This window comes from Veillonella parvula DSM 2008 (assembly GCF_000024945.1).
GTDB lineage: Bacteria > Bacillota > Negativicutes > Veillonellales > Veillonellaceae > Veillonella > Veillonella parvula.
Genome location: NC_013520.1, coordinates 582,501 through 640,171, shown reverse-complemented (window position 1 = coordinate 640,171; position 57,671 = coordinate 582,501). Strand labels below are relative to the sequence as shown.

Genomic DNA, 57,671 nt, shown 5'->3' with positions numbered 1-57,671 from the left:
CCATATTAGAAAGGCCAATTTCAGCCATTCCTTTATTGTTAAAGGCACGTACTCTACCATTGACACGGAATTCATTATCCGTTGTGTTATACAACAAATCTACAGATGGTTCAATCTTGGTAAATGACTTTTTTTCAGTCATACCAACCTCTACACTATTTCCATTTACATCCGTTTGGTACGCCTTTCCGCCCATCAGTTTATTGATGCGAGCTGAAATCTGTGCCGTATTATGTAAAGTCTCTTTAATATTTTCTTGTGCCTTAGGATCTGTTACAGTCGATTCCATGGTACGAGCCATATTATCTACACGATCAGTAGTTTGTTTTAAATTAGTTAAAATAGCACGCATATCATTACCTGCATTACCATCAGCATTAAATTGCTGTGCTGCTTGATTTAGTTGAGCCGTTACATCCGCCATATTTTGTGTAATAGCTACCGCATTATCAGCCATCACCGCTGTAGATTGCAAGGAATATTTAAGTGCACTTTGAGTTGCAGGATCACCAATAATACTATTGATAGACTGTAGCATCTTCTCAGTGCCATCCATTAACTTTTGCGCACTCTGCATGGCCTTATCCACAGCATCAACGCCTTCACCTTTAACGGAGTCACCATCCTGTAAATATACTTTAGACTGTCCTGGTGAAATTTGAATAAATTTATCACCTAAAAAACCATCTGACCCCAAGGAAAACATCGAGTCACTTGGAATCTGCGTTTTTTCATCAAGCTTCATCTTAACCACAACGCCACGCGGTGTAATTTCAATATCAGAAACAGTCCCGATGGCCACGCCGGAAAATTTAACCTGATTCCCATTTTTTAGGCCATTTACTTGAGTGAAATCACCTGTAATTGTCATTTGCGGTTTAGCCCAAATATCGATACGGCCTACAAATAGTATGCCTGCAATAAATAGAACTATACCTATTATTGTAAAAGCCCCTACCTTGGCCTCCGTCGTCCACTTCATTATATATCTCCCATCGCAGATTCGTTAATCGGCTCTGCTTCACCATGAATAAATTGTTGTACCTTCTTATTTGTAGAATTCTTAAATTCTATTGTATCAGAAATTTCTACAAAATGCCCCTGATCGAGTAAAGCTATGCGGTCAGCAACATAAAATGCTGACTGCATATCATGTGTTACCACGATAGAAGTACAACCGAGCCGATTCTGCATCCCCTTAATTAGCATACTAATCGTACCTGATGTAATAGGATCTAACCCTGATGAAGGTTCATCATAAAGAATTAAACTCGGATCTAGTGCTATAGCACGAGCTAAGCTAACCCGCTTTTTCATACCACCAGATAACTCATTAGGCATATATGACTCATATCCCTTTAAACCAACCCAATCAAGTCTTTCTGCCACAATGCGTTTGATTTCGTCATCCTTTAACTTCGTATGTTGACGCAAACCAAAAGCTACGTTCTCACCTACCGACATAGAATCAAACAAAGCTGAATATTGGAATACCATCCCCATTTTTCTTCGTACTGTATTAAATTCATCTTCAGATAATGTAGTTATATCTGTGCCATCTACGATAATCTGCCCTGATGTAGGACGTTGTAAACCTATTAATAAGCGAAGCAGTGTACTTTTACCACTACCACTGCCGCCTAATATAACTAATGTCTCCCCATCATTAATAGTGAGATTAACAGAGTCTAAAATCACACGTGACTCATAGGCAACTACAACATTGCGTAGCTCAATCATAAATCCCTCTAAAAATATCTACTAAAATAACAATGTAGATAAAAAGTAATTTAATACAAATACTAGAATAATACTAGTTACTACAGAACTAGTAGTGGAGAAACCCACAGCTTCTGCGCCCATTTTAGTTTCCATGCCCTTATAAGCACCTACCAATGCAATGACAGCACCAAACACACTAGACTTTATAAGTCCTAAAGTGAAGTCCGAAATGGTAGAAAACATTTGAATAGAGTCTAAATATGTACTAGGCGCCAACCCCTTGATAACAGTGGCTACAAAGTAACCACCGGCAATACCGATAACAACACCATAAAATGCCAAAATTGGCACCATAATCATACACGCTACTACACGCGGTACCACGAGGTAACCAACAGGATCGACAGCCATAACACGTAGGGCATCAATTTGTTCTGTTACCTTCATTGTACCAATTTCAGCCGTGATAGCTGCGCCAACACGGCCGGCTAATACTACACCAACTAAGATAGGACCCAATTCGCGGCCCATAGCTACAGCCATAAGGCCACCTACTGTACTTTGAGCACCATAGGTAATGAGTACATCTGTAATCTGTAAGGTCATAACGGCCCCAGCAAAGAGCAAGGTTAAGCTAATAATAGGCAAGGAGTCTACCCCTAGGTGAGCCATCTGCTGAAATACATGCCACAAATTAATCATTTTTAATTGTTTTATTGTTTGCCACACTAATAATGTAGCACTACCCATCTGTGATAGGCCGTTTATGACGACTCGACCTATCGATTCTAGCCAACTCAACAGTGTCTCCCTTTCCCTTACAGTTTCAACTTATTCAGGTGTATTTGTTTCACCAGCATTAGCCTCATCTTTTTTATTAGTTTCTTTCGACTCTTTTTTAGGGTCCTTTTTAGACTCAGCTTTATCCGTTTTACCTTTTTTAGATTGATCTTCCAATTCTAACTTGCGTTCCATCTTAATCTGATGTTTCGCTTCTTTGACACGTTTTGCTAATTCTTTATCCCGATCAGCGGGCTTCATTACATGAATCGTAAATTGACCATCACCTTGCACAATGTACTCAGTATCAACAGCAGTCTTTTCAGGTTTCTTTTCATCATCCTTACTAGAACTCAAATCTTCTTGACCTGTTTTTTTCTTTACATCCCCTGGCATAGGTTTTGATTCCACATCTTTAAGCTTAGCCTTTTTAACAGATTGAGAGCCATCTTCATCAACTAAGCTGATGCCATCTTCCAAAAATTCTACAACGATTTGATTATTTGTATCTGTCTTTTGAATTTCATCATAAAGCTCATCAAAATCTTTATGAACTTTCAAACGGCGTAAAATTTCGTCTGTTAAATTATACTTTTGTTTTTCCAATACGTATGGCAATGGAATCTCGCCACCGCCACGTACCTCTAAGGTATATTTACCAATAGCTTGATCTTCTGGAACCTTAAAGAAGATTTGTTTAATAACCTTTTCGCCGCGGAACGGTTCTAATGTTACATCTACTACAATAGTATCCCCAGGAGAAACTACAGTAGACGAAGCAGAAGCATCTATAAGCTTGGCTGTTTTCTTATCTTGCGTTACGTTTGTTTCAACCGAAATATCCGAAATTTCATAGTTGATGAATCGATTGTTCATAAGAACATCAATGACATTATAAAATTCATCAACTGCTTTTTCGCTAATGGAATCAGAGCTATAGAACATATTTGTTCGCGTTAATGGCTTATGTTCTTTCCCTTTTGGCGTAATAGTATAAGAAATTGTAGCCGTACCAGAGCCACTACGATCCAATGTTTTATTCAACATATTATATAAGGCTGTAGCTGCTAAAGTTGGTGTCATTTCACCATCTTCAATAACCTTTACAGAGCTAGTTCTATCACGTCCCATATCAAGATCTTTTAAATGGAATCGCAATGGAATACCAGGAGAAATCACGCCTGATACACCTGCAATACCGGCACCTCTATCTTCAGTAACAGAACCAATCTCTTTACCCATAGAGCCAAGCTTAAAGGCAGCATTATAGCTTTTTACAACGGTAAAGATACTTGCATTGTGCATAAAATAGTTAGAAGAACCATGTTTTAAGAATGGATGACCAAAGGCAACAACCTTTTCACCATCTACATGAGTAACAGTACCAATAGCGCCCAATTTAAGGTCACCATCAACTAGCAAAGCCGCTACCGAGCCACCAGCTTCTAAAGGTTTTGCAATTTCATCACCACTAGCACTTGCGGTGTCATATGTTTCATATTTATATTGTGGTAACTTCGATTTAAAGTATTCCATTGATGCCGCATCGAAGCCATACGCCATAAGTGGAGTACCTAAAGGAATCAATTGTGTATCATCCCAAGGTTTAGATAAGTTTTTCTCATATGGTATATTCCATAGTTTAACCATATCCTCAATAGGAGTAATCATACCTATCGTACCATCCGCAAACCCCCAGCCATAAGCAACAGCCCCAACAAGTTTACCATTTATATATACAGGGCTACCACTCATACCATGCGCAATGCCACCAGTTTGATCCATAACGGGTCCGGAAAACTTGGCTAAAATAAGATGACCAGATGGTCCCTTATCCTTCATGACACCCAATACCTTTACATCAAAGGTGGAAATAGTATCCCCTACGATTACAGTTTTTGCAATACCTTCCATACCTGTTGTTACATCATTGACAGGCATAAAATCAATAGCCTGTGCAGTTGTAAGTGAAGTACAGAAGAAAAGCGCCAGTATCGCTTTTCTATACCGACGCCAAGAATGAGAAAACTTCATTCCTTCTCTCCTTTATTTACTTTCTACAGTGACAACGATTTGATCACGAGAAACGTCTGAACCCACTGTAACATTAACCGCCGTTACAGTACCAGTTACAGTAGATTTAGCAGCAGCCATAGGACCAGCCAATGTCTCTACAGTCACCAATGTTTGGCCTTCTGTTACAGAAGTACCAACAGAAACTGTAGAAGCAACTTTACCTGTTAATACACTTTGGTATGATACAGGGGCCGCCATTACAGAGCTAACACTTAAAATGCCTAATGCAGCTAAAGCTAACACTACTCTTTTCATAACGATCCCTCCTTTTACAAAATTAGTTATGTATTTATAGTATACTAAATTATTAGTAATATTTCAAACAAAATTGTATGCAACGAATCTATTTTATAATTACTATATCCTCATAACTCATAGGTGCAGAAGATTTGTGTACATAATCATCATTGATAACTATATCAATGCTACCTTGATTTGATAATTCAGCGCCATCAACAACACCTAATTTAGACAATAACTGAGCTCCTTCTTTTTGAGTCACACCTACAGATTGAAGTTCGGATTTATCAACTGTTAGCACAACTAAATCATGTTCCTTTGTGGTTCCAATGAAACTACGACCTTTGTTATTAGATTCATCAGCTCCTACATAGCGACCGCCTTTCATCACCATAGTGCCCACTTCTAAACTAGCTCCACCGGTAGTACTAACTTGAGCAAGTTCTTCTCTATTTTGAATCGTAATAGGTGTTCCAACTTTTAATTTTCGTAAAGCATTTCCAGATTCGCCATGACCAGACAATACGTATTGGTTTTCCCCAATTTTAGAATTTCCCTTTTGTTTACTAATAACCTTGCCATTAGCTACAGTCACTTCATAACCATATTCATTGGTCTTTGTAGAAGGACCATAAGTTGACGTATAAAGGGTCAAGGCATTCTCTTTACGAACCGTATCAACGGAGGTGATTACAAAACTCTCATTCTTTGTTTTAGCTTGAAGCAAAGGTTTTTTCTCTTCTATAAAGTATCCTCTATTAGGCGTATATCGTAACGTACCACGATTAGAAATACGCTCTAAATCAATGGCTCCATCACTCGCCACTGAGTAAGGTCGTTCAAAACTGCCCCCTTTTACCTTTGCTCCAATGATAGCTGTATGAGCTTGAGTAACAGAAGATAATGGTTTACTTTCTGGAACATGCGCCACCACCATAGGTGAATCATTATCTACGGTCAATGCAAAGGCTTGAATTTTCCCTTCAGCTACGGTGTTATTAATTTTGCTATACGTTACAGATTTATTTACATCTTTTGTAGTCTGTTGCGCATAGCCAGAAAATAAATCCACTACTATACGCGAAGGCTTTTCTAATGCAAACTCATGATGTTGTACATCCTTATTCGCTGTTAATGTTACTCGTAAGGCCCCATTAACTGGTTGTAAGCCAATGCCTTTAAGAACTCCCGTTTTTTTATCATTTTGTGATATGGGGCCAGTTAAAGCATTTATAGTGCCCCCTAAGTTCAATGTAAGAGCATGTGTTTCTTCATTATAGGATTGAGTCCAAGATACAGGCATTTCAGATACATCTAAAACAATTCGGCTTGTACCTTCATGATTAGATACGCGCACCCCTGTTAAATTACCGGCCTCAGCATGAGGAACGGTACTACCCAGTAGACCTAAAACAGCAAAAGTCATATACAGATATCGTTTCATCTTTAATTCCTCTATAGCTACAAACCATAATAATGGCCTTATATTATTACATCAATTTTACGCAATATACTTTTACTATAGTATACAGCATAAAGATGAAAAATTCAAAAAATAAACGAAAAACGAGGTTACAGTCTAAAGATACTCCATACATAAAATAGAATAACTGTAGACCATAACCTCGTCAATTTAAGCTTACATCATCATGGTATATTATTGTAACTATATTATTGTAACTCATCTAATGTATCACGAAGCTGTGACATTTCATCTAATGCCTTTGCAACACCTTTAATCACTGCATATCTTGGAGATTCTACAAGGTATGCCGCGATTCCAATAGAACGTGTAATAACACGGTCTAATCCATCGATGAGCGCGCCACCACCAGTAAGAATAATACCATGATCGTTGATAGCGGCCACAAGTTCCGGTGGAGTTTTTTCTAGAATAGACTTAACACCTTCCAAAACATTCATCACTTGTGCTTCTAGAGCACGTTGAATCTCTAAAGAATTCACCGCAACCATCTTTGGTAATCCAGAACTTGAATCTCGTCCTCGTACCTCAATCGTGCGCTCCTTTGCACGGCGATCCACAGTCCCTACAGAAATTTTAATTTTCTCTGCTGTTAGCGGACCAATAACCAAGCGTTTCTTACGACGGATATAGCGAATAATAGATTCGTTAAAAGAATCTCCACCGATGCGAAGTGATTCACTTACAACTACACCCGTATCACAAAGAACGGCAATATCCGTAGTGCCACCGCCAACATCGACAACCATCGCCCCTACGTGCTTAGCATCATTGAGACCAGTCCCCATAGCAGCAGCCAATGGTTCTTCAATAAGGACTGTCTTTTTTGCACCAGTTCTGAGTAAAGCTTCCAAAATAGCGCGTTTTTCAACTGGTGTAATGCCCGACGGAACACATACAATAATACGCGTCTTCATCAATCTAGAAGCAGGTACAACGGAGCGAATAAAGTACTTCAACATGAATTCTGTCATATCATAATCTGCAATAACGCCCGCTTGAACTGGACGGATGACGGAAATCCCTTTTGGAGTACGGCCCACCATAGAACGTGCAGCCTCACCTAAAGCAAGAATATCACCAGTTTTATCATCTCGTGCAATATACGCAGGTTCATCTAATACCAAGCCTTTACCCTTCGCAAAAATGAGGATATTTGCAGTCCCTAAATCAATTCCCAAATCGAAGTTTAAGGATCGATTTAAACGACTCATAAAATCCCCAACTTGCTCAGGTCGAACTAAACGTTTTAATGTCATGGCTGGTGTTGTTTTAGCAATCGCTACAGTCTCACGACTACGTCGTTCAGCACGGCGCATTTTTGTAACTTTAATCATGGTCTCACGCATATTGGAGGCCAAATGATTAGCTTGCTTTGCCACGCCATTTGAAAGTTTAGTAGACTTACGTTTTGTCCTTCTCAATGGTTTGCGTGTAGTACTCACTTTCGAATTTTCAACCTTTGCAGCACCTAAGTTCTGTTGCTCGTTGTATAAAGCCGGCCCTTTAGAGCGCCGGCTTCTTTTCTTTTTATTTTGTTTTGGCTGTGTACTCTTATTCGTCAACCCGAACAATATCAGCACCTAACCTTTGCAATTTACCTACAAAATCATCATAACCTCGGTCAATATGATGTAAACGACCGACTTCTGTTCTACCTTCCGCAGTCAATGCAGCACATACAAGCGCCGCTCCAGCACGCAGGTCAGTAGCATTCACTATAGCCCCATGTAAGCTTGGCATACCTTCGACAATAGCTTGACGATTGTCGATGTCAATATGCGCCCCCATTTTACGAAGTTCAGCAACATGCATAAAACGATTTTCAAATACAGTTTCTGTTACTGTACTAGTGCCTTCCGCAATCGTAGTAAGAGCCATAAATTGAGCTTGCATATCTGTTGGGAATCCAGGGTATGGCAATGTTTTAATATCGACAGCTTTAATACCTTTACCACTACTAATAACGCGAATGCCGTCGATTTCTTCCTCTACTGTTACACCAGCTTCCTTTAATTTAGCCACTACTGGTTTTAGATGTTCTGGCAATGCATTTTCTACGAATACATCACCACCTGCCATAGCAGCTGCGATTAAATATGTACCAGCTTCAATGCGGTCAGGAATAACTGTATGAATAGCACCGTGTAATTGAGGTACACCTTCAATACGAATCACATTTGTACCAGCTCCGCGAATATTAGCACCCATAGCATTTAAGAATGTAGCTAAATCAACAATTTCAGGCTCTTCTGCAGCATTTTCGATAACGGTTTTACCTTTCGCCATAGAAGCAGCCATAATTACATTCTCTGTAGCCCCCACACTTGGGAAATCCAAATAAATTTGAGTCCCTTTAAGTCCTTCCGGTGCATGAGCATATACGTAATCTTCAGTAATTTCAATTTTTGCACCTAATGCTTCAAATGCTTTTAAGTGAAGATCAATGGGGCGTGCACCGATAGCACATCCACCAGGCATTGAGATTTTAGCCTCCCCTTTACGAGCCAAAAGTGGACCCATGACAAGGAAGGATGCACGCATTTTACGTACAAGTTCATAAGGAGCTTCCGTAGCAGTCAATGTAGAAGCATCGAAAACAATTTCACCATCTGCATTATTACGAGTGATTTTAACTCCCAAAGACTCGATAACTTGGCAAATCGTGCCTACATCTTCTAAATTTGGAATTTCAAGCAATTTACTAGACGTTGATGCTAGCAAAGTACCGGCAATAATAGGGAGTACTGCATTTTTAGCACTACTAACACGTACACGTCCTTCCAATCGATTGCCACCTTGAATGATTAACTTTTCCAACAGAATTCCTCCTACACTTTATATCGTTCATCTTGTATAAGCTACAAGACCTTGTATTTATAACGTCATATACTAAATGTTATTATACTATTTTTCGATATATCTCATCAAGAGAATAAGAGAAAATACAAAGAAAAAAAAGCCCTGAATATACATCAAAAATTTATGTCCAATTTTTGAGTACATTTCAGGACTTTCTTCTTATTTTGCTTTTAATGTTTTAAGTTTATGATCCATATGCACGGTATCAAGGAAGCGAACCGTACCAGTTTTAGACCGCATTACAATAGTATGCGTACGCGCACCACCTGGGAAATATTGAATTGGATTTAATAAGTTACCACGTGTAATGGCAGTAGCCGCAAAGATAACATCATCAGTACGAACTAAATCATTTAATGTGAGCACTTGGTTTACATCGGCAATACCCATTTCATGGCAACGACGAATTTCTTCTTCCGTTTCTGGCTTTAAGCGAGCTTGCATATCGCCGCCTACACATTTCAAGGCTGCAGCCGCTAGTACACCTTCAGGTGCACCACCAGTACCTACAACCATGTGTACCCCAGAACCTTCGATACAACATTCCATAGCTGGATTAACATCACCATCAGAGATGAGCATAATGCGAGCCCCTACTTCACGAGCTTCTTTCATCAAGCCTTGATGACGCTCACGATCAAGCATAACCAACGTGATTTCATCTACATTACGTTCCATTTTAGTCGCTACATTTTTGATATTTTCGGTCAAAGATTTCGTAATATCGATAGCACCCGCACCGCGAGGACCAACACAAAGTTTCTCCATGTACATATCTGGTGCATGTAACAAGCCACCTTTTTCTGCAATCGCCATAACTGCAATAGCACCATTTTGACCTTTAGCAATCAAGTTTGTCCCTTCAATAGGATCAACTGCGATATCTACTTCTGGTCCGCCAGCGCCTACGTGTTCTCCGATATAAAGCATAGGAGCTTCATCAATTTCGCCTTCTCCGATAACTACCGTACCAGAAATGCGAACAGAATCAAACGCTTGACGCATAGCATCTACAGCAAGACCATCGGCTGCATCCTTTTGCCCACGGCCAAGCAAACGACCGCTACGCAAAGCTGCGGCTTCAACGACACGAGCAAATTCCAAAGATAATGTACGATCCATAATGGGCCTCCTTATAAGTCCTCTATGTATTGATATGACTCTTACCTAGAGTCTCTAACTTATTGATTAGCTTGTTTCCAATCTTCCATAAATTTTGCAAGTCCTGCATCAGTTAATGGATGTTTCATAGCTTGCATAAGTACTTTAAATGGAACAGTTGCAATATGAGCACCTGCCTTAGCACATTGAATAATATGCAACGGCGTTCTCACACTAGCAGCAATAATTTCAGTTTCAATTTCATGAATAGCGAAAATATCTGCAATATCTTGAATTAATGTAAGGCCATCCATGCTGATATCATCAATGCGCCCCACAAATGGACTCACATAACTTGCACCTGCACGAGCAGCTAATAAGGCTTGGTTTGCAGAAAAAATCAAAGTCACATTCGTTTTAATGCCTTCTTTGCGCAAAACAGCAACGGCTTTAAGGCCTTCTGGAGTCATAGGAACTTTAATAACCACGTTAGAGCCTAATTTCACAAGGTCATGTGCTTCCGCCACCATGCCTTCAGCATCAGAGGAAATAACCTCCGCGCTAACAGGTCCATCAACAAGATTTGCAATTTCAGAAATAACTTGTTTCAAGTCGCGTTTAGCTTTCACGATAAGCGATGGATTTGTAGTTACACCATCAATAAAACCAAAGTCATAGGCCTCTTTAATCTCATCAAATTCTGCTGTATCAATAAAGAATCTCATAAAATGCCCCCTCTTATTTAGCCGGTGAAATCACTTCAACGCCACCCATATATGGCACGAGAACTTTTGGAATTACAACGGATCCATCAGCTTGTTGATAGTTTTCCAAGATAGCGGCTACTGTACGACCTACTGCAAGGCCAGATCCATTTAATGTATGAACGAATTCTGGTTTTCCTTTAGGTCCACGACGGAACTTAATATTAGCACGACGAGCTTGGAAATCAGTCATATTAGAGCAAGAGGAAATTTCCCTATACTTGCCTTGTGCAGGCATCCACACCTCTACATCATAGGTTTTAGCGGAACCAAAGCCCATATCACCTGTGCACAGAGTGATAACACGGAATGGTAATTCTAATAAACGTAATACTTCTTCTGCATTATCCGTTAATGTTTCTAATTCTTTGAAAGAATCTTCCGGTTTAGCTAATTTAACCATTTCAACTTTATTAAATTGATGTTGGCGAATAAGGCCACGAGTATCACGCCCCGCGGAACCCGCTTCAGCACGGAAACATGCGGTGAATGCAGTATAGTATTTAGGCAATTCCTCTTCGCTCAAAATTTCGCCACCGTGATAATTAGTCAATGTAACCTCAGCAGTTGGAATCAAGAAATATTCCGTCCCCTCTACATGATACATATCTTCAGCAAATTTAGGCAATTGCCCGGTGCCCGTCAAAGTTTCACGAGTTACCATATATGGAGTCATCATTTCAGTATAGCCATGTTTGTCTACATGAAGATCCACCATGAAGTTGATAAGAGCGCGTTCCAAACGAGCACCTAACCCCTTATACACAGTAAAGCGAGCTCCACTCATTTTGCCTGCACGGTTGAAATCAAGAATATCGAGGTTTTCACCTAAATCCCAATGAGCTTGTACATCAAAATCAAATTGACGTGGTTCGCCCCATTTGCGTTGCTCCACATTTTCATCTTCATCGGCACCTACAGGAACAGATGCATCACACATATTTGGCAACATCAATGCCGCATCACGCAATTTTGTTTCCACTTCGCGAATACGGTTATCAAGCTCAGCAATCTCATCGCCTACTTTTTTCATTTCTCCGATTTTTTCATCAGCATTTTCTTTATTGCGTTTTAATTTGCTAATTTCTTCTGTTACGGAATTGCGAAGCGCTTTTAATTCTTCTACTTGACCGATCAATTGACGACGTTCATCATAAGCGGATACAAAGGTTTTCAGATCGCCTTTTGTATGACGATTATCTAAATTTTGTTGCACTAAATCAATATTTTCACGGACAAATTTTAAATCTAACATACTATAAACCTCATTTTCCAACTATGTTACGCACAATATATTCAATACGTTTAAGTATACCATATATTGGTGTATTTATCATTAAATTATGTGCTATATACTAGTCTTCACACTAATAATTTATATTATTCATCATCTTCTTCATCTAGCAAATAATCTTTTGCCATCCATTTACGCGTGCCTGTAAAAGAAATGGTTACCCATTTTTCCGTTGGGTTACCACCAATTTCTTGGTCAATTTCATTGCGAATAGCATCAATTTCAGCAATGGTTTGATAGGGAAAGCTTTTACGAACTAAAATATCAATTTCAATAATTCGAGTATTGCCGTATACTTGCACGCTCGTCACATAATCTTTAAAATTATACTTTTCCATAAAGCGATCCATAATTTCTTGCACTTCATTATGCAATGAAGTTGGTGCCCACCCCAATATTTGTTTCATGGATGGCACAATAATACGAAATGCCGACGGTACCATTTGTACAGCTAAAATAATTAATACAATAGGGTCAATATAAGTAGCCCATCTAGCATATTCAGTACCTTCTAGCATAGTAGCCACAATAAAGCTAATCAAGATAGCCGCTTCTAACAAAGCATCGACATACCAACTTACATTATCAAATTTAATCAAGTTAGACTGTAAACTTTTATTAATACGACGTACATAAAGATAGTAAGCAGTATCTGCAACGGTAAAGAATATAGCATAGAAAATAGCTGGTCCGAAGTCTACGTGACGTCCACCAGACAAAAGATCTGTAATGCCACTAGATAAGGCATAAATTACTATGAGAAGAATAAAAAAGCCCTCCACGGCGAGCACCAGAGGTTCAAATTGCCAAAAACCGAATTGGAATCGCTTACTCGTTTCTCTAGCAACTAACTTGGCTGTCATAAGCATCATAATCTTAATAACAACATCAACGAAGGAAAATACCCCATCTAACAACACTGCACTAGATCCTGTCACAATCCCCATTACAGTACCGCTCACCGCAACTAGCGCCATCAAAGCAACAGATTGCATTAGTAGCTTTTGTTCAATAGAGCGCCTTGCTCCTAATATATCCATTAAGATCCCCACTTTCTTAATTTGTACATTTTTTTATTATACACCAAGTGAATTGATGAGCAAAATCACCCTGTTTAATAATATAAACAGGAAGCCTATAAAACCTGCTATAAATCATAGTCCAAAGTTTATCTGACGCCTCGGTCAGGTTCTGAAAAATACAGCGAAAAGCAGCTAGTTTGAAGGATATACAAACTAGCTGCTTTAAATATATCAGTATTCTTTTCTGTAAGATATAAACTTTACCCTTTTGGACTCGGAACTACGCGACCAGCCACATAGCGTTCAATGATATGACGATCATCCCCTACGTATAACCAGCGCTCTAAGCGCTCTTCTAAAAAACGTTCATTTGGATCGAACAATGAGGCATCATCAATGATAAGGGCATCTAATTCATAGCCTTTTTCAAAGCTTCCAACGTGACCAAAGAATTGTCCACCACCCTTTGTAGACATATAGAAGGCTTCACTTAGGGTGAGCGGTGCATAGTTTGAGTCTACTTCAGCCCATTTCATTTTGGATAAACCAATAGCTTCAGTAAGGACCTTTGCCATCGATACAATATGTCCACCAGAAATATCGGAGCCTAAACCGATTGGTATATTCCGCTCAATCAGCTTACGAATCGGTGCAATTCCGCTAGAAAGATTTACATTTGAATAGGGACAATGGGATACCATGGTCTGCGTTTCAGCCATGCGATCCATTTCTACATCGCTCAAATGAATGCAATGAGCCATTACAGTTGGCACAGTACCCATCAAATGATGTTCATAGTACACATCTGTATAGTTTGACGACTCAGGATGTAAAGCTGCAACCCAATCAATTTCTCCGTGATTTTCCGACAAATGAGATTGAACAGGAACATCGTATTCTTTCGCTAATTTAGCAAGTCCTGTCATGAGTTCACTTGTACAAGATGGTACAAAACGAGGGGTAATAATTGGTTTTACTAAAGGTCCAAATTGAGCTGACGCATCTAACCATACTTTAGTATCAGCTAAGGATTGATTCGTTTCTTCAATCAAAAATTCCGGACTATTACGGTCCATGTTTACCTTGCCCACATAAGCTGACAATCCTGCTTTTTGTAAAAGCTCCATCAACACCAATGTGCTGTCTTTATGGATTGTACCAAACAAAATACTTCTCGTTGTACCATTGCACCATAAGTCGTGAACAAAGGCACCATAAACTAGGCGAGCATAATCTGGATCACTAAACTTTGCCTCTTCAGGAAATGTATAAGTCTCAAGCCACGGTAAAAGTTCCTTATCCATACCAAGTCCACGATTACAATATTGTGGTGCATGCGCATGGGTATCCACAAAGCCAGGAATGATGAGATTATCACCGTAATCAACAACATCATATTCTGTATAAACTGTAGGAATACTTTCACCACAATGAACAACCACACCATCTACAGCAATAACATAACCCTGTTGAATGGATACAAATGCCGAGGGATCTGGTGTATATAAAATATTTCCTTTTAAAATAAGTGTCGAATTCATATAACCTCCTTGCGTGATCAGAGCAATAAAGTACTGCACCCATATACTACGCTAGATTTTCCTTTAATAGACTATGCTATATGATTCATAGTATATGCTATTTAAATAGCAAAGTGAATGATGAACGCCACAGTCATGATGTACATAATAGGATGAATATCGTGACGACGACCTGTAGCCAATTTAATTAATGTATAAGAAACAAAGCCAAAGGATAAACCTTGAGCAATACTAAATGTTAATGGCATAAGAAGAATTGTTAAAAATGCTGGCAATGCTTCCGTGAAATCCGTGAAATCAATATGTGTTACTTCACTCATCATAAATACGCCAATGGTGATCAGTACAGGAGCTGTCGCTTGTACGGGCACCAATAAGAACAATGGTGCAAAGAACAAGGATACCAAGTATAACAGACCAGTTACTACTGCCGTAAGACCTGTACGACCACCGTCGGCAACGGCTGCCGCGCTTTCAATATAAGAAGTCACTGTAGAAGTACCTACAATGGCACCTGCTGCAGCACCAATAGACGTACATAGCAATGCTTTGTTCAAACCTTCGAACTTACCATTTTCATCTACCAAGTTAGCTTTTCTCGTTACACCAATTAATGTACCGATATTATCAAACATATCTACAATGGTAATAGAAAAAATAATAGAAAAGATACCATATTTAATAGCGCCCATTACATCTAGCTGAGCGAATGTATCAACCGGAACTGGTGGTATCAAGTTAAAGATATCCGCGCTTGTAGTAGGCATCTTAGTTAAACCTAATCCCATTGCTGCGATTGTAGTGAACGCCATGCCAATGAGCAAACCGCCTTTAACTTGTTTTGCTAGCAAAATACTAGTAATAAATAAGCCTAACAAAGTCAATAATACTGCTGGATCTTGCATATTACCTAACGTTACAAAGGTAGCATTATTAGGTACGATAATATGAGCATTTTTAAAGCCAATGAAGGCAACGAATAAACCAATACCTACACCAATAGAGGTTTTCAGTACTTGTGGAATACCATCTACAATTTTATTAAGAACTTTGGTAACTGTTAAAATAACAAATACTGTACCGGAAATAAAAACGGCACCTAATGCAGTTTGCCAACTAAGGCCCATGGCACCACAAATGGTATACGAAAAAAATGCACTAAGGCCAAGGCCAGGGGCTACGATAACGGGAACATTTGCTACTAAGCCAATAAGCATAGTTGCAAAAGCAGTTGTTAAAATTACAGCCGCCACGGCACTAGCATGAGGCATTCCTGATACAGATAGTAAATTTGGTATTACCGCCAGTATATACACGGATGCAATAAACATTGTAATACCTGCAAAGAACTCAGTTTTTACTGATGTTCCATGTTTGGTCAACTTGAAAAATCGATCAAGACAACCATTAGCCTGATTACCTCTTTCATAATCCATTAAACTCATCGCACTTACCTCCTAAACTTTTAGAAACATAAATTTAGTTAAATAAAAAACGGCTACAAGAGCATCATAAATAAGCTCTTGTAGCCGTAAATCTCGGTTCACGCTAGAGAGACTTGACCCATCCCGTCAAGGTTATACAAGGTATGTAGTAGTTCTATACTGTTAATCTATATCATCACATTCAAATTCGATAAAGCGAAGATAAATAAGAAAAAGCTTTATATGCATGATTTTTTATCATATATATTATGTAAATACCACATCTCAAACTTAGTATAAAATTATTTTTATACACTGTCAATAACAATTGATGAATAATCATAAACTATTTTATTATTTTAGAAATTATTTTCTATAGACTTTATATCGTTAATTTTGTTATATACTTATGTACTGGAATACGACCTCAGCATATTAACCATTCCATCAATCTACCGTATAAAATTACAGATAGCATTCATTTTTAAATATATATTTATAGGCACTATCGTAGTAACAGGTTTAAAATGATATTCATATAATACTAAATATTTCATAAATATATAAAAAGCTCCCTACTCAAACAGTAGGGAGCCTTAATAGTGTCGATTATTCAGCTGCTTCTTCAGCTTCAATATGCTTAGGAGCTTCTGGTTTCATCAACGGGAACAATAATACATCGCGAATGGATGCAGAATCTGTTAAGAACATAACAAGACGGTCGATACCAACACCAAGACCAGCTGTTGGAGGCAAGCCGTACTCAAGAGCTGTTACGAAGTCCTCATCCATACGATGAGCTTCATCGTCGCCCGCTTCACGTTCTTTTAATTGATCCAAGAAACGTTGTTTTTGATCGATTGGATCATTTAACTCGGAGAAGCCATTTGCCAATTCACGACCATAGATGAATGCTTCAAAACGTTCTGTAGCCAATGGATTTTCACGACTTGCTTTAGCAAGTGGAGAAATCTCTTTCGGATGACCATATACGATAGTTGGCTGAATCAAGTTTTCTTCTACATAATCTTCAAAGCAAAGATTTAAGATTTTACCAATACCATCATTTTCTGTGTATTCTACATTTAAGCGATCAGCAATAGCACGAGCTTCTTCTACAGTTGTGACTGCATCAAAATCTTCACCAGTGTATTTTTTTACACCTTCAGCCATTGTGATACGATTCCAAGGAGGAGTCAAATTAATTTCTGTACCTTGGTATGTAATTTCTTGCGTACCAAGTACTTCTTGAGCACAGTAGGACACAAGATTTTCTGTTAAGCGAATCGCATCCTCTACATCGCCATAAGCTTGATAAGATTCAATAGTAGTAAATTCTGGATTATGACGATTATCGATACCTTCGTTACGGAAGCAACGATTCATTTCGAACACGCGGTCCATACCACCAACGATTAAACGTTTTAGGTACAATTCTGGTGCAATACGCATATAAATATCGATATCAAGCGCATTATGGTGAGTGATGAATGGACGTGCAGCAGCACCACCAGGGATAGCATGCATCATCGGTGTTTCCACTTCCATGAAGCCATCACGCATCATGTATTCACGAATTTTAGCAACGATTTGAGAGCGTTTTACAAATGTATCACGTACTTCAGGATTTACAATCAAATCAACATAACGTTGACGGTAACGAAGTTCTGTATCCTTTAATCCATGCCATTTTTCTGGTAATGGACGTAAAGACTTAGATAACAATGTTAATTTGTTAACTTTAATGGTAACTTCACCAGTATGAGTTTTAAATACGTGACCTTCTACGCCGATAATATCACCTATATCAAGCATTTTAACGTATTTATAAGCCTCTTCGCCCAAAACATCTTTACGGAAGTATACTTGAATATCACCAGATTTATCACGAATATTCGCAAATGCCGTTTTACCATGGGAACGGATTGTCATCAAACGACCTGCAATAACTACAGGCTGACCATCATATTTCAAGAAGAAGTCTTCTTTAATGTCTTTTGCGTAATCTTTTACGACAAAACGTTGACCAAATGGGTAAATACCATCAGCTTCATATTCGGCTAATTTATCGCGGCGAATTTGCATTTGCTCATTCAGCTCTTCTTGTATATTTTTAATTTCTTCACTCATGTTATCGCCTCTTTGTCGGTAATTGTAAATTATTGGATTGCTAACACTTTGAATGTTACAGGACCATCTGGTGTGGAAACCTCTACTTCATCACCCTTACGTTTACCCAAAATAGCTTTACCTACAGGAGATTCATTAGAGATACGATTGTTAAATGGATCCGCTTCAGAGGAACCAACGATAACATATTCCAATTCATCGTTGTACATAGTGTCAAGTACAGTAACTTTACTACCTACAGATACAACATCACCTTTAACAGATTCATCGATGATCTTCGCAGTGTTAATTTTATTCTCTAACTCTACAATATGACCTTCAATAAAAGCTTGTTCATTTTTTGCATCATCATATTCAGAGTTTTCACTGATATCGCCATATTCAATAGCAGTTTTAATACGTTCAGATACTTCAATACGGCGTACAGATTTATAGTACGCTAATTCTTCTTCTAATTTCTTTAAACCTTCGGCGGTAAGTAATGTTTCTTTTACATCTGCCATGGGTACCCCACTCTTTCTACATATAAATAATAAGAAAAAGTGTCATAGTAAGATGACACCTTATCTTTTGTTTCTAAATTATCTCAACCATTATATAAAAATACTATTCATTTGTCAATCTGACTAACCTTCGGACAATATTTTGCGATACGATTCTAGCTCATTGTGAAAGCTCGTTACAGTTTGAATTGTATTCACGCGATTGCGCCAATATGCAGATTCTGGTAATCCCTTCATATACCACCCCGCATGAGTCCGTATCTCCTTAACGGCCATACCTTCACCCTTGTATTGGCATAACAAGTCAAAATGCTTTAATAACATATCTAGACGCTCTATATCGGTCGGTCCTGGTAACACTTCACCAGTAGCTAAATAGTGGTGAATGCGACCAAATATCCAAGGGTTTCCTTGTGCCCCACGACCTACCATTACGGCGTCACAGCCTGTTTCATCAAGCATTTGCTTAGCATCTTCAGGCTCCACAATATCACCATTGCCAAGTACAGGTACAGATACAGCTTCTTTCACAGCCTTAATATAAGACCAATCCGCATGCCCACTATACATTTGCTCCTTTGTACGACCATGTACGGCAATAGCAGCTACACCTGTAGACTCAATGCGCTTTGCAAAATCCACTACATTAATAGAGTCACTATCCCAACCGATGCGCATTTTTACAGTAACAGGTACATCGACAGCCTCAACAGCTGCTTCTGCAACACGCGCCGCTAGATCAGGATTTTTCATAAGTGCTGAACCATCGCCAGAGGTAACCACCTTTTTTACAGGACAGCCCATGTTTATATCTACAATATCGGCGCCAGCATTGGCCACAACCTTAGCCCCCAAAGCGATTGCTTCTGGATTAGAGCCAAAAATTTGCATAGATACAGGACGTTCTACATCTTCAATGCGCAATAATTCATGAGTACGCTCATTCTTATATTTAATGCCCATAGCACTGACCATTTCGGTACACACCAAGGCTGCACCATGTTCTTTGGCCAATAGTCGATACGCAATATCGCTAACCCCTGCCATAGGCGCTAATATGGCTTGACCATCAATTTTGACAGCCCCAATTTGCCACAGTTTATTATTCATATAATTCTATTTCCCTTAATAAAAAAGGTACAGCATAAGCTGTACCCGAATGTACACTACTTCGTTACATATACGTAACTATATTATAGTAGCATTATTTATTTCTTTCGTAAATAAGGCGTAAGCCTTCCAATGTAAGCATTGGTTCTACATGGTCAATGCAATCTGTAGCACTGCTAATAAGCTGTGCCAAACCACCTGTAGCCACTACAGTTACATGATCTCCCATTTCCGCTTTCATACGAGACACGAGTCCCTCTACTTGACCTACATAACCGTAGAACATACCAGATTGCATAGAAGACACCGTATTTCGGCAAATGACTTGTCCTGGGTCTCTCACATCGATACGAGGTAATTTGGCCGCCCGTTGGAATAAAGCTTCTGCAGAAATTGTTACCCCTGGAGTAATAACTCCGCCCACATAGTCGCCATTACCTTGTACCGCACAATAAGTAGTAGCGGTACCAAAGTCGATGATAATTAAATCACCTTTATAAAGTTCATGTGCCGCTACGGCATTTACGATACGGTCAGCCCCTACTTCACGAGGATTATCATACTTAATAGCGATGCCAGTTTTAGTGCCTGGACCTACAATAAGAGGATTTACATTAAAGTAGCGCAAACACACGCGCTCTAATGTAGGCATCAATGGTGGTACAACCGAGGAAATAATGATAGCATTAATATCTTTTACATCAACCTTACGATCGTGGAAGAATAAGTTCATCATCAGCATGCCATATTCATCGGTGGTACGGACCCGATCTGTGGAAATACGCCAGTGCCCCACAAGTTCTGTCTTGTCGTATACACCGAGAACAATATTGGTGTTTCCCACATCAATTACTAATAACATTAATGCCTCCTATTTACGCGGACGAATTGATACGTCCCCTGCCACAATACGTTTAATTGTCCCATCCGAGATTCTTACTAATAAATTACCATCTTCATCAATATCTTTAGCTACCCCTTCATAGGTATTGCCAGGGGCACGCACTTCAATTTCTTCACCGAGAGTAACAGATAATTGACGCCATTCATTAAGGGTTTCGTCAAAGCCACTATCGAGCACTTCATAGTATTGATGTTCTAATTCTTCTAATATAAGTCTAAATGCTTCTGTGCGCTCAATATCAATATCTTCCATCGCAAGGGATGTCGCAATTAATTTTAACTCTTCTGGTAGTTCTTCTTGTTTTGTTTTTACATTAACCCCAATGCCCATTACAATATGAGAAATTTCTTCCATAGAACCAGACATTTCTGTCAAAATACCTACTAGCTTACGACCATTCACAAGAATATCATTAGGCCACTTTATCCCCGCATCAGTGAGTCCTATCTTATGAAAGGCCTTTGTTAAAGCCACTGCAGCCATCAACGTACACTTTGGAGCCTCTACAGGTGGAAAATCAGGACGTAAAATCAAACTAAACCACAAGCCCTTGCCAAATGGAGAATACCAACCACGAGATAAACGCCCACGACCAGCAGCCTGTTCCTCAGTAACCACAACCGTACCTTCTTCTGCACCTTGTTGAGCTAAACAACGAGCTTCTAAGTTCGTAGACTCCGTGGTATCCATATAAACATATCGTTTACCAAATACATCTGTTTTTAAGATTTGTTTCATTGCCAAGGGGCTCAACAAATCAGGTTCTTCCAATAATCGATACCCTCTCTTGGTATAAGATTCAATTTTGTAGCCTTTTTGACGTAACGCCTTGATATGTTTCCAAATAGCTGTGCGCGAAACATGGCAGGCTTCGGACATATCTTGTCCCGATACGAAACTACCTTGGTTTTGTCTCAAGAATTCTAGCACTTCATCACGCATAGTTTAGAGCCCCTTTCTTTGTCAACCTAGGTTTACAATTCGATTGTACAAGTGTACCTTGTAAAATGCAAGGATTATTTAAAATAATTAATGTTATAATGTATATAGTATAAAGGTATACATAAAAAAATAGATAACAATAATGCTATCTATTATTCTTCGGAGAGATATATGAAACAGTTTACATTAGAAGAGAAAAATCAAGTTTTAGAGAACCCTTTTATCCATATTCATCGAAAACTGGATGTACTACTCAACATAGGGAAGTTACTAATGGAATGTGGGGCAAATACAAATCGAATCATTGAGGAAATGCTAAAAGCCGCAACATTTATGGGAATTCCTCATGATTACTTAAATATCCATATTTCATATACCACTATTATGGTCAATCTATTACACAAAGAACGATCCATAACGGTCTTCAGAAAAACACCGGTTCATATTCCGAATATGGCTATGATCAATGCCGTATCAAAGCTCACATGGCGCGCCTTTGAGCGACATTACTCACTAACGACCTATGAACAACTAATTGCCAAACTGGATACAACTATACCAACGTATCCAAACTGGATAAAAGGACTAGCTTGTGCACTAGGTTCGGCAGGTCTTGCATACCTTTACAGTGGCGATATTATCGCATTTATCGTTACTATCATATGTTCTAGTATTGGTTATTTTACGCGCACCCTATCAGGCAGATTAGGGCTTAATGAATATGTAGGAATCGCATTAGGCGGATTTGGTGCCATGATATCGGCTTACGCTTTTTATAGTCATGTAAATAATGAATCCTTACTATATGTACTCGTTTGCTGCACCTTGTTCATGATTCCTGGGGTACCATTGATCAATTGTGTCATCGATATCATTAATAATCATATTTTATCGGGCATGACACGAGCCATTAGAACGCTACTCATCGTGGGTAGCATGACTTTAGGTATGGCCATGGCACTCTACTTTAGCCCTGCACCAGCATTTAATTTTGTTGATATTAAACCTCATGTTATTTCCATAGAGCAAGTTATCGGTTCTTTTACAGCTGCAGCCGCTTTTGCGGTACTTTTTAATGCTCCTGTCAGACTATTAGTATCCATTGGTATTGGTGGCGTACTATGTGTATGTATTCGCAATATACTATCCGTAGAATTAGGATTTTCTACACCAGGTGCTACCTTTATTGGTGCTGCCATTATGAGTATTATTTTTGTAAAAGTTTCTACTTGGTTAAAAACATCTAGCACTATCATTATCGTGCCGTCTGCCATCGCATTAATGCCCGGTATACTGTACTACCGATTTCTCTTCGACATGTTACACATCAATGCATTAAATGATGCTAGTCTAATCCTTATGATACAAAATGGTGTAACTGGCACATTTACAACTATAGCTATAGCAATCGGTGTAGCTATACCAAATGTTTTGGCACAAAAATATTTGCAAAAACTAAAAGAACAGCGCATGACAGAGCTTCTTGCCACACGTCATATAAACGATGGACAGTAAAAAAGAGCTAGCCTTCTAAAAAGGCTAGCTCTTTTTCATTTGGACAAAATCCATTATTTAATTTCATTAGATGATGCTTCACTAAGATCTGCTACAGTACTAGTTGTTTTTTTAGCATCAACACCTTCTGGTACTATGCTACTGTCTGCTTCAGAAGCTACTTTAGGCTCCTCAGCTTCAGGTTCTTTTGTTGTACCATATTTGTAAAGATTATCTACCGCTTTCGCATCGATTGTTTCCTCTTCTAACAAAGCATTTGCCATGTCATGTAAGAATTTTTCATTATCGCTAAGAAGTTTTGTTACATCTTTATAAGCTTCTTCTACGATACGATGAATTTCAGAGTCGATTTTCGCAGCGATTTCTTCACTATAGTTGCGCTCATGGCCCAGGTTTTTTCCTAAGAAGATTTGTTCTTGTTGTTCACCGAACACGATAGGGCCAAGCTCATCACTCATCCCCCAACGAGTTACCATAGCACGAGCAGTATTGGTTACACTTTGAAGGTCTCCAGAAGCACCTGTACTGATTTCATCTAAAATCAAGGCTTCTGCAATTCGACCACCAAGAGCCACCCGAATATCTGCTAATAATTGAGATTTTGTTTTGTAGTTTTGTTCTTCCGTTGGAAGCATCATAGTGTAGCCACCAGCTGCACCACGAGGAATAATTGTTACCTTATGAACAGGATCTGCATGAGGCAATAGATGTGCCACAATAGCATGACCAGATTCATGGTACGCTGTTAACTTGCGATCTTTGTCGCTCACAATGTGACTGCGGCGCTCAGGACCCATGCTAACCTTTTCACTGGCTTCTTCAACTTCAGCCATAGTAATTACTTTTTTGTTAAGACGAGCCGCCAAAAGAGCTGCTTCATTTAACAAATTGCTCAAGTCTGCACCAGTAAAGCCTGGAGTTTTCTTCGCAATTATTTTCAAGTCTACATCATCAGCCAAAGGCTTATTACGAGCATGAACTTTCAAGATTGCTTCACGGCCGCGTAGGTCTGGACGACCTACGATAACTTGACGGTCAAAACGCCCTGGACGTAAAAGTGCGGGATCTAGAATATCTGGGCGGTTTGTTGCAGCGATAGTAATAATACCTTCGTTAGCACCGAAACCATCCATTTCAACGAGCAATTGGTTTAATGTTTGTTCACGTTCATCGTGACCGCCACCAAGACCGGCGCCACGTTGACGACCAACCGCATCGATTTCATCGATAAAGATGATACAAGGAGCGTTCTTTTTCGCTTGTGTGAAAAGATCACGCACACGAGAAGCACCAACACCAACAAACATCTCTACAAAGTCAGAACCAGAAATCGTAAAGAATGGTACCCCTGCTTCACCAGCAACAGCTTTAGCAAGTAATGTTTTGCCTGTACCTGGAGGCCCTGCCAATAATACACCTTTCGGAATTTTAGCACCGATAGTTGTAAACTTGCCTGGATCCTTCAAGAATTCTACTACTTCTTCTAATTCTTGTTTTGCTTCTTCAGCGCCAGCTACATCTTTGAAGCTAACCTTTACATTGCCTTCACCCATCAATTTAGCACGGCTTTTACCAAAGTTCATCACTCGGCCACCGCCACCTTGAGTTTGTTGCATGATGAAGAAGAACAATACAACCAAAATAATAATTGGAATAGCAGAACCTAACAAGCTCATCCACCAAGCTGGTTGCTCAGGTGGAGCTGCAGTAATTTCTACACCATTATCTTGTAAAGTTTTGATTAACGTTTCATCAGTTGGCGCATAAGAATTGAATTCTGTTCCATTTTTTAGTTTACCTTTAATACCATGATCATTGGTAATCGTTACGGACTCAACCTTTTTCTGTTGTACTTGTTGAATAAATCCTGTATAACTGAGTTCAGATTTATTCGCACTTTGACCAGAGAAAGCGTCAATGGCGATAACGAAAGCGGCAATGATAAGTAAATAAAGGACGATATTTTTTGTAAATCGACCCAAAATATTACCCCTTTCAATAATAGTTTAGTGGCATAAACGAATTGAGTACATCTCATTGAGAGATGCACTCATATATTATATCATATTTTTAATTTTGATACATTTCTTCCTTTAAAATACCTATATAAGGTAAGTGACGATATTTTTCTGCATAGTCTAAACCATAGCCGATAACAAAGTAGTCAGGGATGACAAAGCCCACATAGTCTACTTCTACATCCATTTTACGGCGTTCAGGCTTATTCAACAACGCTGCAAGGCGTACACTTTTAGCTCCACGAGCATGTAAATTTTCTAGCAAGTAATGTAATGTTGTACCCGTATCTACAATATCTTCTACAACGAGTACATGCTTTCCTTCTACAGAGCGATCCAAATCTTTTAAAATTCGAACTACCCCTGTACTAGTTGTACCGCTGCCATAGCTAGAGCAAGAAATAAAATCGAAGCTTACATCCACACTCTCATCGATAGAGCGAGCTAAATCTGTAAAGAAAACGATAGCACCTTTCAATACACCTACGAGAACTACGGATTCCCCTTTATAGTCAGCACTGATTTGACGACCTAATTCAGCCACACGAGCCTTTAATTGTTCCTCTGTATATAAAATATCTTTTGCATCTTGATGCATCTATATGACCTCCGCGATTCATATTAATGTTTGCAATATACTTTTATTGTATCACATTGAGCACTTACTTTTATACTTTTTATATTGAAAGTTTTCTCTTCCCCAGTGTTAACAATGTCCAGTAATTGCTCTTGATGAGCAGTGGTAAGCTTAATTTCAGAATCAAGGATGCTCACCAGTCTTTGCCACAATCGACGTTGTATAGCCAACGGCTCCTTACGTAACTCTCTACGAGATATAAACGCGCCCTCATCAGAGATAGTTACTAACTCATCAAACACCATATCCGTTAAATTAGAAATAAGAGAAACGTCTTCGCATACAGAATTCCCTAGTCTTACAATGGCATTAACAACGTTAGGATTAATAGTTTCTAACTCAGGTATAATACGATGACGAATTCTATTTCTTTGATATCGCACATCCTCATTTGTACTATCTATACAGTAAGAAATATCTTTCTCTTTTAAATATAGAAGTAATTCTTCTTTTGTGACATCTAACAGAGGTCTTACTACTGGAACAGTATAATCATTACTAACAACGGCCATGCCTGTCAAACCATTAAGTCCAGTCCCTCTAATAAGATGTGCTAAAATTGATTCTGCTTGGTCATCTTTATGATGAGCTACTGCAATATAGTCATACCCCTCAGACTGTGCTATATCGGTTAGCCATTGATACCGAACTTGGCGGCCTATAGTTTCCTCTGATAGCTTTTGAGCTTGACTCAATTTAGGTACGTCAAAGACAGCCGTATAAAATGGCAGTCCTAGTACGTCCACTTGAGTTCGTAACCATAGGACCTCATCCTTGCTTTCAGGACGAATACAATGATCTACGATAGCAACTCCAAGCTCATATACTGTATGGCGATGTGTAGCAATATCTTGCAATAAATGCAATAAAGCCATCGAATCAGAACCACCAGAACAAGCTACCAAGATACGACAATTCTCAGGAAATATATCATGTAATTTTAAAGTGTGATTAACGGTTCGAATGAGTGCTTTCACATTCACGGGCCATCGCCTCCATACCATCTTGGTCGCTCACAAATACATGAGGGACCTCATAGGAATCCATAAAGGACGTTAAAATCTCTGCACCAGCAACGATGATGTCGGCACGACCTGCCGGTAAACCTTTCACTTGTAGTCTCTCGTCACGACTCATATACCGTAATTTCATAATAATGCCTTCCACCGTTTCACGGCTCAATTTGTGACCTTGCACCTTTATACCATCATAGTGGTCTAAGCCTAAATCAATAGCAGCCAAGGTTGTTAGAGTGCCACCAATACCGATAAACTCACCAAATTCACCTTCAATCATCATCGGATCCCAAAGAAAACGGGTTTCCTCCCACACGCATTGAGGGCCTTCATCAGATATAGATTGAAGGCGTACCGCTCCCACAGGATAAGAACGGCTCCAGTACATTCCGTCCTTGTTACCTAATGCAAGTTCTGTACTCCCTCCACCAATATCGATAGTCGTATAATGACGTCCATCCTTTAATTGATCTCCTAAAGCGCCATAAAAGCCATACATGGCCTCTTCATCACCAGATAAAATACGCCAGTCCATAGGACAGTATGTATTAATACGTTCCATAAATGCAAGTCCATTGGCCGCTTCACGAACAGCACTAGTCGCAAAACCAAAGCAATAGTCAGCACCGTATTCATTTGCTATTTTTTGTATATCCGTAAAGGCTTGATAGGATGCTTCCATGGATTCATCTCGCAAGGTACCATCTGCATTTCGTTGACCTAAACGAGTAGTCCACAACTGCTTAGGCTCATAACGCCACTCGTTATTCTCATAGGTAGCCAATAATAAACGCACTGAATTAGAGCCAATATCGATAATTGCTAACTTCATAATCGCTCCTTACATATAAATAGCATTCTCCTAATACTATTATAGCGTTAATACTCCATACATAAGTAAAGAGATGGCGGAATGCCATCTCTCACTATTAATCTCGACGACCGCCTCGGCCTCCGCGTTTTCCTTCGGTATTGCGTTTTAAATCGTGTAATCGTTCATTACTATCGCGCAAGAATGATTTCATCTTCGCTTCGAAAGACTCTATACTTTGTTTCGATTGAACACGATGAGGACGTTTTTCTTCGTCCATACCCTCTTTAGGTTGTGTTTGACGAATCGAAAGGCCAATTTTATTACCATCAATGGATAAAACCTTAACCTTTACCGGATCCTCAACCTTTAAAAGAGTATTAATATCTTCGACATACCCATGAGCTACTTCAGAAATATGAACTAACCCCGTTTGTTTTTCTCCTAAATCAACAAATACGCCGAATTTTGTAATACCTGATACGGTACCATCAATAATGTTACCAACTTCGATTGCCATGCAACCTCCTAATTAATGCGGAAACCTTAAACTACAAACTAATGCGAAGCAAAAAATAATAAAGTATAACCTATTTTACATATGGTACTTCACCAGGCTTTACCAATCCTAGCTCCTCACGAGCAACCCCTTCTATGGTCTTTGGATCTTGTAACCTGGCCTTTTCCTGTTCTAACTCTTCATTTCGCTGCTGTAACTCTTGCAATTGTTGCTCTATATGTTGTTTTTCTTGATATACAGCCACCAAGCGATAAGCCTGCCCTAACAGTAACAGCACCATAATCCCTATGCCAATTCGCTTGATCCACATGAGGATAATACGCTGATCCTGTGCTTTGCGATTAAGACGAACCCGTTTGCGCGGCCTTTTTGGGCGTTGTACATCCATAGTGTCCTGAGTCATAATGTCCCCCAAATATTCATCATCTGTATACTGTCATTTTTAGATTATACCACATAACAGAGCTTGGGACTAAAGAAAATTACAGATATTTCTCATTAAGAACGGTAACATAAATCCGTATAAATTTAAAACTCCATATGCAATGTAAACTTTCTATATACAAAAGTAAACATCCACTTACATAGACTCAGCCTTTACAACATGTTCACGAATGACAGCACAAGAAGTTTTAAATAAGGCTAGCTCTTCATTGGTTAGTTGCAGTTCAAAAACATCTTCGATACCATCTTTACCAATAACAGCAGGAGTAGATGCAAATATTCCTTCTTCTCCATATTGTCTATCTAAATAACAGGAGCAAGGCAATACCTTCTTTTCATCATGGAATACGGCGCGAATCAATTCTGTGGTAGCACTAGCAATCCCAAACTCCGTAGAGCCTTTACCAGCTAGTACATGATAGCCACCAATTTTAACATCATCTAGTACTTTTGTATGGTCAAGTTTAGGAAATCTATGAGGTAGCTCTCGATATAATTCTAAAAGTGGTTTACCTTGTACACAGACATGGGACCACGGCACCATGGCACTACCTCCATGTTCACCTAAACAGTAGGCCGTAATAGAGCGATTACTAATAGTAAAGATATGAGCTAATTCTTTTTGTAATCTAGCTGAGTCTAGCGCTGTTCCCGTTGAAATGATACGTTTAGGGTTCCACTCAAGATGTTTACATAAATAAGTGGCTACTACATCAGCGGGATTAGAAATTGAAATGATTAAGCCTTTGAAGCAAGATTGCTTGATACGTGGAATAACATCTTTAAGTACAGCTACGGTTTCACCAAGACTCTCGAGACGATCTTGATACAAATTCGGCAAAGGTCCCGCACTAAAAACGAGAATATCACAATCTCCACATTCTTCAATAGGACCTGATGTAGCAGTTACTTGATGTGGGATATAGCTAACGGCATCATTAATATCCATAGCTTGCGCTTGAGCTTTTTTCTCGTCAATATCCATCATATATAATTCATCAACCTCACCTTGTAAGGCCAAAGAAAATGCCACATGAGAGCCTACATGTCCAGTACCAATAATACCTACCTTGCGTAACTTCATAAGAGCCTCCATACCTTAGCATAAAACAATAACATATCCTCAAATGCCAATCATTTAAATCACGTATATCCGTATATGATTTACCTTAATAGAATCATAACTCATTTAAATTCATCTCATCCAAATTGAGTGGGAACAAATCTATTTCTTCCATCGCTTGAGGAGATTTTTCTAAATATTGTTTACGCATAGACCATAAGATATCCAAATCTTTAGGATCTAATTTGGATAATGCATATATCATAATAAAATCAGAACCATAATGTCCACGTAAACTATCAGGCACCCCCTTAGAGCCTTCACCACTAATGCGATTATTAAAAAAGCCTTGGATACGACGATTATCTAAATCTATAATAATAAAACCTGATCCATCATACACATATAATGTATGATTAACACGTTTTAATGCACGTACTGTATTCGTAATAAAATACTGGTCCTTCAAATCGATGAGAGACGACTCATAACCAGAATGGTAAAAGTCACCATAATAATGGGCACCTCCATCGGTAGAGTCCAACAAACTTTTAAATTCGTCTTGCTCATCATTACTGAAGTCAGACAATGCTTTTACCTTTGTTATATTCCGTAAACCTCGTTGGTAATCACCCGATTTAGGAGGTTCTATATGTTGCCCTCTAAAGGTAATGGGCATCAAGCGAAGTGTATTATCAGATAAATTATAAATCCCTAGTCCTTCATAACCTAAGAAATACACTTGCGATCCACTGGTCTTCATAGCTAATATTCGTTTTGAAATAATGGCATCACTAGAATTAACCAGTGTATGCGCTTCTGGATCAATACGTACTGTTTTGCTATCATAATTTGCCCCTACAGCAAGCCAGTAAGATATGCCCATTATAATAAGTGCCAGTACAAATAATCCAATACGTTTTATATTCATCTACGCTCTCCATGACTCCCCAATCATAAAACGTAAAAGCATGCGTACAATATGTATCATGTTTACAATGTATCTAACATTAGCTTATATACGATTCTAGCTTATACATCTAATTGAGATAATCGGTCGGCAACCTTAACCCCTTTATATGTGAAAGTTGGTAACAGCTGAGATAGCGGTTCTAGTACAAAATTACGATTCCAAAAATGAGGATGCGGTATCACAAGACTTTCATCACACAGAGAAATCATTTTCCCCTCTGTATCGTACACTAAAATAATATCCAAATCTAACGTGCGAGGACCCCAATGAATCAATCGTTTTCGTCCAGCCGCCTGCTCTAATTGCTGAATAAGGCTGAGCATTTGATGTGGTTCTAGAGTGCTTTCACAAGACCATACGCCATTAACAAAGGTATCTTGTTCCGTATATCCCCACGGCTCAGTTTCAATAAGAGAAGAAGTGACTAGCTTAGAAATTGCCCCATGTTGTTGTAAGGATTGAAAAGCAGAATTGATGTAGTCACTCTTGTCCCCTATATTTGAGCCTACACTGATGTAATAGGTATACATCAAATTTGTCCTCTTGTAGTGATAACCTCAACATAATCCAAAATGCCTGAAATCGGTACAGATGGTTTACGCACCGTTACAGAGAGACCTACAATACCTTGATAATGTTGGTACAAGGAATCGGCGATAAGCGCCCCTAATCGTTCTAAAAGATTGTACTTTTCACCAGTCATAATTGATTCTACAATTTCATATACCTCTACATAATTGATTGAGTCCTCTAATTGATCACTTTGACCGGCCTTTGTAAGATCAGTTATTATTTCTACATCTACAAAAAATCGTTGCCCTTGTTCTTGCTCAGATGCCAAATTTCCGTGGTATCCGTAGAATGCCATATTTTTTAAAACGATTCTATCCATTATTCACCTCGTAACAAGCCGTCTGCTACAACTAAGGCGCGTTTGTGCATTTTCACATTGTGAACACGCACCATATCAACGCCTTGGAATACACCTGTAATACAAGCAGCTACCGTACCTTCATCGCGATCTTCTGGAGGCAATCCGCCTAACATAGATCCGATGAAACGCTTGCGGCTTGGAGCAAGTAAAACAGGATATTCATAAGCGGTTAACTCACCCAAGCGTTGCATAACTTCAATATTTTGTTCTTCAGTTTTACCAAAGCCAATACCTGGGTCAAGCCAGATTTGTTGTGGCGTTACCCCCTCTTTCAACGCTTTATCGATAGCACAGAAGAAGAATGCTTTCATATCTTCAATAATATCACCATAATTTGTATCATTACTATTATGCATGATGATAACAGGTACCTTATATTTAGCCACTACTGCGGCCATGTCAGGATCATAATGTAAGCCCCATACATCATTTAGAATATGTGCCCCTTTTGAGAAGGCATATTCTGCGGTTTTAGCATGATATGTATCGATAGACACAGGAACTGTAGAGGCCTGTAAGACAGGCTCTATTAATAGAGATAAGCGTTCTATTTCCTCGTCTGCGGTCAAAGGTGTAGAACCAGGGCGTGTAGATTCAACGCCTAAATCGATAATATCTGCACCATCTTCAATCATTTGTTTTACATGAGCAATAGCTGTTTCTGGTGTATTAAATTTTCCCCCATCAGAGAAGGAGTCAGGTGTACCATTCAGTATACCCATGATAAGGGTACGATCACACAAAGATAAGCTTTTGCCATCATTCCATGTATAATTTCTACGTTTAAACATTTACCTGTCCTCCGCCTAACATTGCCAACGCTTCATCTCTTAATGTGCCCTTTTCGGCTAATACGCCTCGGCTTTCTAATGTAATAACCTTTGAATCTTGCTGCATGGTCCCTTTGATGAGCATACACAACTGAGTCGATGTAATGCGTACAAATACGCCATGAGCAAATAAATCATTCATAATCGCATCAGCTAATTCAGATGCTAACCGCTCTTGTAATTGCGGTCTACGGCTGAGGATATTCACGATATCTTGAAACTTACTAAGTCCTGCCACACATCCATCCTTAGGTTGGTACACGATATCTACGGTACCAAAAAAAGGCAATAAATGATGCTCACACATGGAGTAAAACGGAATCCCTGTAACTGCTACGAGACCTTTATAGTCTGTACTAAAAGTCTCTCCCCATGCAGCTTTCGTGTCTAATCCTACACCGCTGAATAATTCACTATATAATTCTGTTACACGACTTGGTGTCTTCTCTAATTCTGGTGCCTCTGTATCAACAGATAAAGCCTCTAAGAATTGCTTTATCCCGTCCTTTGCACGTTGATTCATCGGTCCTCCTAAACGATCTTTGTCGTCCAATCCTCAATATTCCAAATATCCGTAACCCAACCTTGATAAAATTCGGGCTCATGACTAACCAGTACAATCGTACCTTTAAAATCACGCAATGCTCGGCTCAGTTCTTCCTTCGCATATATGTCTAAATGGTTGGTCGGTTCGTCTAGCACCAACACATTGTACTTATTCTGCATGAGCTTACATAGGCGAACCTTTGCATTCTCACCACCAGATAATACGCGCATTTGAGACGTAATATGTTCATTAGTAAGGCCACAACGAGCTAATGCTGCACGCACCTCTGCATTGGTCATAGCAGGATATTCATTCCAAATATAGTCTAACGCTGTTTCAGAATTGGATGGCGTATCCTCTTGGGCAAAATAACCTACTTGTAAGAACTCACCTTTTACCAACTCACCACTAACAGGCTTCAATAAACCTAAAATAGTTTTTAACAACGTAGTTTTACCTAGACCATTGACACCGCGAATAGCAATCTTTTTATTTCTTTCAATTTGAAAGTCTACAGGTCTAGTTAATGGTTCATCATAACCTAATTGCAATCCGAAAGCCTCTACGATAAAGCGACTTGGTGTACGGCCTTCTTTAAAACCAAAGCTAGGTTTAATATACTCTTTTGGTTTTTCCAAGATTTCCATCTTCTCTAAGCGTTTAGCTCGAGAGTTCGCCATACCGCGCGTTGCAACGCGAGCTTTGTTGCGTTGAATAAAGTCTTCCATACGCTCAATCTCTTGCTGTTGACGTTCATACGCCTTAGCAGCTTGCGCTTTTTTCACCTCGTAAGCGGCTTGGAACTGATGATAATCACCAGTATAACGCGTAAGCACCGCCTGTTCGATATGGTAAATAACATTAACTACGGAATTTAAAAACTCCATATCATGAGAAATCAAGATGAATGCATTTTCGTAATTTTGCAAATAGTTTTGCAACCATTGAATATGCTCTACATCAAGATAGTTTGTAGGTTCATCCAACAATAGAATAGTCGGTTTCTCTAGTAAAAGCTTTGTGAGCAAAACCTTTGTACGTTGACCACCACTGAGTTCTGTTACATCTCGGTCCAAACCGATATCCACAAGGCCCAAGCCTGCAGCCGTACGCTCAATAACCGCATCAATTTCATAGAACCCACGTTGCTCTAGAATCTCTTGCCACTCCCCAACTTGCTCGAGAAGCTTATTCATTTCATCTTCGGATACATCGCCCATACGATTGTACGCATTATTAATGTTTTGCTCCATCACGAATAAATCGTCAAAAGCGCTCTGTAACACATCGCGGATGGTCATGCCCTTTTCAAGAACAGCATGTTGATCCAAATAACCAACCGTTACTTGATTGGACCATTCAATTTTGCCTTCATCAGGCGGCAATTTACCTGTAATGATATTAAGAAATGTAGATTTACCTTCACCATTAGCACCAATGAGGCCTACATGTTCACCTTTTAGCAAGCGGAATGATGCATCATCTAAAATTTGTCGCGCTCCAAAACCATGGGTTACATTTGAAACGGTTAAAACACTCATATCTATCTCCACCGGAATAAAAGCCGTCTTGTAGAAGACGGCTTGTTTCATACTTACTTAAATATTATATCTATTGTACCTTTTTGACCTCTATATGTCAAAACTTAGGCATCACGTAGCAAGGCATATCGCAAGGCTACAACAGCCATAATTTTAGCTCCTTTAATAGCTTGTGCCAATCCATAGTCAGAACCTGCTGCACAAGTGAATTCTGGCGTATGTGCTTCTAAGCCTAATCCAATCTGTAATGTGGGCTGTGCCGTAGGCACTTCATAGGACACATTACCTACATCAGTACTACCATCAGCCTCATCATCAGGCAATATACGAGGTGCCTCACCGAACTCAGTCATCACATCCTTAAAGAGATTTAATAGCTTTTTATCTTGACGCATATCCTTAAAGAGTGACTCATAATGATGCATTTCAACTTGAGCACCATAGGATGCTGCAATCTCTTGAGCAGCCGCTTTGATAGCCGGCAAAATAATACCTTCTAAATCATCCACTGTACTACCACGAACAGTCATGCGAATCGTAGCCTTTGGTGTAACCACATTTGGCGCTGTACCTGCTTCGGTAAAAATGGCCCCCACAATAGCCCCTTTAGGAAAGGTTTTCTTTAACTCTTTTATTTTTTGATATAATTCTACCGCACAATCTAAGGCATTAATTCCTGAATCTGTTAAGGATGCAATATGACAGGAGCGCCCATGGAAGGTAACCTCTAGTGGGTGTGTCGCTAAGGACGTGCCCCCCACCTCATTTTCACCGCCAGGATGAATAATAAGCGCCGCCTCATAGCCCTTAAATAAACCAGCCTCTGCCATATATACCTTACCACCAATAGTTTCCTCTGCAGGGCAACCAAAAAAAGTCGTTCCCCAATCCTGTGGCGCACTTTGACTGAAAGCAACAGCAGCACCTAAGCTCATCATGGCAATAAGATTATGACCACAACCATGACCGAGCTCAGGTAAGGCATCATATTCTCCTAAGAATGCGATTTTATATTTAGCATTACCTCTATAGTCGGCTCTCAACGCGGTTTGTAATTCACGTATATCGGTGAGCCCTACTTGAGATATAAAATTCTGTTTTTCTAAGAATTGGTGAATTGCCTTTACTGCTTTATGCTCATTCAAGCCCAATTCTGGATTATCGTGTAAATATAAGGAAACAGCACGTAATTCCTGTGCCATACTATCTATGATGGCACAGGCACGAGCCTCTCGTTCTTGTAGTGTCATAACTCCCCTTATTATTATCTAATATCTTTGTTATCTAATATCTTTATTATCTAATATCTTATTCCCTAATATTTTATTACCTAATATCTCGGTAACTACTATTTTTATCTAATATCTGTTTATCTGTTAACTAAAATCGTTCACCTAAAAGCTCTTATCTATTTCGTATAAGGATGAACGATGATGGTATTAGAAATATATCTAAAGCTAATCATCGCTCCTAGCGGTAAGGTTTGATGTGGTGAACCATGTCCCGTTGGCACATAGCATACAAAAGGATCTGGTAATTCTGGTTTTCTATTTTCCTCCATGTATCGCAATGTTTCATAACCTAAGTCATAATCACGTTCATCTTCATCTCCTTCACAATCTGTAAAGGTGCCAATCACTAAGCCTTTAATGCGGCTCAACAAACCACTGAGGCGAAATTGTTGTAACATACGATCCAGCTTATAAGGAGCCTCCCCTACATCTTCAATAAATAGTAAGGTATCCTCCCAAGATTCATCCTCTAAAAAATAAGGTGTTCCTGACAGAACGGATAATATCGTCATATTACCACCACGCAAAATCCCTTCTCCTAGCTCGGTACCAATCGCACCTCTAGGAGGTTCTGGCAAAGGTTCTATGACTTTTAATTTACCTTCTAAAACATTAAATAATGCATCAATATCTGCCTTACGCTCTGCTTTAAAATCTACCCCCATAGGCCCATGATACGTAATAAGGCGACTGTATCGATTGATAGCCATATGGAGCGCCGTACAATCACTGTATCCAATAAAAGCCTTACGATACTTGCGAATCGCTTTATAATCCAGTCGTTCTAAATAGCGCATCGTGCCATAACCACCCCGTAAAGCGAGCACCGCATCACAAGGAGCTGTAGTCATCATGTATTGAAACTCTGCGGCTTGCTCCTCAGGTGTGCCTCCATATAGCCCCTTTCGGCTTGCACTTTCACCCACAAGCACCTTATAGCCTTTAGCCTTACAAATTTCTTCTATTCTATGTAAATCTTCATCGCTAGCACTAGCAGGTGCCATAATACCTATGGTCATCCCCGGTGCCAAACGTTTTGGTTCAATCCAGTCCATATATCCTCAGAAAATACCTGTTAACTTATAATATATTAATAATCCCATGCAACAAAAGACTAATATATTAATATTCCCATACAACAAAAGACGTACACAAAGTGTACGTCTTAAGTGTATCTTATTTGTATGCTTTTTTAAAGTCAACAAGTCCCAATGTGGTCCAGAAATAATTTTGAATTGTTCCATTTGTCACATATGGTTGTGTTGTAAAGTACAACGGCATAACAAGAGATTCATCAAAAATCATCTTTTCTGCTTCATGCATCAACGCATCACGAGCCGCCCCATTTGGAGTTGTACGAATACGTGCAATCAACTCATTATACTCATCACTATGATACTGACCATCGTTATCTTCAGCAGAGAATACCTCTAAAAAGTTTTGTGGATCGCTATAATCGGCAACCCAAGAAGCGCGAGCTACTTGGTACTTGCCAGCTTCACGGTCTGCCAAGAATACCTTTGTCTCTTGATTTTGTAAGCGTACATCTGCGCCAAATGCATTTATCCATGCATCTTGAATCGCTTCTGCAATAGCTTTATGTAATTCACTTGTATTATACAAAATCGTAATTTGCGGCAATGGACGATTCTTGCCATAGCCAGCCTTTTTCAGGATTTCCTTGGCTTGCTCTACATCTTCGTATACGAGATAGCTACCAGCTTCACGGAAGTCTTCACGACCATTGCTTTCAAGCATACCATATGGTACGAACGCATAAGCTGGTTCTTTACCGCCTCTAACAATATTATTAACAATATTAGCACGGTTGATAACCATAGAAAAGGCTTTACGCACATCTGGATCTGTAAAAGGTTCTGCTTTCACATTGAATACGTAATAGTAGTTACCAAGCATAGGTCCAATATGTAATAGGCCGGCTTCTTCTAGACGTTTTTGATCCGCTACAGGAGGCTCAACCGTCATATCAGCTTCGCCACCTTCAACTAAGGTAAGGCGTGTACTTTGAGACTCACTAATAGGCCAATTCATTTTCTCTGTCTTCACAGATTCTGCATCCCAATAGTTTGGATTCTTAATGAAATCCATTTCCCCATTATGCTTCCAAGAAAGTAAACGATATGGACCATTAGATACTATTGTTTCCGCATTAGCCGCCCAGTTTTCGTGAGCTTCTACTGCTTTTTTACTCACTGGATAATAGCTATGAGACGCTAATAATTTCAAGAAATAAGCCGTTGGATTTTCTAAGGTAACTACCAATGTATCCTCATCAATAGCTTTAACCCCAACATCTTCAGCTGCAGCTTTCCCCGTATTAAAAGCTTCACCATTTTCCAATACATATAACATATATGCATTATCCGCATGGACTTCAGGGTCTAATACGCGCTTCCAAGCGTATTCAAAGTCATAAGCCGTCAAAGGCTCTCCATTGGACCATTTTAAATTAGGTCGTAAATGGAAGGTATACTCACGACCATCATCGGAGATGTCCCAATTTTTAGCAAGTGCTGCTTCAGGTTCACTTTCATCATTCAAACGAACTAGACCATCGAATAATTGAAGTTGAACCGTAGCCTCCGGAGAGGTAGTAGACTTTGCGGGATCCAATGTGGATGGTTCCTGCTCAATAACATAGCGGATTGTGTGTTCATCGATTGGTTGAACACCACGAGGGTACCCAAATACGAATAAGAGTACGCTCACCCCTAGAGCGAGGACCATGAGTTTTAACAAGTTTCGTTTATCCATCATGGCAATGCTTCCTCTACAAATTCTTTCATGATGCGCCCAACTTGAGCGCCTAACTCTTTACCTCGGTCATTATCGATATCGCTCATTAAAAGGATAAAACAAAAATGACCTCTAAATGTTTCTATTACACCCCCATCATGTTCTACACGATCAAGGGATCCTGTTTTATGGTGAAAGCGTATGCCTTCTCCCCAGTAAAATGGTAAGATATCACGGAATTGTTGGCGACCTAAGATATTCCACATTTCTCGGCCATAAACATCTCTATCACGACATTCAAAAATGTGTTTATACAAACGAGCTAACGACATAGCTGTAATGTGATTATCACGACCTTCAGCTAGGGCGTTAAAGTCCATCATCATGCGATTAAGCTCCATCTCATCCACACCAAGCTTTTCTGCACGAGCATTGATATTTTCCATGCCGAGCACTGTGATGAGTAGATTTGTTGCGATATTATCACTAAGAACCATCATGAGACGGCATAACTCAAGATATGTAAAACTATGTTTACCAACTAACTCTTGTAGTGCGCCGCCACCTTCAACTCGTGGAGTTCTAGATAAAGGAACTGTATCATTAATGTCCAATTGCTCCGTACGAGCTAAATGAAAGACATATTCCATGATAAGTACCTTAATTAAACTCGCACTAGAATGTACAGTATTTTCACCTCTAGCTGCGATGAGTGTTGGTTCCTCTTCATCATCGAATTGTAGCACCGCATAAGATATATTCCCTGCTGGGGCTAATTCTTTAATGACTGTATCTAGTTGATGTTCCAAGGACTTGCCAACAATTAGTTTTTCCATACTATTCTCCCATTATATGTGCCAGCATGCGATGCGGCGATCTGCCCAATCTCGAAGTGGCGGACGTTCTGTAAAACAACGACCTTTCGCTTCTGGACATCGGCCACTAAACAGACACCCTTTTGGTGGGTCTAATGGATTTGGTGGATCCCCTTTAAGCGGTGCCCCAATTGGTGCATGTGGCATAACTGGACCATTTAAGGCCGTCAATGCACGGGTATACGGATGCTGAGGGAATTCATATAAGTCCAATGCAGGACCTTCTTCCATGACGGCACCTAAATACATAACAACCATGCGATGACTAATGTAGCGCACCATATTTAAATCATGAGAAATAAAGAGGTACGAAATACCATGTTGTTCTTGTAACCGTTCTAGTAATGTCATAATTTGCACTTGGATAGATACATCTAACGCAGAAATCGGCTCATCACAGATGATACATTGAGGCTCCATAATAAGAGCCCGTGCAATGCCGATACGTTGACGTTGCCCACCAGATAGTTCATGAGCATAACGCTCACCAAATGACATATTTAAGCCAACTTGGTCAAGCACCTCTTTTACACGAATCACGCGATCTCGGGGTGTATACTTTGGATTCAATTCTAAAGGCTCCTCTAAAATTGCATTAACCGTAAGCCGCGGATTAAGGGATGCATAAGGATTTTGAAATACCATTTGCATCACCGGGTGAACAGACTCTCTATCCACATAAGGGTTGATATGTCGACCATTCATATAAATAGAACCAGATGTAGCTTGATATAAACCCATCAAAGTGTAACCAAATGTAGATTTACCACATCCAGATTCCCCTACGATACCTAAGGTTTCCCCTGGTGATTGATATAGACTCACGCCTTGTACGGCATGTACCGTTTGTTTTGGCTTAAATAAGCCGCCTGACAGGGTGAACTCTTTAACGAGATTGTCAGTCTCCCATACGTAACTCATTAAAGTCCCTCCAACTTAGCTAACCAACATGTAAACTGGTGACTTTCACCAACATTTGTAACCATCGGAACCCGACTACCGCAGATTCTCATAGCCCATTTACAACGAGGATTAAATGCGCATCCACGAGGTAAATCAAATAGATCAGGTGGTTGACCTTCAACGGCCTTCAATTCGCCGTGCCATTTACCTTGAGGCAATGCAAGCAACAGCCCCAAAGTATATGGGTGACGGGGCTCGCTAAAGATACCATCTACTGTAGCAGACTCAACACATTTACCTGCGTACATAACCATAACCCGATCACAAATTTGAGCAATAACACGTAGGTTATGAGAGATAAAGATAATCCCTATGCCAGCCTCTACGGCTAATGTTTGCATAAGGCGCAAAATTTGTGCCTCAGTAGTAATATCAAGAGCTGTTGTGGGCTCATCACAAATTAAAATCTTAGGACGACCAGCCACTGCCATAGCAATACATACGCGTTGACGCATACCGCCACTCAACTCATGAGGATATTGAGATAACCGTCGTTCTGGTGTAGACAACCCCATCTTCTTCAATAAATCGATGGCAATGACCCTTTCATCGTAATCTTCACCATATGCATTTGTACGATGGATAACCTCATACATTTGCTCTCCAATGGTCATGATAGGATTCAAGGAGGTCATAGGATCTTGGAACACCATGGCAACAGTCGTACCACGAAGTTCATTCCAATCATCTTCAGTAAATCCAAGACAATCATGACCATCAATCATGAATGTATCCGCTTTAATTTTAGTTTTACCATATGGCAATAAGCCCATTAAAGAGTTAACTAAAACGGATTTACCACACCCAGATTCCCCGACTATACCTAAAATCTCACCAGGGTATAAAGAAATATCTTGATTGCGAATAACTCGCAACGGACCTTGGAAGGTATTGATGGTAATAGATACATTACGTACATCAACAATAGCATTATTCATTATCTATCTCCTTCCTTAGGGTCTAATACATTACGTAAACCGTCGCCAAAAAATGCGAAACCAAGCATGGTAATACTAATAGCAACAGCTGGGAAAATCAATTGGAACGGATAAGAGCGCATGCTACTAATACCTTCAGAAGCTAGTACGCCCCAGCTCGCCATAGGTGCATTTACACCTAAGCCGATAAAACTAAGAAATGCTTCTGTAAAAATAGCCTCAGGAATGGCCAATGTTAAAGTAATAATGATCGGTCCTACACAGTTTGGTAAAATATGACGTAATAAAATTCGACGCTTAGGAATACCCATAGCTTCTGCTGCAATGATGTATTCTTCGTTTTTAACTTTCAAAATTTGGCTGCGTACGATACGGGCCATATTAAGCCAATACGCAATCCCCAACGCTACAAAAATAGAGATTAGCCCAGGTCCAAGTACAACCATCAATAAGATTACGTATAGTAAAAGTGGAATACCATACAAAACATCTACGATCCCCATCATGATACGGTCTACCTTGCCACCTATATAACCCGCAATGCCGCCATAGGCAACGCCAATCACAAGATTAATAAAAGCTGCTACAAAACCAATGGTTAAGGAAATACGAGCGCCGTACATAACACGTGTATAGATATCACGGCCCAATGTATCCGTACCAAACCAATGGCTAAAGCTTGGACTTTGGTTCGCATCAATTAAGGATTGGTCCGCATAGGTATAAGGTGAAATAAGTGGACCTAGAACAGCAAGCACCATCATCACAATAATGATGGTTGCACCAACTACAGCTAAACGATTTACCTTAAATCGTTCCCATTTACTAGGACGTTTTATAAAGCTAGTAATCTCTTCTTGAGGGGCTCGTTCAATAGGTAAAAAGTCTTCCTTATTCATCTGTCCCCTCCTCCGTTGTAACTCGTGGATCGATTAATGGATAAATCATGTCCACCAAAATATTAAGAAATACTACAAGCGCACTATAGAAAATCGTAATACCAAGAATAACCGTATAGTCTCGGTTATAAATAGATGTTACAAAATACTGACCTAGACCAGGAATCGCAAAAATTGTTTCTACGATAAAGCTGCCTGTTAACAAACTAGCTGCCAATGGACCTAAGTACGTAATAACTGGCAAAATTGCATTGCCAAGGGCATGACGTGTCAAAATGGTCCAAGAACCTAGACCTTTTGCGCGAGCTGTACGAATGTATTCTTGTTGATACACGTCAAGTAAACCACTGCGCGTTAAGCGAGCAATAAAGGCCATCGGTTGCGCTGCTAATGTCAACACAGGTAACACCATGTAAGAGGGGCCACGCCATAAAGCCACAGGGAACCAGCCCAGTTCAAAGCCTACAATGTATACAAGGACAGCACCAATAATAAATGTAGGCACAGATATACCGATTGTAGATAATACAGTTACCGCATAATCTACAATGCTATTAGGTCTCATGGCACTAATCGCACCAGCCGTAATACCACCAACTATAGCTACCATTAAAGATAATAAGCCAAGCTGTGCGGAAATTGGGAATGCATCACCAATTATATCGTTTACACTACGGCCTTCATATTTAAATGATGGGCCCAAGTCACCTGTAATGACGCCACCTAAATAATCTCCATACTGTTTCCATACAGGATCATCGAGATGATATTTAGCCTCGATACTTGCTTTCACCTGAGGCGGTAATTTCTTTTCTGTTGTAAAAGGCCCACCAGGTATCGCATGCATTAATGCAAATGTTACGGTAATGATGACCCATAAGATTATGATTGCGCCACCTAGGCGTCGAAATACATACCTCGTCATTGTCACTTTCCTCCATAAAAAGTTTATTCGTTTTATTATACTACATTATGAAGTTAATTTCATGATTAACATCATTACATTTACAGAAAGGCTCACATAACGTACAATAAAATATATGATTATTTGGAGGTGTCTATGGTAGCAGTACCTAGAGTTTTAACAATTCAAGACATGAGCTCTATCGGACGCTGTGCCCTTACCGTTATGATTCCTATCATCAGTGCCATGCACTGTCAGGCGGTTCCTTTAGCAACAGCGGTACTAAGCAATCACTTAGAGTATCCACACTATGAATTCGTAGATTTATCTGCTCATATGAGAGACTTTATGAACTGTTGGGATAAAAACGAAATTGACTTTCACGCTATTGTAAGTGGATTCTTGGCATCACCAGAACAAATTTACCTCGTCGAAGAAGCTATCAATCGATTTGCCAATAATGGCCAAATGGTTATCGTTGATCCTGCAATGGCTGACGATGGTCGCCTTTATTCTATCTACACTCCAGATATGGTTGTTGCTATGCGCCAACTCGTGTCAAAGGCCCACATCGTAAAGCCAAACTATACTGAGGCATGCTTCTTATTAGATATTCCATTCTCAACAAATCCTATTAGTGAGGATGAATTGCGCAAACGGTGTAAACAATTACATCACATGGGCCCTGAAATGGTTATCATGACTAGCGTCCCATCAAAAACACATGCTGTTATTGCGGTCTATGATGGACCTACAGACTTTTTAAAAACATACTCTATACCTCTGGTTCCTGTAAAAGCTACAGGGACAGGAGATATTTTTACTGCTGTATTATCTGGTGCTGTAATGAAGGGATATTCTCCTTATGATGCGGCAGAACTGGCAATGAATTTTACTACCAAAGCGATTCAAGCAACGTTAGATACAGTACAATCGCTAAAACATGGAGTCGCATTTGAGTTAGTTTTGCCAGAATTAACTCAACTATAAGCTATAAATAAAGGGGAACTTATGGATTTACTTTATGTTGTATTAAGAACACTGCTCATATGTACCATCGGTTTACTCATTGCATTCCAAGGACGTCGCATGGGTTTATCGATTTTTAACTTAACGGGACGGTTAAATCGACTACAATTTATCATATGCTTCATCGCTTTAATGATTTTATTTCATATTGTCCACTACATCGATAACATATTCTTGGACTTTGTTGTATCACTACCAGCATATTGGTTGACTAGGGTCATTATTTGGCTCTTACTGGCAACCCTCTTTCCTTTATCTTGTGTCTTATTTGGCCGTCGTATTCACGACATCGGCTTCAATGCATGGGCAGGAATCCTCTGGTCGGTAATCATGATTTTCATCAATACCTACTCTGCCGTATCTCCATTCAATTACATGCTAGAGCTTTTTATATGGCTCATCGGCTTCCTATTCTGGGTATTACCAGGACAACCTGAGCCTAATCAATATGGTAACCCTCCATTTATGAATGTAAATCGGACAGTTTATGAACCAATACAGCCACCTATATCTAACAAAAAACAAGAAGGTCGAAAAACAGTTCGTAAGCGACGCAAAAAGCGATAATTAAAAATTAACACCCTACAATAAAAAACGTATCTCTATAAGTAATATATACCTTCTTTACTGGACAACCAGTAAAGAGAGTACATATCAAAGAGATACGTTTTTATTATGTCTTCAGTTTTTACAACATTAGTTCATTAACAACATCAACTCAATCAAAGTACAACCTATATATGCAATAATAAACTTAACCTTTTGTTTACGCGCTCTATCATCATCTGCAATTTTAAGTCGATTTGCAAGGAATCGTTTATCGCGAATTTGCAACAAAAGGTGTTTGATTCGCTCTTGGCTTTCATTAGCAGTATACTCATCACAATCAGCTGTCAATGTAGCTTGTTGCATGAAGATACGTCGGTGTAGTTTACGCATTTGAATTTTAATATTGTTATGTACAAATGCACTTTGCCACTGTTTACGAGAATCAAAATACATGTACAAATACCGAGGAATATTCATAACCAAGAAGGATATGATAAAAATCCCTAAGGAAATTAAAAAGTATGTAGAGAATGAAAATTCCAATGTTTCTGTTGGTAAGTAGTGATGCAAGATAATAAATGTAATCCATACACCTATTGGCAATAAAAGAACTGCTGCAATATCGATAGAACGAAGCCAGCTAGTACGAGTTGGCACATCAGGTACTGTAAAAGTATCTACAGGATCATGGAATGCATAGTAATCCAACTGTAACACAGATTGACTGGTACGCGGGTTACCCAAGAGAACGGGTCCATTACTACCAATATGGCGCTCAGGCATGGGTATGAATTTCTTCACTTGTGTATTAGGTAATAAGTCAAACTGAATGATACCTTTCTTCTCAAAGCGTACAGTAGATCCTTTTTCACCTAATGCAATAGGGTTAAAGAATATACCGAAGAGACTTAGACACCAGTTTCCCAACAAGTGTAAAATGGAGTTCAAAATAAACCCACCTGTATCTATATTATTTGTATCTAGGCGAATGGCAAAGGATGATGAATAATCATCGAACCATAAATCCTCTAAGGTGAATTCCACATTAATCACATTCCCCCATTTTGTAATAATGGATAGGAATATTTGATTGTTTGGTTCAAATTCAAATGTTACAGCATAAAAGAACCAATGATTACGAAGAGCGGCACGCAACATGCGATTAACCATATCTTCTTCTATATATAATAAGCGATGGTCAAACAAATCTTGTTCTAAAGGTGCTTTTTCTAATACGGGCGCCTTATCCACCACCGCATCTCGATCAGATAATGCTTCATCCACCAGAGCTCGTAATTTGGTGAAGATTTTAGTCATAACCCCTCCAAGGGTGAAATAATAGCTCTTAACACAAAAATTATACCATATATTGCATGATTTATCGATAAAAGTATACTACATATACTATTAAATATAAATATAATTAAAGCCCCTTTTTGCATAGAAAAAGGGGCCTTATTAATGTAGTTAAACATTAGTCATATTATAATTTAATATTCATAATAGATCTTAAATTGCAACGTAATATTAAACATTGTCCAAATCTATAATTAAGCATAAATAATAGATACTTTAAATGATATTTAGTTTTATTGAATACTTGCCATGGATAAATAACAATATTCATAGAAACGCCCTCGAAGAGCTATCAATTCTTCATACGTACCAGCTTCAACAATTTGACCTTTATCCATAAATAAAATCCGGTCCATTTGTTCTAAACCTTCCAATTGATGCGTAATATATAGACATGTCTTACCGTCTACATAATGCATCAAGTCACGATGTAAAGCTTTTCTTGTTACTTGATCCAAGCCCTCTAAAGGTTCATCTAATAAAACGATTTTAGGATTGCGCAAGAACAATCTAGCTAATGCAACTCTTTGACGTTCACCACCACTCAAACCTTGCCCTCCACTCCCTACAATCGTATTCATACCTTCTGGTAATTTTTCAACTACCGATCGCAATGATGCACGATTAATGGCTAGCTCTAAATCCTCCATAGAAGCTTCAGGTCTTGCAAGTAGTATATTATCCTTAAAGGAAGCATTAAAAATATACGTATCTTGAGTTATAGTCCCCAATGCATTACGCCAAGTATCAATTGAAATATCCTTCAACTCCACCGAGCCTATACGAATAGATCCACCATAATCATATAACCTCTCAAGCATATTAAACAATGTCGTCTTTCCAGACCCACTAGCACCTACGATAGCAATGGATTCCCCTTGTTGAATATGTAGTCTGAGATTCTCATAAATATGGCGATATTCATCATAACCAAAGGATACATCTGTAAAAATAATATCCTCATTAGGATTAAATGATTTTGGTGATATAGGTTCTACAATAGATATCGGTTCATTACTGAGAGCCATGAGACGACTTGTAGCAACTTTACTTTCTGCACCATGATGAACAGCAGCAATCATAGGCTGTAACGCTTCAAACCAAGCCTGTGTGCCAATGGCAGCCACCGCTACCATAACACTAGCCCAAGCACCTGTTAACGCATTAGAAGCCATAATAGCTACAATAACTACAGTTAACTGAACGCCGCCCATGAATAGTGTATTACCCATATTCATGCCTCGCTCAATAGTACCTTTTTGAGCATCTACATTGCGCATCATATACTGAATACGCTTATATACCATGTCTTCATTGCCATAACTAATCACATCTTCCAGACTATCCATAGTATCACTTAAAAGCGCTTTATAATCGCCTTGTTGGGGCCCAATCGTACGTAAAGATTCTTTATTATACGAATAAACAACCAAAGGTACTATTACACCTAATACGAAGGCCGACAAAAGAATAGGTATAATCAAACTATTGTCAATTGTAGAAACTCCATATGCAATCAATATAGTCAAGGCAACAGCTGCTACGGGTGGAATCAAAGTGCGCAAGTAGAAGAATTGTAATACCTCTATATCCCCCATGATGCGTCCCAACATATCACCTGCCCCAAACCGTTTGAGTATAGCAGGTGCCAATGGTTCCAAATGAGCATAAAACCACAAGCGCAAGCCATAGAGTCCTTGGAATGCCATGCGATGAGATGTATAGCGCTCAAAATAACGACATACAGCACGACTAACACCGAAGAATCGAACTCCTACGATTGCAAGACTTAAATAAGTAAGTCCTGGTTGCAGTGCGGCAGATGCCAATAGCCAAGAGGATACTGTCAAAAGCCCAACATTCATAAACACTGTTAAGAATGTAAATAGCAAGGCCAATACTAATGACCACTTAGCGGGACTCAATACAGAAAACAACAACTTCCAACCTTGTAAGCTCATATTAGAACCTTTTGCATTATCTTTAAAAGTCTCAGTATATTTAACAGATTTAACAAAATACTCTGTGCCATTGATAGGTTTATCTACGACCAATGTATTCTCTGAATCAAATTGTTTTCCAATATACAATGGTTCTTCAAGAGTTGCTGATAATTGCCCTAAGCCAGATGTAACAAGGTCTTTAAAATAACCCGCTTCTTGAAGTAGGTCATGATAAGAACCTTCTTGAATAATTGATCCATTTTTCAAGACATATAGTTTAGATGCCCAATGCATAGTTTGTAATCGATGCCCAATAATGATGACAACCTTATTTTCCATCAAACGCTGAATAGCCGTACTTATAATAGCTTCTGTTTTTACGTCTAGATGTGCTGTCACTTCATCAAGAATCAATACCTGACCCTTCCGCAGGAATGCACGAGCTAAAGCAATACGCTGCCGCTCACCACCACTAAGGCCTAAGCCACCTTCACCGATAACTGCATCAAGACCATCTTGTTGTCGATTAATAACATCTAATAACTGAACCTCTTTGCACGCATCGAGAATCTCCGCATCACTTACATCCATACCAAAGGATAAGACCTCTCGTAAGGTCCCTTTCATAATATGTGGATGTTGAGACACATAGGTAATTTGCTGACGCCACCAGTCGATATCTAAATCACATATATCAATGCCATCGATAGTAACTGTTCCTTTCGGAGCCTGTAAAAATCCACCAATAATATGGGCAATAGTAGATTTGCCAGCTCCACTTTCACCAACGAGCATAATAGGTACATTACGCTCAGCCTCTAGTGTGATATGGTGTACCCCATTCTCACTATTTTCATAGGTAAAAGTTAAATCTTTAATTGCAATCTCTTGTATAGATTTCTCGAGTTTAGAATCACCACCTAATGGTAAGGACTGCGGACGATTCATAAATTCTTCGTATTTCAGAATAGATGTTTTACCTGCCATCCCCGTATGGAAAGCAGCCCCTAATTGTCTAAATGGGGTATAGAACTCCGGAGCTAACAATAAAATAAAGAAGGCTGGGAAGAATGTAATTTCACCATCTAATAAAGTTAAGCCTAAATATACCGCAATCAAAGCAGTACTAATCGTACTCACTAACTCAAGCACTAAAGCGGATAAAAAGGCCACCCTCAATACTCGTAAAGTAGAGTCTTTAAACTCTTGAGATAATCGACCAATAACCTTAATTTGATCTTTTGCACGACCAAAGAGTTTTAGCGTAGTAATCCCTTGCAATACGTCTAAAAAATGCCCTGATAGGAAGCTCATACGCTCCCATTGTTCCTTATTTAATCGATCAGCTTGCTTCCCAATTAAGATCATAAAAAATGGAATTAAAGGCACCGTAACAATTAAAATAATACCAATTATTGATAATGTATCTATAATGGCGATTCCCATAATAAGTGGAATCATAATAGCGTATAAAATCTGCGGAATGTAACGAGCCACATATGCATCAACTTGCTCTAAACCATCGGTAAGCATATGGATGACATCGCCATGACGTTCCTTATGTTGTACACCAAGCTTAAACATATGGGCCAAAGAGCGTTCTCTAAAGGATGCTTTTACTGCACTCCCCAAGTGATTTGCCACTGCCTCTTGAACGTAATGTGCCACCAATCTCATAACAATAGCTACAAACAAATAAATGATGGTGTTCATTTCATCAGCTAGTGTATGTTCCAAAAATATAAGGTTATTTATTAAGGTTCCAAAGAACCAAGCTTGCCCAACAATTGACAGACTTTCTATTAAACAGGTTAAACCGAGTAATCCAAGCCGTCCTTTATGTTCTAGCAGCGCTTTAAATGCGGTACGCTGTATCATACTATCCTCTATGGTAAATCAACTTAAATATATAAAATCAAACAAATTTAAATTCCTTTAAATAGGCCTAAAAGAATCCAAGTGAATCTAAATTTATCAATATTATAATTATCTTACCACAAAAAAGAGGCGTGCCGCTACGGCACGCCTCACATTAAGATTTAATTTTTACTCACAAGAGTTATAAGGCTATTCTATTAATAGTGTAAATCTTTTTCTGTTACACGATGACGGAATGTCCAATATACCCAAGATTGATAAACCAAAATAATTGGCACAAATACGAAGGCTACACAAGTCATCAAAGTCAACGTATAAGTAGAGTTAGCTGCATTAGTAATAGTCAAGCTCCACTCAGGATTCAAAGAAGAAACCATAATACGAGGGAACAAACCTGCAAAGTATGCAGCTGTTACAGAAACAACAGATAAACAGCTAAATAAGAAGCCCCATTTTGTATTTCGAGTGCGTGCTGCGCCCCAAGAGATGAGGAAGAACACGATAGCCAATGCAAAGCAAACTACAGCTAATACAGAATTAAATAAATCTGTATATACGTAAGTTGCACCTACCAATGCCAATGCACCAATAGCTGTAGGAACACCTACTACCAAAGAAGCAGCACGAGCGCGTTCAGAAATAGCGCCAGCTGTTTTAATAGAAGTAAATAAGCCACCATGGTATGTAAATACCAAAATGAACGCAATACCACAAAGTACTGTGTAAGGACTTAATAAATCAAAGAATGTTCCAACATATGTCATACTTGCATCAATTGGAGTACCTTGAATCAAGTTACCTACTGTAACACCCCATAATAGTGCAGGAATCAAGGAGCCAAAGAAGATGCAGTAGTCGAATGTTTTACGCCATAACAAATTAGAGCTCTTAGAACGAAATTCAAAGGATACGCCACGAATAATAAGAGCTGCAAGCATCAAGAATAGAGCCAAGTAGAAGCCACTAAATAATGTAGCATACACATGAGGGAAAGATGCGAATAATGCACCACCAGCAGTAATCATCCAAACTTCATTACCATCCCACACAGGACCTAAGGCATTGATCATTTGTCGACGTTCAACGTCAGTTTTACCAATGAATGGTAACAAAATACCAGTACCATAGTCAAAACCTTCTAATAAGAAGAAGCCAGCGAATAGTACAGTAATTAAGATAAACCATACCACTTCAAGGTTATTAAAAATTAATTCCATAATCTTGCCTCCTCTTTTTCAACTACATCATGAGATGGATTTCCATCTGGACCTTTTTTAATGTGTTCTACAGCAAGGTAGATAGCCGCGATAGCAGCCACGATATACACAAGTGTAAAGCCGATGATTGTAGTCATAATTTCTGGAGCCGTTACGGATTTAGACGCACCATCTGCAGTCAATTGCAAACCATATACAAGCCATGGTTGACGACCTGCTTCCGCTACAAACCAACCAGTGGAGTGAGCGATGAATGGCAATGGCAACATCCAGAACATAATTTTTAAGAATGTACGATTTTCAACAAGCTTGTCTTTTGCATTTAGGATAAGACCTACAAAGGCAACAAGTAACATAAGAGAACCAGCTGCTACCATGACACGGAATGTCCAGAAGATTGCTGGAACATCTGGAATATAGTTGCCAGGGCCATATTGAGCCTCTGATTTTGCTTGAAGGTCTTTGATACCTTCTACCTTACCAGACGTAAAGGAGTTTTGAGTCAAGAAGGATAAACCACCAGGAATTTCAAGAGCACCTGTATTCTTTTGTGCTTTAGTATCAATATTAGCTACCAAAGAGAATGGCGCTGGATCTTGTGTTTCCCACAACGCTTCCATAGCAGCCATTTTCATAGGTTGTACTTTTGTGATGTATTGACCTTGATGATGACCAGCTAATGCACCTAAAGTACCAAATACAAGTGCGATAACCATGCCCCATTTAGCGGAGCGGCGGTAGAACTCTGTCGCATTATTACGCAATAAGTGCCATGCACTGATTGCCATAATAATTACACCAGCTGTTAATAAACCATTCAATACGATATGGAAAAATTGTCCAGGTACATAGCCATTTTGAACGATGGTCAAGAAATTTTCCATCTCTGCACGGCCATTGCGTAATACAAAGCCTACAGGATGTTGCATAAAGGAGTTTGCTACGAGAATCCAGAACGCAGATAAGTTAGTACCTAACGCTACAAATGTAGCTACAAGGGCGTGAACACATTTATGTAAGCGGTCCCAACCGAAAATCCAAACGCCCATGAATGTAGATTCCAAGAAAAATGCCATTAATGCTTCAAGGGCCAATGGGGCACCAAAAATGTCACCCATAAAACGAGAATATTCTGCCCAGTTCATACCGAAATGGAATTCCTGAACAATACCAGTCACCACACCCATGGCAAAGTTAATTAGGAACAATTTCCCCCAGAACTTAGCCATTTTTTTGTATACCTCTTTACCAGTCGACACATAGGTCCACTCTAAAGCAGCAACAGTCACTGTCATACCTAGTGTGAACGGCACAAATAACCAGTGATAGATAGATGTTAGCGCGAATTGCAATCGGGCTAAATCTACAGCTTCAAACATGTGTTTTCCTCCTTAGAATAAAATACTAACATCACTTGACGAGCTTTTACAAAAAACCTTGCATCATTGCGACTGTAAAAAAGCTCAAGCCTCAGCAATAATCAACTGTTCTCGTTGGGCAAGGGTCTTAAAATTAACCGCTTCCAACTGATTAATCAATTGATGCTGAATCACGCCCATTGCTTCATTTATAGCGCAATGCCCCTTACAAGACTTAGAGCAAGAACCTACATCATATAAACAACGTTGTAAATACGCATCCCCTTCTACTGCTCTAATTACATCAAGCAACGAGATCTCTTGAGGGCTTCGATTCAGAGCAAACCCACCATCTACCCCTCGGAAAGATTTCATAATTCCTGCTGCAATGAGACTACGCATAATCTTGAGCAAAAAGCGTTCTGGAATCAACTCTTGCTCAGCCAATACAGCACCAGTTATCTTCGAGCCCGAAGGTAGTAGCGCCATATGCAAGACCATGCGAAATGCATAATCCGTGGCCTGATTTAACTTCATAAAGTCTCCTTTCTCATGCACTCGGACAAACGTATTACTAAATCTAGTATAAATGAAATAAAACAATACTGCAATGGTATTGTTTTAAACAGAATAAATTAATTCACTTACTTCTCATGCTCATATTTTATGAATCAATTACCTACTTTTATATCTATCAAATATTGATTGTCATCATATATAAAAAGACTGCTCTCAAAAGAACAGTCTCAATATATGTATTATTTTGTAATTTCTCTCACCAAATGACCCATTTCAGGAATGATGAGTTTGCTCATCGCTAAGGTAACAGCCCCTACAGAGCCAGGAACGGAGAACATTAAAGTGTTATTATTAACACCGGCTTCTGCACGAGATGCCATTGCTTTCGTACCAATATCCTCTGTATAGGATAAATATCTAAAGATTTCACCAAAGCCTGGAATATGCTTTTCATATAGGCTATTCACCGCTTCGATGGTAACATCTCTCATAGCTATACCAGTTCCACCAGTGGAGATAATTACATCAACAGCCTTATCATTACACCATGGAATCATGGCATTTCTTATAGCATCATAATCATCAATGACAATTTTGCGTTCTACCACAATATGATTCGCTTGTTCCAAGAACTCTTGGACCTTATTGCCCCCCTTATCAGTTTCTAATGTACGAGTATCAGATACCGTTAAGACTGCAACACGTAATGGTCTTGCTACAACTTCGTAAGACATAATTCCTCCTAAAATAAAGGCACAATAGACGCCAATATCGGCCATCCATTATCGCGTAATGTATCACGCAATGCCCATGTATACTTAATAAGCGGTGCACAATGTAGGCGCAACCAGAAAGATAAATACGGTGTATCTCCTTGGAATACAGCTAGTCGATTTAGAGCATATAAATTATCCCCTGGCTTTACTGTTCCTGGTTGAACTGTGAAAGCCATTTTATACCCAGACTGTTTAGTAACATATTGAACGAGCATATCATTAAAACCACCAGGATACGCCAAATAATTGATAGGTTCTCCTAAAATACCTTCCATAGATGTTTTACCACCAAGAATGGCATCAGGCAATTCTGTAGGATCCATATGAGTTAGTATCTTATGATGATTTGTATGCCCTTGAATATCAAATCCTGCCGTCTCCATTTGACGCATTTGTACAGTATTTACAAAACCAGGCGTATTGGCTGCGTCACTAATCATGAACAAAGTAGCTTTCATATTATATGCTTTTAATATAGGCAATGCATGTTCATAATTATCTACATAACCATCGTCAAATGTTATTACTATAGGCTTCTCTGGTAAATCCGAACCATTTTGTAAATAATCATACAACTGATTCAATGTAATCGTATTATACCCATGATTATGGAGGTATTCCATCTGCTCCTTAAACTGATCCACATGCAATGTTAAAGCGGAGTGTTTCTCATCATTTATTTGATGGTAATTAAGTACTGGTACACCATATAACTTGTAATCTGAAGACAGACCCCACATAACTCCAATAGAAACCGCTAAGATTGCAATACATATTGCAATACAATATAACAACTTTTTAATGCAGCTCTTGCCATATTTATACATATAAAATAATCACTCCCATCGACTTACATACACAATGAGAATACCATATTTTTAATAAAAGTATCAAGAAAATAGACGTATAAAAAAAGATCATTTTTTCTACAACTAAACTTAAATTCCTATCAATGCTCATTGTAGATTTACCTTCACTGCTCCGCAGTTCTGTACAGCTTACGTTCGGAAAAAGGTGATGTGTGGGCCCCATACGTCGTTTAATCCTAATTACTTTTTGCTTGCCCTACTTGCTTCCTCACTGTGGATTTTCCTTTACTGCTTCGCAGTTCGGTAAATCTTACGTTCGGAAGAAAGTGATGTGTGGGCCCCATACTTCGTTTAATCCTAATTACTTTTTGCTTGCCCTACTTGCTTCCTCACTGTGGATTTTCCTTCACTGCTTCGCAGTTCGGTAAATCTTACGTTCGGAAGAAAGTGATGCAGTGAATCTGTCGTCGTTTTACTCCTCCATCTTCTACTGCCCTACTTTTCCCACGCCGTCTTATTGATTAATACACATAGACCATACTTCTACAACCTTGCCTGAAAACGGCTCTAGAAGGAATTAGAATGTGCTCATTAGAGCACAAAAATAGAGGGCCAACTCTTTTGGGTTGACCCTCTATTGTATGCTTCAATCAGCAGCTTCCTATCCTCCCAGGCCGTCTCCAGCCAAGTACTTTCGGCGTTTATGAGCTTAACTACTGTGTTCGAGATGGGAACAGGTGGATCCTCATAGCCATCGCCACTGAATCTGTCAGAGTTTGTACTCTGAAAACCACATAGAAGTATATATATTTGTTGCACATTCTGCTTAATGTTTTGTTATATGTTGCGTCCCATACTCAAAGTACACGTCTAGAGGATTGCGTCGAAGCCTGTGGATTTCACATCGTGAAATCTTACGTTTCGACGTAAGCGACTCCACGCAACTTGTGCGTCGCGTTGCTCCTTCAAGTTGGTTACGCTGCTTAAGTAAAGCCCTCGATCGATTAGTACCAGTCAGCTCCAAACCTCACGGCTCTTCCACACCTGGCCTATCTACCATGTCGTCTACATGGGATCTTACTAGCTTATGCTATGAGAAACCTCATCTCAAGGCTGGTTTCACGCTTAGATGCTTTCAGCGTTTATCCGTCCCGAACGTAGCTACCCAACTGTACCCTTGGCAGGATAATTGGTACACCAGCGGTTCGTCCACTCCGGTCCTCTCGTACTAGGAGCAGCCCCCTTCAAGTTTCTTGCGCCCGCGATGGATAGGGACCGAACTGTCTCACGACGTTCTGAACCCAGCTCACGTACCACTTTAATCGGCGAACAGCCGAACCCTTGGGACCTACTTCAGCCCCAGGATGTGATGAGCCGACATCGAGGTGCCAAACCTCCCCGTCGATATGGACTCTTGGGAGAGATTAGCCTGTTATCCCCAGGGTAGCTTTTATCCGTTGAGCGATGGCCCTTCCACTCGGCACCACCGGATCACTAAGCCCGACTTTCGTCCCTGCTCGACCTGTCCGTCTCGCAGTCAAGCTCCCTTCTGCCTTTACACTCTTCGAGCGATTTCCGTCCGCTCTGAGGGAACCTTTGGGCGCCTCCGTTACTCTTTTGGAGGCGACCGCCCCAGTCAAACTGCCCGCCTAAGACTGTCCGGCCGGTCGTTACTCGGCCCGTTAGAAATCAATTAATGAAAGGGTGGTATCCCAACAGCGACTCCCCTAAAACTAGCGTCCTAGGTTCTACGTCTCCCACCTATCCTGTACATTCATTAACTAAGTTCAATCTTAGGTTGCAGTAAAGCTCCATGGGGTCTTTCTGTCCAGTCGCGGGTAACCTGCATCTTCACAGGTACTTCAATTTCACCGGGTCCCTCGTTGAGACAGTGCGCAAGTCGTTACACCTTTCGTGCGGGTCGGAACTTACCCGACAAGGAATTTCGCTACCTTAGGACCGTTATAGTTACGGCCGCCGTTTACTGGGGCTTCAATTCAGAGCTTCGACCGAAGTCTAACCCCTCCTCTTAACCTTCCAGCACCGGGCAGGTGTCAGCACCTATACATCAGCTTTCGCTTTAGCAGGCACCTGTGTTTGTGGTAAACAGTCGCTTGCGCCTCTCTTGTGCCACTCATTCATGCTCCAAGCGTTGCTGCTCTTCACACTACATGAGTCCTCCTTTTCCCGAAGTTACGGAGGCATTTTGCCGAGTTCCTTAACGAGGGTTTTCCCGCGCACCTTAGGATTCTCTCCCCGCCTACCTGTGTCGGTTTTGGTACGGGCGATGTGTCTCTACCTAGAAGCTTTTCTCGACAGTGTAGGATCAATCACTTCGCGACTATTGCTAGTCACTCGTCATCACATCTCAGCTTTTAGAACTACGGATTTGCCTATAGCTCAACCTACCTGCTTAAACACGCTCTTCCAATCGCGTGCTGACCTACCTTACTGTGTCACTCCATCGATCAAACGATTCACACCGGTACAGGAATTTCAACCTGTTGTCCATCGCCTACGCTTTTCCGCCTCGGCTTAGGTCCCGACTTACCCTGAGACGACGATCGTTGCTCAGGAACCCTTAGGCTTTCGGTGGAATGGATTCTCACCATTCTTTTCGCTACTCATACCGACATTCTCACTTCTCATCAGTCCACAACTCCTTACGGTACTGCTTCAGCCCGATGAGAACGCTCCCCTACCCATATACATTGCTGCATATGACACGACTTCGGTTTTACACTTTAGCCCCGGACATTTTCGGCGCAGAGTCTCTCGACCAGTGAGCTATTACGCACTCTTTAAATGGTGGCTGCTTCTAAGCCAACATCCTGGTTGTTTTGGAAATTCCACATCCTTCGC

At 39.6% G+C, this 57,671-nt stretch carries 50 protein-coding genes, 2 rRNA genes and 1 riboswitch (2 of these 53 cut by a window edge); of the genes, 3 read left to right on the top strand and 49 right to left on the bottom strand.

The features are described from left to right. The 19 genes from VPAR_RS02655 to VPAR_RS02565 all read right to left on the bottom strand — a co-directional run. On the bottom strand, nt 1–982 hold the 5' portion of the coding sequence (locus VPAR_RS02655) for an MlaD family protein (RefSeq protein ID WP_012864059.1). Its footprint begins 278 nt before the window's first position; 982 of the gene's 1,260 nt are visible here — the first part of the coding sequence; its start codon is at nt 980–982; the stop codon falls past the left edge of the window. Further along, on the bottom strand, nt 982–1,740 hold the full coding sequence (locus VPAR_RS02650) for an ABC transporter ATP-binding protein (protein WP_004695454.1): 759 nt from the start codon (nt 1,738–1,740) through the stop codon (nt 982–984). The genes VPAR_RS02655 and VPAR_RS02650 overlap by 1 nt, the downstream gene beginning before the upstream one ends. Nucleotides 1,741–1,761: 21 nt before the next feature. Further along, nucleotides 1,762–2,523, bottom strand: a complete 762-nt coding sequence (locus tag VPAR_RS02645; protein WP_004695453.1) for an MlaE family ABC transporter permease — start codon at nt 2,521–2,523, stop codon at nt 1,762–1,764. Between the two features lie 30 nt (nt 2,524–2,553). After that, on the bottom strand, nt 2,554–4,536 hold the full coding sequence (locus tag VPAR_RS02640; RefSeq protein ID WP_012864058.1) for a SpoIVB peptidase S55 domain-containing protein: 1,983 nt from the start codon (nt 4,534–4,536) through the stop codon (nt 2,554–2,556). Between the two features lie 12 nt (nt 4,537–4,548). Further along, complete coding sequence (locus tag VPAR_RS02635; RefSeq protein ID WP_004695449.1) at nt 4,549–4,833, bottom strand: biotin/lipoyl-containing protein; 285 nt, start codon at nt 4,831–4,833, stop codon at nt 4,549–4,551. A gap of 88 nt (nt 4,834–4,921) precedes the next feature. Then, nucleotides 4,922–6,262, bottom strand: a complete 1,341-nt coding sequence (locus VPAR_RS02630) for a phosphodiester glycosidase family protein (RefSeq protein ID WP_012864057.1) — start codon at nt 6,260–6,262, stop codon at nt 4,922–4,924. Nucleotides 6,263–6,489: 227 nt separating this feature from the next. Further along, nucleotides 6,490–7,875, bottom strand: coding sequence for a rod shape-determining protein (locus VPAR_RS02625; protein WP_012864056.1), 1,386 nt, complete (start codon nt 7,873–7,875; stop codon nt 6,490–6,492). Beyond that, nucleotides 7,856–9,121 carry a UDP-N-acetylglucosamine 1-carboxyvinyltransferase gene (gene murA, locus VPAR_RS02620; protein ID WP_012864055.1) on the bottom strand — a complete coding sequence of 422 codons (1,266 nt, stop codon included), beginning with the start codon at nt 9,119–9,121 and terminating at the stop codon, nt 7,856–7,858. Before murA ends, VPAR_RS02625 begins: the two co-directional genes overlap by 20 nt. 201 nt (nt 9,122–9,322) lie before the next feature. Next, nucleotides 9,323–10,285 carry a class II fructose-bisphosphatase gene (gene glpX, locus VPAR_RS02615; RefSeq protein ID WP_012864054.1) on the bottom strand — a complete coding sequence of 321 codons (963 nt, stop codon included), beginning with the start codon at nt 10,283–10,285 and terminating at the stop codon, nt 9,323–9,325. 59 nt (nt 10,286–10,344) lie between these two features. Then, nucleotides 10,345–10,989 carry a fructose-6-phosphate aldolase gene (fsa, locus tag VPAR_RS02610; protein ID WP_012864053.1) on the bottom strand — a complete coding sequence of 215 codons (645 nt, stop codon included), beginning with the start codon at nt 10,987–10,989 and terminating at the stop codon, nt 10,345–10,347. A 13-nt stretch (nt 10,990–11,002) separates the two neighbouring features. After that, complete coding sequence (gene serS / locus VPAR_RS02605; protein ID WP_012864052.1) at nt 11,003–12,283, bottom strand: serine--tRNA ligase; 1,281 nt, start codon at nt 12,281–12,283, stop codon at nt 11,003–11,005. A 125-nt stretch (nt 12,284–12,408) separates the two neighbouring features. Then, on the bottom strand, nt 12,409–13,362 hold the full coding sequence (locus VPAR_RS02600; RefSeq protein WP_012864051.1) for a cation diffusion facilitator family transporter: 954 nt from the start codon (nt 13,360–13,362) through the stop codon (nt 12,409–12,411). Between the two features lie 242 nt (nt 13,363–13,604). Next, on the bottom strand, nt 13,605–14,885 hold the full coding sequence (guaD, locus tag VPAR_RS02595) for a guanine deaminase (protein ID WP_012864050.1): 1,281 nt from the start codon (nt 14,883–14,885) through the stop codon (nt 13,605–13,607). 101 nt (nt 14,886–14,986) lie between these two features. Beyond that, on the bottom strand, nt 14,987–16,330 hold the full coding sequence (locus VPAR_RS02590; protein ID WP_012864049.1) for an NCS2 family permease: 1,344 nt from the start codon (nt 16,328–16,330) through the stop codon (nt 14,987–14,989). Nucleotides 16,331–16,391: 61 nt separating this feature from the next. Next, nucleotides 16,392–16,490, bottom strand: a riboswitch (purine riboswitch). A gap of 428 nt (nt 16,491–16,918) precedes the next feature. Next, nucleotides 16,919–18,439, bottom strand: a complete 1,521-nt coding sequence (gene lysS, locus VPAR_RS02585) for a lysine--tRNA ligase (RefSeq protein WP_012864048.1) — start codon at nt 18,437–18,439, stop codon at nt 16,919–16,921. Between the two features lie 29 nt (nt 18,440–18,468). After that, nucleotides 18,469–18,942 (bottom strand): transcription elongation factor GreA, encoded by a 474-nt coding sequence (gene greA / locus VPAR_RS02580; protein ID WP_004695428.1) that lies wholly within the window; start codon nt 18,940–18,942, stop codon nt 18,469–18,471. A gap of 123 nt (nt 18,943–19,065) precedes the next feature. Further along, nucleotides 19,066–20,052, bottom strand: a complete 987-nt coding sequence (gene dusB / locus VPAR_RS02575; protein WP_012864047.1) for a tRNA dihydrouridine synthase DusB — start codon at nt 20,050–20,052, stop codon at nt 19,066–19,068. Nucleotides 20,053–20,146: 94 nt separating this feature from the next. After that, a complete protein-coding gene (locus VPAR_RS02570; protein ID WP_012864046.1) occupies nt 20,147–20,914 on the bottom strand; it encodes a type III pantothenate kinase in 768 nt (255 codons plus the stop codon). Between the two features lie 9 nt (nt 20,915–20,923). Beyond that, on the bottom strand, nt 20,924–21,898 hold the full coding sequence (locus tag VPAR_RS02565; RefSeq protein WP_012864045.1) for a biotin--[acetyl-CoA-carboxylase] ligase: 975 nt from the start codon (nt 21,896–21,898) through the stop codon (nt 20,924–20,926). A 171-nt stretch (nt 21,899–22,069) separates the two neighbouring features. Here VPAR_RS02565 and VPAR_RS02560 point away from each other — a divergent pair, with 171 nt between their 5' ends. Beyond that, on the top strand, nt 22,070–23,413 hold the full coding sequence (locus tag VPAR_RS02560) for a threonine/serine exporter family protein (protein ID WP_012864044.1): 1,344 nt from the start codon (nt 22,070–22,072) through the stop codon (nt 23,411–23,413). A 53-nt stretch (nt 23,414–23,466) separates the two neighbouring features. Here the strand turns inward: VPAR_RS02560 and ftsH are convergent, their stop codons facing one another. The 21 genes from ftsH to VPAR_RS02455 all read right to left on the bottom strand — a co-directional run bounded on the left by ftsH (nt 23,467) and on the right by VPAR_RS02455 (nt 43,396). After that, nucleotides 23,467–25,395, bottom strand: coding sequence for an ATP-dependent zinc metalloprotease FtsH (gene ftsH, locus VPAR_RS02555; protein WP_012864043.1), 1,929 nt, complete (start codon nt 25,393–25,395; stop codon nt 23,467–23,469). An 88-nt stretch (nt 25,396–25,483) separates the two neighbouring features. After that, nucleotides 25,484–26,029: a hypoxanthine phosphoribosyltransferase gene (hpt, locus tag VPAR_RS02550; RefSeq protein ID WP_012864042.1), complete on the bottom strand. Its 546-nt coding sequence runs from the start codon at nt 26,027–26,029 to the stop codon at nt 25,484–25,486. Between the two features lie 23 nt (nt 26,030–26,052). Continuing rightward, complete coding sequence (gene tilS / locus VPAR_RS02545; protein ID WP_012864041.1) at nt 26,053–27,051, bottom strand: tRNA lysidine(34) synthetase TilS; 999 nt, start codon at nt 27,049–27,051, stop codon at nt 26,053–26,055. Next, on the bottom strand, nt 27,020–27,916 hold the full coding sequence (locus tag VPAR_RS02540; RefSeq protein WP_012864040.1) for a Ppx/GppA phosphatase family protein: 897 nt from the start codon (nt 27,914–27,916) through the stop codon (nt 27,020–27,022). The genes tilS and VPAR_RS02540 overlap by 32 nt, the downstream gene beginning before the upstream one ends. Nucleotides 27,917–28,013: 97 nt before the next feature. Next, the gene (locus VPAR_RS02535; protein WP_012864039.1) at nt 28,014–28,415 is read right to left on the bottom strand and encodes a S1 RNA-binding domain-containing protein; all 402 of its coding nucleotides are present in this window, start codon (nt 28,413–28,415) and stop codon (nt 28,014–28,016) included. 70 nt (nt 28,416–28,485) lie between these two features. After that, a complete protein-coding gene (locus tag VPAR_RS02530) occupies nt 28,486–28,818 on the bottom strand; it encodes an FtsB family cell division protein (protein ID WP_012864038.1) in 333 nt (110 codons plus the stop codon). A gap of 177 nt (nt 28,819–28,995) precedes the next feature. After that, nucleotides 28,996–29,943, bottom strand: coding sequence for an L-lactate dehydrogenase (locus VPAR_RS02525; protein ID WP_012864037.1), 948 nt, complete (start codon nt 29,941–29,943; stop codon nt 28,996–28,998). A 94-nt stretch (nt 29,944–30,037) separates the two neighbouring features. Next, the gene (locus VPAR_RS02520) at nt 30,038–30,853 is read right to left on the bottom strand and encodes a hypothetical protein (protein WP_012864036.1); all 816 of its coding nucleotides are present in this window, start codon (nt 30,851–30,853) and stop codon (nt 30,038–30,040) included. Nucleotides 30,854–30,954: 101 nt separating this feature from the next. Then, entirely contained in the window at nt 30,955–31,425 is a 471-nt protein-coding gene (folK, locus tag VPAR_RS02515) for a 2-amino-4-hydroxy-6-hydroxymethyldihydropteridine diphosphokinase (protein WP_012864035.1), read from the bottom strand. Further along, nucleotides 31,425–31,787, bottom strand: a complete 363-nt coding sequence (gene folB, locus VPAR_RS02510) for a dihydroneopterin aldolase (protein WP_004698484.1) — start codon at nt 31,785–31,787, stop codon at nt 31,425–31,427. Before folB ends, folK begins: the two co-directional genes overlap by 1 nt. Continuing rightward, nucleotides 31,787–32,620, bottom strand: a complete 834-nt coding sequence (folP, locus tag VPAR_RS02505; protein WP_012864034.1) for a dihydropteroate synthase — start codon at nt 32,618–32,620, stop codon at nt 31,787–31,789. The genes folB and folP overlap by 1 nt, the downstream gene beginning before the upstream one ends. Next, nucleotides 32,613–33,182: a GTP cyclohydrolase I gene (gene folE, locus VPAR_RS02500; RefSeq protein ID WP_004698508.1), complete on the bottom strand. Its 570-nt coding sequence runs from the start codon at nt 33,180–33,182 to the stop codon at nt 32,613–32,615. Before folE ends, folP begins: the two co-directional genes overlap by 8 nt. A gap of 8 nt (nt 33,183–33,190) precedes the next feature. Then, nucleotides 33,191–34,747: an ABC-F family ATP-binding cassette domain-containing protein gene (locus tag VPAR_RS02495; RefSeq protein WP_012864033.1), complete on the bottom strand. Its 1,557-nt coding sequence runs from the start codon at nt 34,745–34,747 to the stop codon at nt 33,191–33,193. A gap of 104 nt (nt 34,748–34,851) precedes the next feature. Further along, complete coding sequence (locus VPAR_RS02490) at nt 34,852–35,997, bottom strand: amidohydrolase (protein ID WP_012864032.1); 1,146 nt, start codon at nt 35,995–35,997, stop codon at nt 34,852–34,854. 158 nt (nt 35,998–36,155) lie between these two features. Further along, a complete protein-coding gene (locus VPAR_RS02485) occupies nt 36,156–37,094 on the bottom strand; it encodes a S66 peptidase family protein (protein WP_012864031.1) in 939 nt (312 codons plus the stop codon). Nucleotides 37,095–37,215: 121 nt separating this feature from the next. Next, nucleotides 37,216–38,817, bottom strand: a complete 1,602-nt coding sequence (locus tag VPAR_RS02480; protein ID WP_004695386.1) for a peptide ABC transporter substrate-binding protein — start codon at nt 38,815–38,817, stop codon at nt 37,216–37,218. Beyond that, nucleotides 38,814–39,632, bottom strand: a complete 819-nt coding sequence (locus VPAR_RS02475; RefSeq protein ID WP_012864030.1) for a serine hydrolase — start codon at nt 39,630–39,632, stop codon at nt 38,814–38,816. The genes VPAR_RS02480 and VPAR_RS02475 overlap by 4 nt, the downstream gene beginning before the upstream one ends. A 12-nt stretch (nt 39,633–39,644) precedes the next feature. After that, complete coding sequence (locus VPAR_RS02470) at nt 39,645–40,592, bottom strand: ABC transporter ATP-binding protein (RefSeq protein ID WP_012864029.1); 948 nt, start codon at nt 40,590–40,592, stop codon at nt 39,645–39,647. Continuing rightward, entirely contained in the window at nt 40,592–41,572 is a 981-nt protein-coding gene (locus tag VPAR_RS02465; protein WP_012864028.1) for an ABC transporter ATP-binding protein, read from the bottom strand. Before VPAR_RS02465 ends, VPAR_RS02470 begins: the two co-directional genes overlap by 1 nt. After that, nucleotides 41,572–42,471 (bottom strand): ABC transporter permease, encoded by a 900-nt coding sequence (locus VPAR_RS02460; protein ID WP_012864027.1) that lies wholly within the window; start codon nt 42,469–42,471, stop codon nt 41,572–41,574. Before VPAR_RS02460 ends, VPAR_RS02465 begins: the two co-directional genes overlap by 1 nt. Next, nucleotides 42,464–43,396, bottom strand: coding sequence for an ABC transporter permease (locus VPAR_RS02455; RefSeq protein WP_004695374.1), 933 nt, complete (start codon nt 43,394–43,396; stop codon nt 42,464–42,466). The genes VPAR_RS02460 and VPAR_RS02455 overlap by 8 nt, the downstream gene beginning before the upstream one ends. A gap of 135 nt (nt 43,397–43,531) precedes the next feature. On the opposite strand from VPAR_RS02455, the gene VPAR_RS02450 reads away from it, so the two are divergent. Together VPAR_RS02450 and VPAR_RS02445 are read left to right on the top strand one after the other, a co-directional pair. After that, nucleotides 43,532–44,365: a pyridoxamine kinase gene (locus VPAR_RS02450; RefSeq protein WP_012864026.1), complete on the top strand. Its 834-nt coding sequence runs from the start codon at nt 43,532–43,534 to the stop codon at nt 44,363–44,365. 21 nt (nt 44,366–44,386) lie between these two features. After that, complete coding sequence (locus tag VPAR_RS02445; RefSeq protein WP_042466700.1) at nt 44,387–44,971, top strand: DUF805 domain-containing protein; 585 nt, start codon at nt 44,387–44,389, stop codon at nt 44,969–44,971. Nucleotides 44,972–45,100: 129 nt separating this feature from the next. On the opposite strand, the gene VPAR_RS02440 is transcribed toward VPAR_RS02445, so the two are convergent. The 9 genes from VPAR_RS02440 to VPAR_RS02400 form a co-directional block, all read right to left on the bottom strand. Then, complete coding sequence (locus VPAR_RS02440) at nt 45,101–46,270, bottom strand: hypothetical protein (protein ID WP_004695368.1); 1,170 nt, start codon at nt 46,268–46,270, stop codon at nt 45,101–45,103. 272 nt (nt 46,271–46,542) lie between these two features. Further along, nucleotides 46,543–50,130: a thiol reductant ABC exporter subunit CydD gene (cydD, locus tag VPAR_RS02435; RefSeq protein ID WP_012864024.1), complete on the bottom strand. Its 3,588-nt coding sequence runs from the start codon at nt 50,128–50,130 to the stop codon at nt 46,543–46,545. Nucleotides 50,131–50,327: 197 nt separating this feature from the next. Continuing rightward, nucleotides 50,328–51,347, bottom strand: a complete 1,020-nt coding sequence (cydB, locus tag VPAR_RS02430; protein WP_012864023.1) for a cytochrome d ubiquinol oxidase subunit II — start codon at nt 51,345–51,347, stop codon at nt 50,328–50,330. After that, nucleotides 51,338–52,726 (bottom strand): cytochrome ubiquinol oxidase subunit I, encoded by a 1,389-nt coding sequence (locus VPAR_RS02425; RefSeq protein ID WP_012864022.1) that lies wholly within the window; start codon nt 52,724–52,726, stop codon nt 51,338–51,340. The genes cydB and VPAR_RS02425 overlap by 10 nt, the downstream gene beginning before the upstream one ends. Nucleotides 52,727–52,810: 84 nt before the next feature. After that, nucleotides 52,811–53,242, bottom strand: a complete 432-nt coding sequence (locus tag VPAR_RS02420; RefSeq protein ID WP_012864021.1) for an RrF2 family transcriptional regulator — start codon at nt 53,240–53,242, stop codon at nt 52,811–52,813. 221 nt (nt 53,243–53,463) lie between these two features. After that, on the bottom strand, nt 53,464–53,958 hold the full coding sequence (locus VPAR_RS02415) for a MogA/MoaB family molybdenum cofactor biosynthesis protein (protein ID WP_012864020.1): 495 nt from the start codon (nt 53,956–53,958) through the stop codon (nt 53,464–53,466). Between the two features lie 8 nt (nt 53,959–53,966). Next, on the bottom strand, nt 53,967–54,827 hold the full coding sequence (locus VPAR_RS02410; RefSeq protein WP_012864019.1) for a polysaccharide deacetylase family protein: 861 nt from the start codon (nt 54,825–54,827) through the stop codon (nt 53,967–53,969). Nucleotides 54,828–55,457: 630 nt separating this feature from the next. After that, nucleotides 55,458–55,574 (bottom strand): 5S ribosomal RNA (gene rrf / locus VPAR_RS02405). A gap of 219 nt (nt 55,575–55,793) precedes the next feature. Beyond that, a 23S ribosomal RNA gene (locus VPAR_RS02400) occupies nt 55,794–57,671 on the bottom strand; it runs 1,057 nt beyond the window's last position.

Bases quoted from the DNA above. Each gene is read 5' to 3' on its own strand.
- VPAR_RS02530 (WP_012864038.1), bottom strand. From the start codon at position 28,818: ATGACTCAGGACACTATGGATGTACAACGCCCAAAAAGGCCGCGCAAA.
- VPAR_RS02450 (WP_012864026.1), top strand. From the start codon at position 43,532: ATGGTAGCAGTACCTAGAGTTTTAACAATTCAAGACATGAGCTCTATC.
- cydB (WP_012864023.1), bottom strand. From the start codon at position 51,347: ATGGAATTAATTTTTAATAACCTTGAAGTGGTATGGTTTATCTTAATT.
- folP (WP_012864034.1), bottom strand. From the start codon at position 32,620: ATGTTTAAACGTAGAAATTATACATGGAATGATGGCAAAAGCTTATCT.
- VPAR_RS02630 (WP_012864057.1), bottom strand. From the start codon at position 6,262: ATGAAACGATATCTGTATATGACTTTTGCTGTTTTAGGTCTACTGGGT.
- lysS (WP_012864048.1), bottom strand. From the start codon at position 18,439: ATGAGTGAAGAAATTAAAAATATACAAGAAGAGCTGAATGAGCAAATG.
- hpt (WP_012864042.1), bottom strand. From the start codon at position 26,029: ATGCATCAAGATGCAAAAGATATTTTATATACAGAGGAACAATTAAAG.
- serS (WP_012864052.1), bottom strand. From the start codon at position 12,283: ATGTTAGATTTAAAATTTGTCCGTGAAAATATTGATTTAGTGCAACAA.
- VPAR_RS02485 (WP_012864031.1), bottom strand. From the start codon at position 37,094: ATGGACTGGATTGAACCAAAACGTTTGGCACCGGGGATGACCATAGGT.
- VPAR_RS02465 (WP_012864028.1), bottom strand. From the start codon at position 41,572: ATGAATAATGCTATTGTTGATGTACGTAATGTATCTATTACCATCAAT.
- VPAR_RS02600 (WP_012864051.1), bottom strand. From the start codon at position 13,362: ATGGATATATTAGGAGCAAGGCGCTCTATTGAACAAAAGCTACTAATG.
- VPAR_RS02440 (WP_004695368.1), bottom strand. From the start codon at position 46,270: ATGACTAAAATCTTCACCAAATTACGAGCTCTGGTGGATGAAGCATTA.
- folB (WP_004698484.1), bottom strand. From the start codon at position 31,787: ATGGATAGAATCGTTTTAAAAAATATGGCATTCTACGGATACCACGGA.
- VPAR_RS02410 (WP_012864019.1), bottom strand. From the start codon at position 54,827: ATGTATAAATATGGCAAGAGCTGCATTAAAAAGTTGTTATATTGTATT.
- greA (WP_004695428.1), bottom strand. From the start codon at position 18,942: ATGGCAGATGTAAAAGAAACATTACTTACCGCCGAAGGTTTAAAGAAA.
- VPAR_RS02570 (WP_012864046.1), bottom strand. From the start codon at position 20,914: ATGTTATTAGTAATTGATGTGGGAAACACCAATATTGTTCTCGGTGTA.
- fsa (WP_012864053.1), bottom strand. From the start codon at position 10,989: ATGAGATTCTTTATTGATACAGCAGAATTTGATGAGATTAAAGAGGCC.
- VPAR_RS02495 (WP_012864033.1), bottom strand. From the start codon at position 34,747: ATGAGTGTTTTAACCGTTTCAAATGTAACCCATGGTTTTGGAGCGCGA.
- VPAR_RS02650 (WP_004695454.1), bottom strand. From the start codon at position 1,740: ATGATTGAGCTACGCAATGTTGTAGTTGCCTATGAGTCACGTGTGATT.
- VPAR_RS02475 (WP_012864030.1), bottom strand. From the start codon at position 39,632: ATGGAAAAACTAATTGTTGGCAAGTCCTTGGAACATCAACTAGATACA.
- VPAR_RS02445 (WP_042466700.1), top strand. From the start codon at position 44,387: ATGGATTTACTTTATGTTGTATTAAGAACACTGCTCATATGTACCATC.
- VPAR_RS02490 (WP_012864032.1), bottom strand. From the start codon at position 35,997: ATGACACTACAAGAACGAGAGGCTCGTGCCTGTGCCATCATAGATAGT.
- VPAR_RS02560 (WP_012864044.1), top strand. From the start codon at position 22,070: ATGAAACAGTTTACATTAGAAGAGAAAAATCAAGTTTTAGAGAACCCT.
- VPAR_RS02635 (WP_004695449.1), bottom strand. From the start codon at position 4,833: ATGAAAAGAGTAGTGTTAGCTTTAGCTGCATTAGGCATTTTAAGTGTT.
- VPAR_RS02425 (WP_012864022.1), bottom strand. From the start codon at position 52,726: ATGTTTGAAGCTGTAGATTTAGCCCGATTGCAATTCGCGCTAACATCT.
- cydD (WP_012864024.1), bottom strand. From the start codon at position 50,130: ATGATACAGCGTACCGCATTTAAAGCGCTGCTAGAACATAAAGGACGG.
- VPAR_RS02460 (WP_012864027.1), bottom strand. From the start codon at position 42,471: ATGAATAAGGAAGACTTTTTACCTATTGAACGAGCCCCTCAAGAAGAG.
- VPAR_RS02455 (WP_004695374.1), bottom strand. From the start codon at position 43,396: ATGACGAGGTATGTATTTCGACGCCTAGGTGGCGCAATCATAATCTTA.
- VPAR_RS02480 (WP_004695386.1), bottom strand. From the start codon at position 38,817: ATGATGGATAAACGAAACTTGTTAAAACTCATGGTCCTCGCTCTAGGG.
- VPAR_RS02590 (WP_012864049.1), bottom strand. From the start codon at position 16,330: ATGAGTTTAATGGATTATGAAAGAGGTAATCAGGCTAATGGTTGTCTT.
- VPAR_RS02520 (WP_012864036.1), bottom strand. From the start codon at position 30,853: ATGAATATAAAACGTATTGGATTATTTGTACTGGCACTTATTATAATG.
- folK (WP_012864035.1), bottom strand. From the start codon at position 31,425: ATGTATACCTATTACATCAGTGTAGGCTCAAATATAGGGGACAAGAGT.
- VPAR_RS02640 (WP_012864058.1), bottom strand. From the start codon at position 4,536: ATGAAGTTTTCTCATTCTTGGCGTCGGTATAGAAAAGCGATACTGGCG.
- glpX (WP_012864054.1), bottom strand. From the start codon at position 10,285: ATGGATCGTACATTATCTTTGGAATTTGCTCGTGTCGTTGAAGCCGCA.
- dusB (WP_012864047.1), bottom strand. From the start codon at position 20,052: ATGAATAATAAACTGTGGCAAATTGGGGCTGTCAAAATTGATGGTCAA.
- VPAR_RS02535 (WP_012864039.1), bottom strand. From the start codon at position 28,415: ATGGCAATCGAAGTTGGTAACATTATTGATGGTACCGTATCAGGTATT.
- VPAR_RS02525 (WP_012864037.1), bottom strand. From the start codon at position 29,943: ATGAAGTTACGCAAGGTAGGTATTATTGGTACTGGACATGTAGGCTCT.
- VPAR_RS02540 (WP_012864040.1), bottom strand. From the start codon at position 27,916: ATGAAGTTAGCAATTATCGATATTGGCTCTAATTCAGTGCGTTTATTA.
- guaD (WP_012864050.1), bottom strand. From the start codon at position 14,885: ATGAATTCGACACTTATTTTAAAAGGAAATATTTTATATACACCAGAT.
- VPAR_RS02420 (WP_012864021.1), bottom strand. From the start codon at position 53,242: ATGAAGTTAAATCAGGCCACGGATTATGCATTTCGCATGGTCTTGCAT.
- folE (WP_004698508.1), bottom strand. From the start codon at position 33,182: ATGAATCAACGTGCAAAGGACGGGATAAAGCAATTCTTAGAGGCTTTA.
- VPAR_RS02565 (WP_012864045.1), bottom strand. From the start codon at position 21,898: ATGCGTGATGAAGTGCTAGAATTCTTGAGACAAAACCAAGGTAGTTTC.
- VPAR_RS02415 (WP_012864020.1), bottom strand. From the start codon at position 53,958: ATGTCTTACGAAGTTGTAGCAAGACCATTACGTGTTGCAGTCTTAACG.
- VPAR_RS02470 (WP_012864029.1), bottom strand. From the start codon at position 40,592: ATGAGTTACGTATGGGAGACTGACAATCTCGTTAAAGAGTTCACCCTG.